The 55,653-nt window shown below is 66.4% G+C and carries 54 protein-coding genes, 1 tRNA gene and 1 pseudogene (1 of these 56 cut by a window edge); 30 read left to right on the top strand and 26 right to left on the bottom strand.

Annotated features, from left to right (window positions below; translation table 11 throughout):
* The 5 genes in view from WJ542_RS02430 to WJ542_RS02450 are tightly spaced (at most 52 nt apart) and all read left to right on the top strand, a layout consistent with a single transcriptional unit that may run on beyond the window.
* A protein-coding gene (locus tag WJ542_RS02430) for a hydroxymethylglutaryl-CoA lyase (protein WP_411187534.1) crosses the window boundary here: on the top strand, nucleotides 1-282 show its end. The gene continues 642 nt to the left of window position 1, outside the view; the window shows 282 of its 924 coding nt (coding positions 643-924); its start codon lies off the left edge, out of view; it ends in the stop codon at nucleotides 280-282.
* Nucleotides 283-334: 52 nt separating this feature from the next.
* The gene (locus WJ542_RS02435; protein ID WP_411187536.1) at nucleotides 335-856 is read left to right on the top strand and encodes a YbaK/EbsC family protein; all 522 of its coding nucleotides are present in this window, start codon (nucleotides 335-337) and stop codon (nucleotides 854-856) included.
* Between the two features lie 2 nt (nucleotides 857-858).
* Nucleotides 859-1,110 (top strand): DUF1289 domain-containing protein, encoded by a 252-nt coding sequence (locus WJ542_RS02440; protein WP_411187538.1) that lies wholly within the window; start codon nucleotides 859-861, stop codon nucleotides 1,108-1,110.
* Nucleotides 1,107-1,541, top strand: coding sequence for a MaoC family dehydratase (locus WJ542_RS02445; protein WP_411187540.1), 435 nt, complete (start codon nucleotides 1,107-1,109; stop codon nucleotides 1,539-1,541). The genes WJ542_RS02440 and WJ542_RS02445 overlap by 4 nt, the downstream gene beginning before the upstream one ends.
* Nucleotides 1,538-2,470, top strand: coding sequence for an MBL fold metallo-hydrolase (locus WJ542_RS02450; RefSeq protein ID WP_411187542.1), 933 nt, complete (start codon nucleotides 1,538-1,540; stop codon nucleotides 2,468-2,470). Before WJ542_RS02445 ends, WJ542_RS02450 begins: the two co-directional genes overlap by 4 nt.
* Before the next feature lie 188 nt (nucleotides 2,471-2,658).
* On the opposite strand, the gene WJ542_RS02455 is transcribed toward WJ542_RS02450, so the two are convergent.
* The gene (locus tag WJ542_RS02455) at nucleotides 2,659-3,561 is read right to left on the bottom strand and encodes a DMT family transporter (protein ID WP_411187544.1); all 903 of its coding nucleotides are present in this window, start codon (nucleotides 3,559-3,561) and stop codon (nucleotides 2,659-2,661) included.
* A 165-nt stretch (nucleotides 3,562-3,726) separates the two neighbouring features.
* Here WJ542_RS02455 and WJ542_RS02460 point away from each other — a divergent pair, with 165 nt between their 5' ends.
* Complete coding sequence (locus WJ542_RS02460) at nucleotides 3,727-4,200, top strand: Lrp/AsnC family transcriptional regulator (RefSeq protein ID WP_411187546.1); 474 nt, start codon at nucleotides 3,727-3,729, stop codon at nucleotides 4,198-4,200.
* A 19-nt stretch (nucleotides 4,201-4,219) separates the two neighbouring features.
* On the opposite strand, the gene WJ542_RS02465 is transcribed toward WJ542_RS02460, so the two are convergent.
* Complete coding sequence (locus WJ542_RS02465; RefSeq protein WP_411187548.1) at nucleotides 4,220-5,539, bottom strand: DUF445 domain-containing protein; 1,320 nt, start codon at nucleotides 5,537-5,539, stop codon at nucleotides 4,220-4,222.
* A gap of 90 nt (nucleotides 5,540-5,629) precedes the next feature.
* Entirely contained in the window at nucleotides 5,630-6,523 is an 894-nt protein-coding gene (locus WJ542_RS02470; RefSeq protein WP_411187550.1) for an alpha/beta fold hydrolase, read from the bottom strand.
* A gap of 273 nt (nucleotides 6,524-6,796) precedes the next feature.
* Here WJ542_RS02470 and WJ542_RS02475 point away from each other — a divergent pair, with 273 nt between their 5' ends.
* On the top strand, nucleotides 6,797-7,756 hold the full coding sequence (locus WJ542_RS02475; RefSeq protein WP_411187552.1) for an NAD(P)H-dependent flavin oxidoreductase: 960 nt from the start codon (nucleotides 6,797-6,799) through the stop codon (nucleotides 7,754-7,756).
* A 51-nt stretch (nucleotides 7,757-7,807) separates the two neighbouring features.
* Here the strand turns inward: WJ542_RS02475 and WJ542_RS02480 are convergent, their stop codons facing one another.
* Complete coding sequence (locus tag WJ542_RS02480) at nucleotides 7,808-8,743, bottom strand: LysR family transcriptional regulator (protein ID WP_411187554.1); 936 nt, start codon at nucleotides 8,741-8,743, stop codon at nucleotides 7,808-7,810.
* 21 nt (nucleotides 8,744-8,764) lie between these two features.
* On the opposite strand from WJ542_RS02480, the gene WJ542_RS02485 reads away from it, so the two are divergent.
* Entirely contained in the window at nucleotides 8,765-8,908 is a 144-nt protein-coding gene (locus tag WJ542_RS02485; RefSeq protein ID WP_411187556.1) for a hypothetical protein, read from the top strand.
* 15 nt (nucleotides 8,909-8,923) lie between these two features.
* Here the strand turns inward: WJ542_RS02485 and WJ542_RS02490 are convergent, their stop codons facing one another.
* Nucleotides 8,924-10,030, bottom strand: coding sequence for a porin (locus WJ542_RS02490; protein ID WP_411187558.1), 1,107 nt, complete (start codon nucleotides 10,028-10,030; stop codon nucleotides 8,924-8,926).
* Nucleotides 10,031-10,561: 531 nt separating this feature from the next.
* On the bottom strand, nucleotides 10,562-11,116 hold the full coding sequence (locus WJ542_RS02495; RefSeq protein ID WP_411187560.1) for a hypothetical protein: 555 nt from the start codon (nucleotides 11,114-11,116) through the stop codon (nucleotides 10,562-10,564).
* A 538-nt stretch (nucleotides 11,117-11,654) separates the two neighbouring features.
* On the opposite strand from WJ542_RS02495, the gene WJ542_RS02500 reads away from it, so the two are divergent.
* Nucleotides 11,655-12,725: a bile acid:sodium symporter family protein gene (locus WJ542_RS02500; RefSeq protein WP_411187562.1), complete on the top strand. Its 1,071-nt coding sequence runs from the start codon at nucleotides 11,655-11,657 to the stop codon at nucleotides 12,723-12,725.
* Nucleotides 12,726-12,839: 114 nt separating this feature from the next.
* Entirely contained in the window at nucleotides 12,840-14,678 is a 1,839-nt protein-coding gene (locus WJ542_RS02505) for an EAL domain-containing protein (protein ID WP_411187564.1), read from the top strand.
* 42 nt (nucleotides 14,679-14,720) lie between these two features.
* Here WJ542_RS02505 and WJ542_RS02510 read toward each other — a convergent pair whose 3' ends face one another.
* Nucleotides 14,721-14,876 (bottom strand): DUF3309 family protein, encoded by a 156-nt coding sequence (locus WJ542_RS02510; protein WP_411187566.1) that lies wholly within the window; start codon nucleotides 14,874-14,876, stop codon nucleotides 14,721-14,723.
* 229 nt (nucleotides 14,877-15,105) lie between these two features.
* On the opposite strand from WJ542_RS02510, the pseudogene WJ542_RS02515 reads away from it, so the two are divergent.
* From WJ542_RS02515 to WJ542_RS02545, 7 genes and pseudogenes are all read left to right on the top strand, one after another.
* A pseudogene (locus WJ542_RS02515) lies at nucleotides 15,106-16,080 on the top strand (LacI family DNA-binding transcriptional regulator); the annotation flags it as partial.
* Between the two features lie 217 nt (nucleotides 16,081-16,297).
* Nucleotides 16,298-17,644 carry an AGE family epimerase/isomerase gene (locus WJ542_RS02520; RefSeq protein ID WP_411187568.1) on the top strand — a complete coding sequence of 449 codons (1,347 nt, stop codon included), beginning with the start codon at nucleotides 16,298-16,300 and terminating at the stop codon, nucleotides 17,642-17,644.
* Complete coding sequence (locus WJ542_RS02525; RefSeq protein ID WP_411187570.1) at nucleotides 17,641-18,606, top strand: carbohydrate kinase family protein; 966 nt, start codon at nucleotides 17,641-17,643, stop codon at nucleotides 18,604-18,606. The genes WJ542_RS02520 and WJ542_RS02525 overlap by 4 nt, the downstream gene beginning before the upstream one ends.
* A 164-nt stretch (nucleotides 18,607-18,770) precedes the next feature.
* Nucleotides 18,771-18,992, top strand: coding sequence for a hypothetical protein (locus tag WJ542_RS02530; protein ID WP_411187572.1), 222 nt, complete (start codon nucleotides 18,771-18,773; stop codon nucleotides 18,990-18,992).
* A 58-nt stretch (nucleotides 18,993-19,050) separates the two neighbouring features.
* Complete coding sequence (locus WJ542_RS02535) at nucleotides 19,051-19,296, top strand: hypothetical protein (protein WP_411187573.1); 246 nt, start codon at nucleotides 19,051-19,053, stop codon at nucleotides 19,294-19,296.
* A gap of 118 nt (nucleotides 19,297-19,414) precedes the next feature.
* Nucleotides 19,415-20,380 (top strand): ion channel, encoded by a 966-nt coding sequence (locus WJ542_RS02540; protein ID WP_411187575.1) that lies wholly within the window; start codon nucleotides 19,415-19,417, stop codon nucleotides 20,378-20,380.
* Nucleotides 20,381-20,578: 198 nt separating this feature from the next.
* Nucleotides 20,579-24,220 carry an indolepyruvate ferredoxin oxidoreductase family protein gene (locus WJ542_RS02545; RefSeq protein WP_411187577.1) on the top strand — a complete coding sequence of 1,214 codons (3,642 nt, stop codon included), beginning with the start codon at nucleotides 20,579-20,581 and terminating at the stop codon, nucleotides 24,218-24,220.
* Between the two features lie 88 nt (nucleotides 24,221-24,308).
* On the opposite strand, the gene WJ542_RS02550 is transcribed toward WJ542_RS02545, so the two are convergent.
* Complete coding sequence (locus WJ542_RS02550; protein ID WP_411187579.1) at nucleotides 24,309-25,586, bottom strand: sensor domain-containing phosphodiesterase; 1,278 nt, start codon at nucleotides 25,584-25,586, stop codon at nucleotides 24,309-24,311.
* Nucleotides 25,587-25,948: 362 nt separating this feature from the next.
* Here WJ542_RS02550 and WJ542_RS02555 point away from each other — a divergent pair, with 362 nt between their 5' ends.
* A complete protein-coding gene (locus WJ542_RS02555; RefSeq protein WP_411187581.1) occupies nucleotides 25,949-27,616 on the top strand; it encodes a Na+/H+ antiporter in 1,668 nt (555 codons plus the stop codon).
* Nucleotides 27,617-27,688: 72 nt separating this feature from the next.
* Here the strand turns inward: WJ542_RS02555 and WJ542_RS02560 are convergent, their stop codons facing one another.
* From WJ542_RS02560 to WJ542_RS02580, 5 genes are all read right to left on the bottom strand, one after another.
* Nucleotides 27,689-29,002 (bottom strand): solute carrier family 23 protein, encoded by a 1,314-nt coding sequence (locus WJ542_RS02560; RefSeq protein ID WP_411187583.1) that lies wholly within the window; start codon nucleotides 29,000-29,002, stop codon nucleotides 27,689-27,691.
* 369 nt (nucleotides 29,003-29,371) lie between these two features.
* Nucleotides 29,372-30,877 carry a sensor domain-containing diguanylate cyclase gene (locus WJ542_RS02565; protein WP_411187585.1) on the bottom strand — a complete coding sequence of 502 codons (1,506 nt, stop codon included), beginning with the start codon at nucleotides 30,875-30,877 and terminating at the stop codon, nucleotides 29,372-29,374.
* Nucleotides 30,871-31,683, bottom strand: a complete 813-nt coding sequence (locus WJ542_RS02570; RefSeq protein WP_411187587.1) for an HvfC/BufC family peptide modification chaperone — start codon at nucleotides 31,681-31,683, stop codon at nucleotides 30,871-30,873. Before WJ542_RS02570 ends, WJ542_RS02565 begins: the two co-directional genes overlap by 7 nt.
* The gene (bufB, locus tag WJ542_RS02575; protein ID WP_411187588.1) at nucleotides 31,683-32,558 is read right to left on the bottom strand and encodes an MNIO family bufferin maturase; all 876 of its coding nucleotides are present in this window, start codon (nucleotides 32,556-32,558) and stop codon (nucleotides 31,683-31,685) included. Before bufB ends, WJ542_RS02570 begins: the two co-directional genes overlap by 1 nt.
* Nucleotides 32,555-32,803 (bottom strand): BufA1 family periplasmic bufferin-type metallophore, encoded by a 249-nt coding sequence (locus WJ542_RS02580; RefSeq protein ID WP_411187590.1) that lies wholly within the window; start codon nucleotides 32,801-32,803, stop codon nucleotides 32,555-32,557. Before WJ542_RS02580 ends, bufB begins: the two co-directional genes overlap by 4 nt.
* Nucleotides 32,804-33,086: 283 nt before the next feature.
* Between WJ542_RS02580 and WJ542_RS02585 the strand changes: the two genes are divergently transcribed.
* Entirely contained in the window at nucleotides 33,087-33,350 is a 264-nt protein-coding gene (locus WJ542_RS02585; protein WP_411187592.1) for a DUF4148 domain-containing protein, read from the top strand.
* A gap of 273 nt (nucleotides 33,351-33,623) precedes the next feature.
* Here the strand turns inward: WJ542_RS02585 and WJ542_RS02590 are convergent, their stop codons facing one another.
* The 6 genes from WJ542_RS02590 to WJ542_RS02615 form a co-directional block, all read right to left on the bottom strand.
* Nucleotides 33,624-33,917 (bottom strand): hypothetical protein, encoded by a 294-nt coding sequence (locus WJ542_RS02590; protein WP_411187594.1) that lies wholly within the window; start codon nucleotides 33,915-33,917, stop codon nucleotides 33,624-33,626.
* Between the two features lie 567 nt (nucleotides 33,918-34,484).
* Nucleotides 34,485-34,560 (bottom strand) — tRNA-Ala (locus WJ542_RS02595).
* Nucleotides 34,561-34,764: 204 nt separating this feature from the next.
* Nucleotides 34,765-35,046 (bottom strand): c-type cytochrome, encoded by a 282-nt coding sequence (locus WJ542_RS02600; protein WP_411190457.1) that lies wholly within the window; start codon nucleotides 35,044-35,046, stop codon nucleotides 34,765-34,767.
* 74 nt (nucleotides 35,047-35,120) lie between these two features.
* Nucleotides 35,121-35,912, bottom strand: coding sequence for a BON domain-containing protein (locus tag WJ542_RS02605; protein WP_411187596.1), 792 nt, complete (start codon nucleotides 35,910-35,912; stop codon nucleotides 35,121-35,123).
* A 25-nt stretch (nucleotides 35,913-35,937) separates the two neighbouring features.
* Nucleotides 35,938-36,525, bottom strand: a complete 588-nt coding sequence (locus tag WJ542_RS02610; RefSeq protein WP_027793288.1) for a phosphoheptose isomerase — start codon at nucleotides 36,523-36,525, stop codon at nucleotides 35,938-35,940.
* Nucleotides 36,526-36,622: 97 nt separating this feature from the next.
* Entirely contained in the window at nucleotides 36,623-37,123 is a 501-nt protein-coding gene (locus tag WJ542_RS02615) for a YraN family protein (protein ID WP_411190458.1), read from the bottom strand.
* 37 nt (nucleotides 37,124-37,160) lie between these two features.
* On the opposite strand from WJ542_RS02615, the gene rsmI reads away from it, so the two are divergent.
* Nucleotides 37,161-38,054 (top strand): 16S rRNA (cytidine(1402)-2'-O)-methyltransferase, encoded by an 894-nt coding sequence (rsmI, locus tag WJ542_RS02620; protein ID WP_411187599.1) that lies wholly within the window; start codon nucleotides 37,161-37,163, stop codon nucleotides 38,052-38,054.
* Nucleotides 38,055-38,108: 54 nt separating this feature from the next.
* Here the strand turns inward: rsmI and WJ542_RS02625 are convergent, their stop codons facing one another.
* Nucleotides 38,109-38,711 (bottom strand): septal ring lytic transglycosylase RlpA family protein, encoded by a 603-nt coding sequence (locus WJ542_RS02625; protein WP_411187601.1) that lies wholly within the window; start codon nucleotides 38,709-38,711, stop codon nucleotides 38,109-38,111.
* A gap of 728 nt (nucleotides 38,712-39,439) precedes the next feature.
* On the opposite strand from WJ542_RS02625, the gene WJ542_RS02630 reads away from it, so the two are divergent.
* The 3 genes from WJ542_RS02630 to WJ542_RS02640 all read left to right on the top strand — a co-directional run bounded on the left by WJ542_RS02630 (nucleotide 39,440) and on the right by WJ542_RS02640 (nucleotide 41,267).
* The gene (locus WJ542_RS02630; protein ID WP_411187603.1) at nucleotides 39,440-40,084 is read left to right on the top strand and encodes an MBL fold metallo-hydrolase; all 645 of its coding nucleotides are present in this window, start codon (nucleotides 39,440-39,442) and stop codon (nucleotides 40,082-40,084) included.
* The gene (locus WJ542_RS02635; protein WP_411190459.1) at nucleotides 40,084-40,704 is read left to right on the top strand and encodes a 3'-5' exonuclease family protein; all 621 of its coding nucleotides are present in this window, start codon (nucleotides 40,084-40,086) and stop codon (nucleotides 40,702-40,704) included. The genes WJ542_RS02630 and WJ542_RS02635 overlap by 1 nt, the downstream gene beginning before the upstream one ends.
* A 104-nt stretch (nucleotides 40,705-40,808) precedes the next feature.
* Nucleotides 40,809-41,267: an Lrp/AsnC family transcriptional regulator gene (locus tag WJ542_RS02640; protein WP_027793282.1), complete on the top strand. Its 459-nt coding sequence runs from the start codon at nucleotides 40,809-40,811 to the stop codon at nucleotides 41,265-41,267.
* A 39-nt stretch (nucleotides 41,268-41,306) separates the two neighbouring features.
* Here the strand turns inward: WJ542_RS02640 and WJ542_RS02645 are convergent, their stop codons facing one another.
* The 3 genes from WJ542_RS02645 to WJ542_RS02655 form a co-directional block, all read right to left on the bottom strand.
* Nucleotides 41,307-42,500, bottom strand: coding sequence for a cation diffusion facilitator family transporter (locus WJ542_RS02645; protein ID WP_411187605.1), 1,194 nt, complete (start codon nucleotides 42,498-42,500; stop codon nucleotides 41,307-41,309).
* Nucleotides 42,501-42,974: 474 nt separating this feature from the next.
* Nucleotides 42,975-43,280, bottom strand: coding sequence for an H-NS histone family protein (locus WJ542_RS02650; RefSeq protein WP_411187607.1), 306 nt, complete (start codon nucleotides 43,278-43,280; stop codon nucleotides 42,975-42,977).
* Between the two features lie 408 nt (nucleotides 43,281-43,688).
* Nucleotides 43,689-44,357: a HugZ family pyridoxamine 5'-phosphate oxidase gene (locus WJ542_RS02655; protein WP_411187609.1), complete on the bottom strand. Its 669-nt coding sequence runs from the start codon at nucleotides 44,355-44,357 to the stop codon at nucleotides 43,689-43,691.
* 306 nt (nucleotides 44,358-44,663) lie between these two features.
* Between WJ542_RS02655 and WJ542_RS02660 the strand changes: the two genes are divergently transcribed.
* Entirely contained in the window at nucleotides 44,664-45,857 is a 1,194-nt protein-coding gene (locus WJ542_RS02660) for an MFS transporter (protein ID WP_411190460.1), read from the top strand.
* A gap of 135 nt (nucleotides 45,858-45,992) precedes the next feature.
* Here WJ542_RS02660 and WJ542_RS02665 read toward each other — a convergent pair whose 3' ends face one another.
* On the bottom strand, nucleotides 45,993-47,138 hold the full coding sequence (locus WJ542_RS02665) for a branched-chain amino acid ABC transporter substrate-binding protein (RefSeq protein ID WP_411187611.1): 1,146 nt from the start codon (nucleotides 47,136-47,138) through the stop codon (nucleotides 45,993-45,995).
* Between the two features lie 596 nt (nucleotides 47,139-47,734).
* Here WJ542_RS02665 and WJ542_RS02670 point away from each other — a divergent pair.
* Complete coding sequence (locus WJ542_RS02670; protein WP_411187613.1) at nucleotides 47,735-48,433, top strand: dienelactone hydrolase family protein; 699 nt, start codon at nucleotides 47,735-47,737, stop codon at nucleotides 48,431-48,433.
* Nucleotides 48,434-48,572: 139 nt separating this feature from the next.
* A complete protein-coding gene (locus WJ542_RS02675; protein ID WP_411187615.1) occupies nucleotides 48,573-50,087 on the top strand; it encodes an amidase in 1,515 nt (504 codons plus the stop codon).
* Nucleotides 50,088-50,166: 79 nt separating this feature from the next.
* Here WJ542_RS02675 and WJ542_RS02680 read toward each other — a convergent pair whose 3' ends face one another.
* Together WJ542_RS02680 and WJ542_RS02685 are read right to left on the bottom strand one after the other, a co-directional pair.
* Entirely contained in the window at nucleotides 50,167-50,478 is a 312-nt protein-coding gene (locus WJ542_RS02680; protein ID WP_411187617.1) for a high-potential iron-sulfur protein, read from the bottom strand.
* A gap of 143 nt (nucleotides 50,479-50,621) precedes the next feature.
* Nucleotides 50,622-51,728 (bottom strand): NAD(P)/FAD-dependent oxidoreductase, encoded by a 1,107-nt coding sequence (locus WJ542_RS02685; RefSeq protein ID WP_411187619.1) that lies wholly within the window; start codon nucleotides 51,726-51,728, stop codon nucleotides 50,622-50,624.
* Nucleotides 51,729-52,070: 342 nt separating this feature from the next.
* On the opposite strand from WJ542_RS02685, the gene WJ542_RS02690 reads away from it, so the two are divergent.
* The 4 genes from WJ542_RS02690 to WJ542_RS02705 all read left to right on the top strand — a co-directional run bounded on the left by WJ542_RS02690 (nucleotide 52,071) and on the right by WJ542_RS02705 (nucleotide 55,358).
* On the top strand, nucleotides 52,071-52,574 hold the full coding sequence (locus WJ542_RS02690; protein WP_411190461.1) for a hypothetical protein: 504 nt from the start codon (nucleotides 52,071-52,073) through the stop codon (nucleotides 52,572-52,574).
* 67 nt (nucleotides 52,575-52,641) lie between these two features.
* Nucleotides 52,642-53,439 (top strand): endonuclease/exonuclease/phosphatase family protein, encoded by a 798-nt coding sequence (locus WJ542_RS02695; RefSeq protein ID WP_411187621.1) that lies wholly within the window; start codon nucleotides 52,642-52,644, stop codon nucleotides 53,437-53,439.
* A gap of 111 nt (nucleotides 53,440-53,550) precedes the next feature.
* On the top strand, nucleotides 53,551-54,195 hold the full coding sequence (locus WJ542_RS02700; protein WP_411187623.1) for a LysE family translocator: 645 nt from the start codon (nucleotides 53,551-53,553) through the stop codon (nucleotides 54,193-54,195).
* Between the two features lie 392 nt (nucleotides 54,196-54,587).
* Nucleotides 54,588-55,358 (top strand): ferredoxin--NADP reductase, encoded by a 771-nt coding sequence (locus tag WJ542_RS02705; RefSeq protein ID WP_411187625.1) that lies wholly within the window; start codon nucleotides 54,588-54,590, stop codon nucleotides 55,356-55,358.
* Nucleotides 55,359-55,653: the final 295 nt, after the last annotated feature.

The following is a 55,653-nucleotide window of genomic DNA, read 5'->3' on the forward strand; positions in this document are numbered from 1 at the left end:
GCGCTCGCGAACATCTACGCCGCGCTGCAGGAAGGCATTGCGATCTTCCATGCCTCGGTGGCGGGGCTTGGAGGCTGCCCCTACGCGAAAGGCGCGACCGGCAACGTCGCGACGGAGGACGTGCTGTATCTGATGAACGGCCTCGGCATCCGCACCGGCGTCGACCTGAACCAGGTCGTCGCCGCCGGCGACTTCATCTCGACCGCGATTGGACGCAACAATGTCTCGCGCGCGGGCAAGGCGCTGCTCGCGAAGCAGCGCAGCGAAGCCGCTTGCGCGTGACGGCCCCAAGACAGCTCCACCCTATGCATTGCAGTACGAAGGAAAGAACCCCATGACGACGGAAACGCTATCCTCCTCCCACGACCATCTGGACGCGCTGCCCGACTCGGCGCGGCGCGTCGCGCTGCTGCTGCGCGAACGCGGCCATATGAAGCCCGTCGTGATGCTGCCCGAGACCGGCAAGACCTCGGCCGAGGCGGCGGCGGGGCTCGGCTGCGAAGTCGCGCAGATCGCCAAGTCGATCCTGTTTCGCCGACGCGAAGACGACGCGCCGGTGCTCGTGATCGCAAGCGGCGCGAATCGTGTGGACGAGAAGAAGGTGGCCGCGCACGTGGGCGAGATTGGCCGCGCCGACGCGAAGTTCGTGCGCGAGATGACCGGTTACGCGATTGGTGGCGTTTGCCCGATCGGCCATGCCACGACGCCCGTCACGCTCATCGACGCCGACCTGTTCGAACTCGAAAGCCTGTGGGCCGCGGCGGGCCATCCGCATGCGGTATTCAACCTGTCGCCGCAGGAACTGGCCACGCTGACCGGCGCCCCCGTGGTGGACGTCGCATTGCGCGACGCCTGAACATGACGGCGCCCGCTTCCCCGTTGGCTACGCCCGGCACCGCCTCGCCGTGCATCGGCATCTGCCGCATGAGCGAGGCGACGGGCCTGTGCGACGGGTGCCTGCGCACGATCGACGAGATCGCGGCATGGTCGATACTTGACGACGAAGCGAAGCGCGCGGTCTGGCGTGCCATCGAAGCACGCCACGCGCGGTGGATGGCGCTGCGCAACGACGAAGCGCCAACCGTCGCCGGCCGTGGGGACTCGCCATGAACGCGCCGCCCCGCGTCGTGAAGATCGGCGAAACCTGCCGCTCGACGCTCGCGCTCTCGCCCGAATCGGTGAAGTCGTTCGCAACGCTCGCGAACGATCTGAACCCGCTGCATCACGACGAAGCCTACGCGGCGCAAAGCCGCTTCGGCGGCCTGATTGCGTCCGGCACGCAGCCCGCTGCGCATTTCATGGCGCTGCTCGCCACGCATTTCTCCACCTATGCACAACCGCTCGGCCTCGAATTCGACATCAAGCTCAAGCGCGCCACCTACGCGCACGACGTGCTCACGTTCGAATGGCGCGTGGAGGACGCGTGGTGGAAACCCAGCCTCGACGGCGATCTCGTGAAACTCTCCGGCACCGCCATCAATCAGGATGGCGAAATAGTCGTCCTCGGGCACGCAACGATACTCGTCATGCCGAAATCATGAGTCCCCCCGTTCAACTGCCGCAGTCGATCCGCGTATTCGAACGCGGCTGGCTCTCGTCGAACAACGTGTTGCTGGCGGACGAGGCGCGTGCGGCGCTCGTCGATACCGGCTATGCCACGCATGCCGCGCAGACGGTTGCCCTCGTGCGGCATGCGCTGGGTGCGCGCCCGCTCGATCTGATCGTGAACACGCATCTGCATTCCGATCACTGCGGCGGCAATGCGCAACTACAGGCCGCATGGCCATGCGAAACGCGAATTCCCGAGTGCAGCGCAGCGACCGTGCGCGACTGGGACGAAGCGCGCCTCACGTTCCGCGCGACAGGGCAGACCTGCGAGCGCTTCGGCTTCACCGGCACGCTTTCGCCCGGCGAGCGGCTCGTGCTGGGTGGCTTCGAGTGGGAGGTGATCGGCGCGCCGGGGCACGATCCCGACTCGGTGATGCTCTATGCCGCCGCCCCGCGCCTGTTGATCAGCGCGGACGCGCTCTGGGAGCATGGCTTCGGCGTGATCTTTCCCGAGCTGGACGGCGAAAGCGGCTTCGCCGAGCAGCAGGCCGTGCTGGAAGCGATCGCGAAACTCGATGTCGCGACGGTGATTCCCGGGCACGGCGCGCCCTTTGCGAACGTCGAAGCGGCGCTCGAACGGGCCTTCTCGCGGCTCGCCTGGCTGCGTGCCGATCCCGCGCGCAATGCCCGCAACGCGCTCAAGGTGCTGATGGTGTTCAAGCTGCTTGAAGTGCGCTCGATGACGTTTGCAACGCTCGAAGCGATGCTGGGGAGCGCCGCTGCCATGCGTGCGGCGGCGCGGCAGCTTGTGCCGCAGAGTGCGTGGCCCGCGCTGCTGCGTGAACTGGCGGGCGAGCTGGCGAAGAACGGCGCGCTCATCATCGACGGCGAGCAACTCCTCGCGCCCGCCGCAGCGGCCTGAGACCGACCCAAAAAAAACGCTCGTCCAATTCTGGACGAGCGTGAGTATCGCGCTCTGACGTGATCAAATCCGTCGAGGCATCATACTCGCGCCCCTCTGCGCGAAGCATCGGTGATTTCCCTAAAAATTCTCGCGCAAAACGCAGCATTCGCCCCGCGAATTAATTCGTCATCCAAATTAAATCCCCATCAAGCCGATCGGACTCCGCGGCGTTGCGGCACGATCCGCCAACCCAGGTTAACCCCTGCCGCCGCCAGCAGGATCAGCGCCGCGCCCGCCACCTGAATCCAGGCAAGACGCTGCCCGAAGGCGAGACAGTCCACGAGTATCGCGATCACCGGGTAGATGAACGAGAGCGCGCCGGTCATGGCGGTGGGCAGCTTCTGGATGGCGCCGTAGAGCAGCACGTACATGATGCCGGTGTGCACGACGCCCAGCGTGGCGATCTGTGCCCAGTGCAGCGGCGTGGTCGGCAGCGTGCCGTAGCGGATGAACGGCGCGAGCGCGAGTGCGCCGAAGGCGACCTGCACGAGCGCGATCAGATGCGGCGGCGTGCCTTTGAGGTAACGCGTGATGATCGACGAGACGGCGTAGAGAAAAGCGGCACCGACCGCACACGCCACGCCCTGCAGATATTGGCCCGGTACGGCCAGCACGGCGGGCTGCACCTCGACCACGCACACGAGCCCGACGAATGCGATGGCGAGCCATGCCACGGTGGACGCCGTGACGCGCTCGCGCAGCAGCAGTGCGCCGAGTCCGACCAGCATGAACGGCTGCGTGTTGTAGACGGCGGTAGCCATCGAAATCGACGCACGCGAATAGGCGGCGAAGAGCAGCACCCAGTTCGCGACGATGGCGGCGCCGCCCAGCACGGCGAGCAGCAGCATGCGCGGCGTGAAGAGCGAGCGGCGCAACAAGCCGAGCGCGGCGCAGACCAGGGCGAGCGTTGCGCCGCCCAGCACGCAGCGCAGGAATGCGACGTTGATCGGGGCTTGCCGCGAACTGACGACGAGCCAGCCGATGGTGCCGGACATGAGCATCGCGACGACCATCTCGGCGGCGCCGCGGCGGATTTCGGGGTTAGCCATGGAAGAGCGTCCTGTTCAAGGGCCAGGCGGTGTGCGACGACCGCGAACAACCCGTCATGCGAACCAGTTTACTGGGTGCAGGACGCGAATTACATGGTTAAACTAAGGTCAACATAGAGATTCACCTTCCAATCGAAGGATCATCCTGCGCGAGGCCTTTGAATCATGACCCAACGCCCGAATGCGCCGGTCCAGCCGGCAAACCTGGACGACATCGACCGTGCCCTGCTCGCGGCGCTGGCCGAAGACGGCCGCGCGGCCGTGAGCGAGCTCGCGCGCACGGTCGGCCTCTCGGCGCCAAGCACGTCGGAGCGGCTGCGGCGCCTGGAGGCACAGGGCGTGATTGGCGGCTATACGGTGCGGATCGATCCACGCACGCTCGGCTACACGCTGCAGGCCATCGTGCGCGTCAAGCCGCTGCCGGGTCAGCTCCACCTCGTCGAAGAAGTGATCCGGCGCATTCCCGAGTTCGTCGAATGCGACAAGGTCACCGGCGACGACTGCTTCGTCGCGCGCCTCTATCTGCACTCGATCGAGCAGCTCGACGAGATTCTCGCCAAGGTCACCGAGCGTGCGGAGACGAGCACGGCCATCATCAAGTCGACACCCGTGGCGCGGCGCCTGCCGCCGCTCGGCTAGCGGTGATAAGCGCGGCGCGTCACCAACTCAGGTGCGCACGCAACCATTCGAAGAGCCAGGAACACAGATAGAGGCCGAACCCGATCGCGCCGCCCAGCACCGTGCCGTTGATGCGGATCCGCTGCAGGTCCTTGCCGATCTTCTGCTCGATCAGCGCCGACATGTTCTGCGCGTCCCAGTTCTTCACCGTGTCGCTGATGTGGCGCGTGAGAAACGCGGCGAAGTCCGGCGCCATCGCGTGCGCCGACTCTTCGAGATGCTCGTTGAGCGCGGCGCGCAGCTTCGGGTCGTCCGCCAGCGCCTTGCCGATCCAGCCGCCCGCCGCCGCCACCCTCCTGTGCAGCAGCGAATCGGGCTGCTCCAGATCGTGCCGCAGCCACGCACGCAGGTCGTCCCACAGGGTGCGGGCGTAGTCGTCGAATGCCGTGTTGTCGCGCAGGCTGGCCTTCAACTCCTCGCCTTTCGCCAGAAACGCGGGATCGGTCTTCAGTCGCTCGATCAGCTTCTGCACGATCTCGTCGAACTTCCGCCGCAGTTGATGCTCGCTGTCTTCGCTGATCTGCAGCAGCAGCCGCTCGACGGCGTTCGTCAGCACGCGCGCGCCGCTGTCGCCTATCCACGCGGTGGGCAGGACCTTCTCCGTGATCGGATACTGGCCCTTCAAGCCCTCGACGATGCGCGCCGCGACGAAGGTGCGCGTCTCTTCCACGCGCAGCAGCACGACGAATTGATCGATCAGCTTGTCGAGCAGTTCCTGATGGCGGCCGTCCCTGGTCAGCGTGTCGAGCGCCGCGCCCATCGACTTCGAGAGATCGATGCTGTCGAGCGCCGCGTGCAGCCCGTTGCCGATCAGGGCCTGGATGCGCGGATCGTCGACCAGTTCGAGCAGGCCCGCCGTGAGCCGCACCACGTAATCGCCAAGGCGCTGCGCGTTGCGTTCGTCGGTCAGCCAGCCGGCCACCCGCTGCGCCGGATCGTGCCGGCGGATCAGCGCCACGAGCGAATCGACGTCGAGAAAGCGGTCCTTTACGAAGTGCGCGAGTTCGTCGGCAATGCGATCCTTGTTGTGCGGAATGACCCCCGTGTGGGTCGAAACGAACGGCACCGGCAGCGGCCGGAACAGCGCGGCGACCGCGAACCAGTCGGCCAGCGCGCCGACCATCGCGGCCTCGCTGCAGGCCTTGAATGCGCCGACGGCAAAGGCGCTCCCGAAGCCCGGGGGCCAGCAGGCCGTCACGACGAAAACGCAAGCAGCCGCGGCCAGCAACAGCAGCGGCCGGCGCTTGGCGCGCTGGAGTTCGATATCGTCGGCGGGGAGGTGGGACGAAGGGGACGGCATGGGGAAAGGCGGCGGCAAAGACCGCGTCATTATGCGGTCAACGCGTGCGCCGCGCTCCCTCGGGGCGCGCGGCGCCCCCCAAGCCGACGCTCAGGGCCCGCTGGCCTCGAAGAATGCCAGCATCTCCTTCACGAGCGCCGCGCTCGCTTCCTCGGGAATGTAGTGGCCACTCGCAAGCGAGCGCCCACTCACATCGCGCGCGACCTTGCGCCATTCGGCCAGCGGGTCGAAGCAGCGGCCGACCACGCCCTGCTCGCCCCACAGCACACGCAGCGGAGAACCCACCTTATGGCCGCGCTCGATGTCGGCGCGATCGTGTTCGAGGTCGATCGTCGCGGAAGCCCGGTAGTCCTCGCACATCGCATGCACCGCGCCGGGCTGGCGCAGCGCGGTGCGATACGCCTCGAGCGCCTCGGGCGCGAACGGCGCAAGGCCCGCGTGACGGTTGCCCATCACGCGCTCGATGTAGAGGTCGGTGTTCGCGCCCACCAGCGCCTCGGGCAGCGGCGCCGGCTGGATCAGGAAGAACCAGTGAAAATACGCCGTCGCGAAGGCCCGGTCGGTTTGCTCGTACATTGCGAGCGTCGGCGCGATATCGAGCAGCATCAGGCGTTCGACAGCCTCCTGATGATCGAGCGCCATGCGGTGCGCCACGCGCGCGCCGCGGTCGTGCGCGCAGACCAGAAAGCGTTCATGGCCGAAGTGGCGCATCACCTCCACCTGGTCGGCGGCCATCGCGCGTTTCGAATAGGTGGCGTGCGCCGGATCTCCCTCCGGTTTCGACGAAGCGCCATAGCCGCGCAAGTCGGTTGCGATCACGGTGAAGTGCGTTGCCAGCTCGTCCACGCAGCGATGCCAGATCATGTGCGTCTGCGGATGGCCGTGCAGCAGCAGCAGCGGCGGCCCCTTGCCGCCCTTCACTCCATAGATGTCGATCCCGCTCGCCGTGCGAACGGTGAATGGCGTGAATCCGTCGAAGGGCATGTCGAGTCTCTTGTCGTTGTTGGTCTCCCCCCATTGTAGGAGCGCATGGGCGCGGCTCCTCGCGTTTTCGGCGAGGAAAGGTAGAAACCGAACACTTGCTCGAAAGTCGCACGCCGTGCCTGCAGCGGGCTCGCGCCTATAATCGAACGACCGTTTCAAAACCGGCGCCCCGGCGGTTTCGCCGCCCGCGCATCCTCGCAGCGGTACGATCCGGTTCACCCGATCCGGGCCGCTCACCCACGCCGGCTGGATCAGAGTAAGGAGACCTTCGCCATGGCATTGCCCGCCGTCCTGCAAAACCTCTCGCTGCCCGTCGTCGGCTCGCCGATGTTCATCGTCAGCTATCCCGAGCTCGTGCTCGCGCAGTGCAAGGCCGGTATCGTCGGCTCGTTTCCCGCGCTCAATGCGCGCCCCGCCGAGCAGCTCGACGTCTGGCTCACGCAGATCCAGACCGAGCTCGCCGCTTACCGGGCGGCCAACCCGGACGCGACGATCGGCCCGATCGCCGTGAACCAGATCGTGCATCAGTCGAATGCGCGGCTCGAGCACGACGTGCGCGTCTGCGTCGAACACAAGGTGCCCATCTTCATCACGAGCCTGCGGGCGCCGGCGCGCGAGATCATCGACGCCGTGCACAGCTACGGCGGCATCGTGCTGCACGACGTCATCAATCTGCGCCATGCGGCGAAGGCGCTCGAAGCGGGCGTGGACGGCCTGATTCTCGTGGCCGCGGGCGCGGGCGGCCACGCGGGCACGACCTCCCCGTTCGCGCTGGTGGGCGAAGTGCGCAAGATGTTCGACGGCCCCATCGTGCTCTCGGGCGCGATCGCGAACGGCGGTTCGATCCTCGCCGCCCAGGCCATGGGCGCCGACCTCGCCTACATGGGCACACGCTTCATCGCGACGCGGGAAGCGCATGCCGTGGACGCCTACAAGCAGGCGATCCTTAATGCAAAGTCCGCCGACATCATCTACACGAACCTCTTCACGGGCGTGCACGGCAACTACATTCGCGAAAGCATCGCCAACGCGGGGCTCGACCCGGACGCGCTGCCCGAATCGGACAAGTCGGCGATGAACTTCGGCGGCGACAAGGCGAAGGCCTGGAAGGACATCTGGGGCGCGGGCCAGGGCGTGGGGCTGATGGACGACGTGCCTCCCGTAGCGGAGCTCGTCGCGCGGCTCAAGCAGGAGTACGACGAAACGAAGGCGCGGCTCGGCGTGGGGCGCTGAAGCGGCCACGGAGTGGTGAAAGCGGTGGCGAACGCATTGGCGCGTTGCCGGCTACGAGGCCGCCGCTGCGCGTATCGCCTCGACGCCGGGCCACAGCGCACGGTCCGCAAAGCGCTGCGCAAGAAAGTCGACGAACGAACGCACCTTCGCGGAAAGATGCCGCCGGCTTGCATACACGGCGTAGATCGGCAGCTCGCGCAACGGCAGCGCATCGACGAGCAGCGGCACGAGACGGCCCTCGGCGATATCGTCGCCGATCACCTCGGTGCCGAGCATCGACAGCCCGCCGCCCTGCAGCACGACCACGCGCAGGGCCTCAAGGTGATTGACGATGAGATTGCCGGCCGGCTTCGGCCGCACGCCGCCTTCGGCGAACGGCGCGAGCTCCTGCGCCGAGGCCCCCGCGTAATGCACGAAGTTGTGGCGCGCCAGGTCGGCGACCGTCTTCGGCACGCCGTGGCGGCGCAGATAGCCGGGTGACGCGCACAGCACGATATGCGCGGTGGCCAGCGGCCGCGCGATCAGCGACGACGACTTGAGCCCCGAGGGCGAGGCGCGGATCGCCACGTCGAAGCCCTCGTCGATCAGCTCGACGACCCGGTCGGACAGCGTGATATCGACGGTGACCTGCGGGTAGCCGGCCGCATAGTCGGCCACCGCGCCCATCACGTGGCGCAGCCCGAACGCGGTGAGCGACGACACGCGCAGCCGCCCCTGCGGAACCACGCTCGCGGCGCCCACGGCCTGGCCGGCTTCGTCGAGTTCGGTGAGCGCCTGCGCGAGACGCTCGTAGTATTCGCGGCCCGCCTCGGTGGGTGCGACGCGGCGCGTGGTGCGGTTCAGGAGCCGCGCGCCGAGCTGCTGCTCCAGATGCGCGACGTGCTTGCTTGCCATCGCCGCCGACATGTTCATGCGTTCGGCCGCGGCGACGAAGCTGCCCGCCTCCACCACCTGGCGGAACACGTTCATGCTGACGAGGGTATCCATCGCGCGCGCCCCTAGGGGTCAATGAAGATCGGCATCGGAAAGCAGGAGGAATCAATCGCCGCCATTGTGCGCGTTTTATCAATTCCCGGTATGCAAATCCGCCCGCGTTTTGCTCGCCCAAAAAGCAAAGCCCCGCGCTGCGAGCAGCGCGGGGCGCAGGCGTGAAGCCGCAGCCGCGGCTTAGAACTTCGCGCGGATACCGGCGCCGTAGGTCATGCCCGACGACATGTTGTCGAAGTGGTCGTACATATAGGCCGCGTAGACGTCGGTGCGCTTCGAGAGCGGGTAGTCGTAGCCGATGGCCGCCGTCTGGCGCGTCTGGTCGAGGCCGCCGCCGTCGCGCGAGTACGCGTACGACGCCATGATCGTGCCCGCGCCCGCCGGCACCGTGACACCGCCCTGCGCCGTGTTCACGTGCCAGCTGCCCAGTTGCTCCCAGTTCGACGTGTACATGTACTGACCGTAGAACTTCACGTACTTCAGGTCGTACGTAAGACCGAGCTGCCCGACGCCCTGACTCTTCAGGCCCGTGGTCAGGAGCGTGCCGCTCGCGTTGATCGGGATGCTGTCGATGTCGCCCGGCGTGTCGTTGAAATTCACGTACTGGTAGACGGCCGTTGCCGCGAACGGGCCGTGGAAGTACAGAGCCTGCACGCTCCACTTCTTCGCGCCGTTCTCGCCGGCCTGGTCGCCGAGCGCGTACATCACCGAACCCGTGAAGCCGTTGATGTCAGGCGTCGAGTACTGGACCGCGTTGTTCCAGCCCGAATCGCCAATCACGCCCTGGTCGGTCGTGTAGGTCGGGAACGTCGAAAGGCCGAGGTACGTGTGATACACCATCGGCGAGAAGGTGTACGAATCGACGAAGGGGTTGAACAGGATCGTCGAAACGAAGAGCTGCGTCGTCAGGCGGCCGGCCGTGAACGTACCGTACGGCGACTCGAGGCCGACGTACGCATTGCGGGCGAAGAACGTGTCGCCCGTGAAGCGGCCGTCCTGGCCGTTCTGCGCGCGGAAGAAGCTTTCCAGCGCGAAGACCGCCTTGTAGCCGCCGCCCAGATCCTCATCGCCCTTGAAGCCGAAGTACGAGGTCGACATGCCGCCGCCGCCGACGTTCGCCGCCGCGTTGTCCCCCGGAAATTTCGTCACGCCGGCCCATTCGTCGATCTGACCGTAGAGCTGGACGCTCGACTGCGCAAACGCCGACGACGATGCGGCGGCAAGAACGGCGGCGAGCGCGCTCGCCTTCAAGGTGGTGCGCAGCGCGCGGCTAACGGCTGTATTCATGGGTTCTCCTGTCTTTGTCAAAAAAGGTGTGACTGGCGGCTGTGGCGCTCGCGCAAACCGTTTGTTTTTCGTCGTTCGCAGGCGGTGCCGTTCTTGGGCGGGACCATCTTCGCGGACCAATACCGCGGTCAAAAATAACTGGCGTTATTGCCGGTATATCGGTCCGATTAGTTTGCGGGTTTCAAAAGCTGATCCGGGGTCGCCGGAGTGCGCTTACGCCGCGCCGCAACATGCTTCGATCCGGCTGGAGAGCCGCATCGACAGGGCCTTTAGCGAAATTGGGGGTCTCGAATGACGCGCCGCCATATCGAAGGCGGGATTGGATGACGGACGCGTCATGTCTGACGAGAGATTTTTAAAAAAGTGTGGTATCCACGCGTCAGACAGATCCCACCCGGGGACCGGCAATCGTGTGAAGAACATCAGAAGCCCGAAATAGTCCGGGCGAACGGAAGGAAAAAGACGGAAGGAGAAAAGCGATCGGCGCCAGGCGACGCCGATGAGAAGAAGAAAACGGGACGCCGGTTGCGACTAGTTACGATAGGGCGACGGCATAGGCGGATGCGGCACCTCGCCGGCGTTGCGCGGGAACGGCCGGAAGGCGCCACGCTCTTCGTTGTAGCGTGCGACGTCTTCGCGAATCGAGCCGGTGCGCACCGGCGAATCGGCGGGCGGATGCGGAACCTCGCGCGCCTGCGCGCTGACCTGCGTGATCGGGCCGCCGCGATAGCCGCCGCCATAGCTGTTGCCATACGCACCGCCGCCAGCATTGTCGCCCGGTTCACGACCCGCGCCGCCACCGCCGCCGCCGTGCCAGCCGCCCTGGTCGGCAACGCGCGTCGGAACGGCGCCATAACCGCCGCGGCCGCCGCCCGCGCCCCTGTAAACCGGACCGCCGGCCTCGCGGCGCGCGGGTGAAGCCGCCGCTACGTTGCGCTGGCCCCAGCCGCTGCGTGCGGCCCCGGACATCGGGCGCATCATGGGCGCGCGCTGAAAACCGCCGCCGCCATGCGGCGCGTACCCGGGTTGTGCATGGGCGAGCGCGACAAGCACCGATAAACCGGCGCCCAGAACCCACTGTCCCATTCGTGACAACCCTACATGCATTATGTCGATCTTCCGCCCGACGTTCGCGCCATGACCCGCCATTCGGGCCATGACGAGCCAATCCCGGCGCCCGCGCCTGCGCAGGGCGTAACGATTGCCACCACGGCGGACCCGAGCGTCCTTTGACGGTAATTTATGGGTGCCTCGAATGGGTGTCGAGCCAAAAAGTGTTAGGCCGCCTGAAGGGTTGTAACACCGTGTTACTGCTGGGTTTTTCGGCTTCCGAGGGCCGTCCGGCGGGCATCTGGAACCAGGTTTGCTCCGGGTTCACTTCGGGCGCGTTAGATGCTTGTACAACGAATGCCGGACGCTGCCCGAACCGTCGGTTTCGGTTCCGGATCGCTCCGGCAGTCTCCGTATTGAGCAGAGCATCTCATGCGCATTGCTCATTAATCGATTCTTCAAATGAATTTGCTTTTTCAATCGGCTTGCGAGGACAATAGGCACTCCGATCAAACGGCGCGCCCCGTCCAGAACCGTGCGCCGCACTGCGCGAAAGCGCTCCCGAGATTGTCAGATGGCCCGTCCGAAATTTCTGCCCGATAACTTCACGCTGTGCCTCGTCAGCACCGTGATTCTCGCGAGCCTGCTGCCGGTGCACGGCCAGGCCGCCACCGCCTTCAACTGGCTCACCAATTTCGCCGTGGGCCTGCTGTTCTTCCTGCACGGCGCGAAGCTCTCGCGCGAAGCGATCGTCGCCGGCGCGACCCACTGGCGCCTGCACCTGCTCGTGCTGGCCAGCACCTTCATCCTTTTTCCCGTGCTGGGCCTCGTGCTCAAGCCCGTGCTTTCGCCGCTCGTCACGCCGGCCCTCTACGCGGGCGTGCTGTTTCTCTGCACGCTGCCCTCCACGGTGCAGTCGTCCATCGCCTTCACGTCGATCGCACGCGGCAACGTGCCCGCCGCCGTGTGCAGCGCGTCGGCGTCCAGCCTGCTCGGCATCTTCATCACGCCCGCGCTCGTGAGCGTCGTGATCTCGAACCAGAACGCGGGTGGCGGCTCGGCCTGGCACACCGTCTGGAACATCGTGCTGCAACTGCTCGTGCCGTTCGTGGCGGGGCAGTTGCTGCGTCCCGTGATCGGCCGCTGGATCGAGCGCAATCGCGGCGTGCTCAAGTTCGTCGATCAGGGGTCGATCCTGCTCGTCGTCTACGGCGCGTTCAGCGAGGCCGTCAACGAAGGGCTCTGGCACCACGTTCCGCTTGCCGCGCTCGGCGGCCTCGTCGTCGTGAATGCCGTGCTGCTCGCCCTCGCCCTGGGCATCACGATGTTCACGAGCAAGAAGCTCGGCTTCTCGCGCGCCGACCAGATCACGATCATCTTCTGCGGCTCGAAGAAGAGCCTCGCCGCGGGGGTGCCGATGGCCAAGGTGATCTTCGCCTCGAATGCCGTGGGCGCGGTCGTGCTGCCGCTCATGCTGTTCCACCAGATCCAGTTGATGGTGTGCGCGGCGCTCGCACAACGCTGGGGCGCGCGCGACCTGAGCCACGAGCGCGATGCGCATGCCGGCGACGAGTCGCGGCCCAACCCGCGCCCGGACCAGCGGAGCCCGGCCCCGGCCCAGCGCCAGGCGGGCGCGCGCCAGTAGCCCCCGTGGCGTCTGCCCGCAAGCCGCCCGCTGCGGCTTGTCACTAAAAATTCACTTAATTCTTCCCGCGCGCTGCCGATAAGGGTGACGTCCCCGCCTGAATACGGCTTTGCCATGTCTGCCAGCGCGTCCTCCCCCACCGCCTTACCCGGCATTGCCGGACTGATCGGCCGGCGCCATCTGCGCGCCGTCTTTCAGCCGATCGTCGATTTCGAGGACGGCGCGATCCTCGGCTACGAAGGTCTGATCCGCGGTCCCGCCGGTTCGCCGCTCGAAACACCGGCGGCCCTCTTTGCCCAGGCGCTCGCGGAAGGCTGCACGACTTCGCTGGAGCACGCCGCCGCGCGCACCTGCATCGAGGCATTCGCGCGGCTCGGCTGCCATGGCAAGCTGTTCCTGAACTTCAGCGCGGCTGCGCTGCGCCAGATCACCGACGCCGGCCGCGAAACGCCCGCGCTCTTCGACGGTCCGGTCGACGCCCGCCGCGTGGTGATCGAGCTCACCGAGCAGAGCGCCATCGACGATCCCGGCGAATTCACCCATATCGTCGACGTGCTGCGCGCCGCCGGCGCCCAGTTCGCGCTCGACGACTACGGCACCGCGAACGCGAGCATGAATCTGTGGGTGCGCCTGCAGCCCGACGTCGTGAAGATCGACCGCTTCTTCATTCACGACATCGCCAGCAGCGCGCTCAAATTCGAAGCCGTGCGCGCGATGCAGCACTTCGCGCAGGCAAGCGGCGCACGGCTCGTGGCCGAGGGCATCGAAAACGAAGCAGACCTGATCGTTCTGCGCGACATGGGCATCGGCAGCGGACAGGGCTTCTTCTTCGGCCGCCCCGACATGACGCCGGCCCGCACGCTCGCGCAGGAAACGCGCGAGGCCCTGCGCGCGGACCACATCGCCGTATTCCCCGAGCACGCCCGCCGTCCGGCCGGAGCCCAGGCGGGCGGCGCGCCCGCGGCGAAGATGATGGTGCACGCGCCCGCGCTGCCGCGCCGCGCCACCAACAACGACGTGCTCGAACTCTTCAACCGCCTGCCCGACCTGCACGCGGTGGCCGTGGTCGAAAACGAGCGGCCGGTCGCGCTGATCAACCGGCGCGCGTTCATGGACCGCTACGCACTGCCCTATCATCGCGAGCTGTTCGGCAAGAAGGCGTGCCTGCAGTTCGCGAACCATTCGCCCGTGCTCATCGAGCAGTCGATGACGGTCGAGCAGATGGCGACGCTCCTCGCGAGCGACGATCAGCGCTACCTCGCCGACGGCTTCGTGATCACCGACAACAGCCGCTACGCGGGCCTCGGCACCGGCGAGAGCCTCGTGCGCGCCGTGACCGAGGTGCGCATCCAGGCCGCGCGCTACGCGAATCCGCTCACCTTCCTGCCCGGCAACATTCCGATCAGCTCGCACATCGAACGCCTGCTCTCGCACGATGCGGGCTTCTATGCGTGTTACGTGGATCTGAACCAGTTCAAGCCGTTCAACGATCAGTACGGCTACTGGCAAGGCGACGAGGTATTGAAGTTTGCGGCCACGGTGCTCGCCGAGGTCTGCGATCCGACGCGCGATTTCCTCGGCCACGTGGGCGGCGACGACTTCCTGATCTTGTTTCAAAGCGAAACCTGGCGCGAACGTGCCGAGCGCGCCGTCGAAGCGTTCAACGAGGGCGCGCTGCGCTATTACGCGCCGGCGGATCGTCTGGCGGGCGGCATTCGCGGCGAGGACCGCCACGGCAACCCGGCCTTCTTCGGCTTCGTGACGATGGCGATCGGCTGCGTGCAGGTTGCGCCGGGCCGCGGCGCGCAGCACAACAGCGAACGGATCGCGTCGCTGGCGGCGCTCGCCAAGCGGCGCGCGAAGCAGGAAGCGTCGGGCCTCGTGGTGATCGACGCCGACAAAACCGCGACACTCCTGCCCGAACACGGCGAGCGCGCCGCGACGGCCGGCTGAACGTCCGGTCCCGCACGCGCGGCCCATGCGCCGCGAGCGACTTCATATCGTCCCCATCAGCAACAGGACAATCAGGACGATCAGGACCACGCCGAGCGTGCCCGTCGGCGCGTAGCCCCACGTGCGGCTATACGGCCAGGCCGGGATGGCCCCGATCAACAGCAGAATCACGACGATAAGCAGGATGGTGCTGAGCATGGCGTGTCTCCCTGGGGTCGAACCGTGTGGAGACGACTCCGCAACCGCCATGCCCATCTGTTTAGTTTTTTTACTAAACATGTAAATTTACGTGTATTCGCCTGCATACGGGTATTTACCGTACGATCCCAACGTTTCAGACGGTGGTTTCCCGGTATTTTTACTATACAATCGCCCCACATCTGACCATACCGGGACAGCCTCCAACGAGCCGCCGCCACCAGGAGCCATGGGGACAACCATCCGCGACGTCGCGCAGGCCGCCAATGTTTCGATCGGCACCGTCTCGCGCGCCCTGAAGAACCAGCCCGGCCTCTCGGAGGCCACGCGCGCGCGCATCGTCGAACTTGCGCGCACGCTGGGCTACGACTGCGGCCAGTTGCGTCCGCGCATTCGCCGCCTCACGTTCCTGCTGCATCGCCAGCACAACAACTTCGCCGCCAGCCCGTTTTTCTCGCACGTCCTGCACGGCGTCGAAGACGCCTGCCGCGAACACGGCATCGTGCCCGCGCTGCTCACCGCCGGCCCCGCCGACGACACCGTCCAGCAACTGCGCCTGCACGCGCCCGATGCGATCGCCGTGGCCGGCTTCGTCGAGCCCGAAATGCTGGCCGCGCTCGTGGCGCTCAGGCGGCCGCTCGTGCTGATCGACCTGTGGGCGCCGGGGCTGCGCTCGGTCAACATCGACAACCTCGCGGGCGCCGCGCTCGCGATGAATCACCTCTTCGAGCTGGGACGCCGGCGCATCGCCTTTATCGGCGGATCGCTCGCGCACTACAGCATCGCGCAGCGCGCGCTCGGCTACCGGCGCGCGTTCTTCGAGGCGGGCCTGCTCTTCGATCCCTCGCTCGAAGTGACGATCGACGCCGGTCTCGATCCCGACTCCGGCGCCGCGCGCGCGATGGAGCGCCTCCTCGACGCCACCCGCAACGCCCCGCCCGACGCCGTGTTCGCCTACAACGACGCCGCCGCGCTCGCGGCCATGCGCATCTGCCAGCAGCGCGGCCTGCGTGTGCCCGCAGACATCGCGATCGTCGGCTTCGACGACATCGCGGGTGCGGCGCATGCGGCGCCGCCGCTCTCCACGATCGCGGTGGACAAGGAAGCGCTCGGACGCCGCGGCGTCGAACTGCTGCTCGAAGAAACGCCTGACGCGAACGAGCTCAGCCTGCCCGTGCAGTTGATCGTGCGCGGCAGCACGACGGGCGCGGCCGGCCCCGGCGCCGCGACGGAACGCGACCGTTCGCGCGCCACCCCCACCCATTCGCGCACTGCCGCCTCCGCGGCGCCTGCGGCCTCTGAAACCCCTACGGCCCACCCCGCCGCGGCTGCCGCCGAGTCCGATGCCGGCGCCTACCCGACTTCGCGCGCGGCTACCCCGCGCCGAGGCATCGCCACGCTCAAGCCATGATGAGAAAGCCATGACGAAGCTCACCGAACCCGTTTCCGACCAACCCACCGCCCAGGCCGACGAGCCGCAAAGCGCCGCGCCGGGCGTCGCGAACTTCCGCGACCGCGCGTTCCTGCTCTCGCACGTCGAAGACACGCTGCGCTTCTACGCGCCCAACGTGTACGACCCGAGCGGCGGTTTCCGCCACTTCTTCCGCGACGACGGCTCGGTCTACAACGCGCACACGCGGCACCTCGTGAGCAGTTGCCGTTACGTCTTCAACTACGCGATGGCCTATCGCGAGTTCGGCGATCCGCAGCACCTGGAGTACGCGCGCCACGGCCTGAAGTTCCTGCACGACGCGCACTGGGACCCGCATCACGAGGGCTATGACTGGGAGATCGACTGGCGCGACGGCAAGAGCCGCACGCTCGACGCTACGCGCCACTGCTACGGCCTCGCTTTCGTGCTGCTCGCGTATTCGCATGCGGCGATGGCGGGCATCGAAGAAGCGCGCCCGATGATCGGCGCGACCTTCGAGCTCATGGAGCGCCGCTTCTGGGACGCGGCCGCGGGCCTCTATGCCGACGAAGCGAGCGCCGACTGGGTCGTGTCGAGCTACCGCGGCCAGAACGCGAACATGCACGGCACCGAGGCGCTGCTCGCCGCCTACGAGGCGACCGGCCACGTCGTCTATCTCGACCGCGCGGAGCGCATCGCTTCGAACCTCACGCTGCGCCAGGCGAAGCTCTCGCAAGGACTCGTGTGGGAGCACTATCACGCCGACTGGTCGGTGGACTGGCACTACAACGAAGAGGACAGCTCGAACATCTTCCGGCCGTGGGGCTTCCAGCCGGGCCACCAGACCGAGTGGGCGAAGCTCCTGCTGATCCTCGAGCGGCATCGTCCGCTGCCGTGGCTCCTGCCGCGCGCGATCGAACTCTTCGACGCGGCCATGGCGCACGCGTGGGACAACGACCACGGCGGCCTCTACTACGGCTTCGGCCCGGACTACACGGTCTGCGATCACGACAAATACTTCTGGGTGCAGGCCGAAACGTTCGCCACGGCCGCGCTGCTCGGCAAGCGCACGGGCAACGAGCGCTTCTGGGACTGGTACGACGAGCTGTGGCGCTATAGCTGGGCGCACTTCGTCGATCACCGCTACGGCGCGTGGTATCGCATCCTCACGTGCGACAACCGTAAGTACAGCGACGAAAAGAGCCCCGCCGGCAAGACCGACTATCACACCATGGGCGCGTGCTACGAAACGCTCAACGCATTGCCCGGCCGCGGCATGGCACCCGCCATCGGCCGCAGCGCGGCGCTCGCGCACGCGGCAGACGCCCAGCAGGAAGGAGAAGGAGCTACGCGATGAGTACCTGCAACACGGGTCCCGACTTCTCGTCGGGCTTTCCGGCCTTCGTGTCGGCCGGCGACATCCTCACCGATCTCGTTCGCGTTCCGGCACCGGACGGCACGCCCGCGCACGGCGATTCGCACTGGCGCGCGCATCCGGGCGGCGCGGGCTGGAACGTCGCGCGCGCGGTCGCGCGGCTCGGCCTGCCCACGGCATGCGTGGGCGCGCTCGGCACCGACAATTTCTCCGACGAACTCTGGAACGCGAGCGTCGCCGCGGGCCTCGACATGCGCTTCATGCAGCGCGTGGCGCAGCCGCCGCTGCTCGCCATCGTTCATCAAACGCATCCGCCCGCCTACTACTTCATCGGCGAGCAGAGCGCCGACCTCGCGTTCGATCCCGCGAAGCTGCCCGAAGGCTGGCGCGCGCACGCGAAGTGGGCGCACTTCGGCTGCATCAGCCTCGTGCGCCAGCCGCTCGGCGAAACGCTCGCGACACTCGCCGCCGAACTGCGCGCGGCCGGCGTGAAGATCAGCTTCGACCCGAACTACCGCAACCTCATGGCGCACGGCTACGAGCCGATCCTGCGCCGCATGGCCTCGCTCGCCGACCTCATCAAGGTCTCCGACGAAGACCTGCGCATGCTGTTCCCGAACCACGGCGAAGCGGAGGCGATCGCGGCCATGCGTGCGCTCAATCCGGCCGCCACGCTGCTCGTGACGCGCGGCGCGCAGGCCGCCTCGCTCCATACCGTCGACGGCGAAGTGATCGAAGCGGCGCCGCCGCGCGTCGAAGTGGCCGATACGGTGGGCGCCGGCGACGCATCGATCGGCGGGCTGCTCTTCAGCCTCATGAGCACGCCGCAGCGCACGTGGCGCCAGCATCTGGCGTTCGCGCTCGCCGCGGGCGCGGCGGCCTGCCGGCGGCCGGGCGCGCATTCGCCGACGCTCGACGAAGTGGTCGCGCTGCTCGCGGACTAGCGGCCCACCCTAGGCTCCCGCTCGCGCCGCTAACGGGTCCGCACTGTCACGAGCGTGCCCCGCAGCCGCGCGGGCAACGTGCTAGCATGGAATTTCCTCCCTGGCATTGCGCGACCGCGCGGGCAGCGCGCCGGGAAGGCGTTTCCGTCCACGAGGAGCATGCTATGGAAGACGTCACCTATACCAAGGGGATCTACACGGCAACTGCGGTGGTGCGGCCCATGGACGGCGGGCAGTATCAGGGCCTCGTCTCGCTCTCGCGCGACGACGGCGAGGAACTCGAGAACTCGGTCTACGAAGTGGATGGCGCATCGGGCACGCCGGAAGAGGCCCTGGAAGAAGCCAAGGCGCTCGCGCACCGCATTCTTGGCGAACTCGAACTGTAAGGCGCCTGCCGCGCCCGAGCGTCGGGCAGTTTCACCGGTAATCCGGCTGGAGGCGATCATGGCCGATCAGCTCTTTCTCTACGGCGTCTATGCCATCCGCGTGCATCCGCTCGAACTGCAGGGCGCGCGCTGGGACGCCGAATATCAGATCACGCACCGCGACAAGCCTGTGCAGCCGTGGATCACGATCGGCGGCAATGCGGATTTCGGCGCGCCGGCCGACGCCGTCGATGCCGCGCGCCGCCAGGCGATCGCCGATATCGAGCATGGCGCGGGCATACCGAGGCCGCATACGTTTCCTTGAAGCTCCCCTGACGGAAGCTCCCCGGCTGTGCGCGTAACGGCACGCAGCCTCTTCCCGTGCTTGTCCAGTCTCTTCGGCATTGCTACGCTTCTTCCCATTTCAGCCCGAAGAGACCAACATGACGCCCGAGCCGTTGCAGCCCAGTGCGCCCGAGCAAATCGCCGAAGAACGTACTGGCCCGACCGGCGGGTTCCGCGGCGCGCCGCGCAAACTGCTTGTCGGCGCGCGCCAGTTCATGGTGTACGGCATGCCGTCCACGGGCTGGCGCGACCTCTACCACACTGCGCTCACGATGCGCTGGCCCACGTTCTTCGCCTCGCTCGCCACCCTGTTCCTGATCCTCAACGCGCTCTTCGCCTGCCTCTACCAGCTCGGCCGCACGCCTATCGCCAACCAGTTTCCGCATGGCTTCGGCGGCGCGTTCTTCTTCAGCGTCGAAACGCTCGCCACGGTCGGTTATGGCGACATGCATCCGCAAACGATCTACGCCCACATCGTCGCGACCTTCGAGATCTTCGTGGGCATGTCGGGCATCGCGTTGGCCACCGGGCTCGTGTTCGCCCGCTTCTCGCGGCCGCGCGCGAAGATCATGTTCGCGCGCGAGGTGGTCGTGCATCCCATCGACGGCCACACGACGCTGATGGTGCGCGCCGCCAACGCGCGCCAGAACGTGATTGCGGAAGCGGGGGCGAAGCTGCGGCTCATGCGCGTCGAAACCTCGTCGGACGGCTACACGGCGCGGCGCATCTACGACCTCAAGCTCGTGCGCGACCAGCATCCCATCTTCATGCTCGGCTGGAACCTGATGCACATCATCGACGAATCGAGCCCGCTCTACGGCGAAACGCCCGAATCGCTCGCGCGCCAGCGTGCGTCCCTGCTGGCGATGATCGAGGGTTCCGACGAATCGACGGCGCAGACCATGCAGGCCCGGCACACGTGGTCGGATAGCCAGATCCACTGGCAGTACCGGTATGTCGATCTGCTCTACGAGGTGGACGGCGTGAGCCACATGGACTATTCGTATTTTCACGACATCGAGCCATACGACGGTCCTCCGGCGCACGGCGTGAATCTGGTCTGAGCGCGCTTTTCCGCAGTCGCGGAACGACCGCGGAAAATTCATCTCAAAAAATTCGGACCGTGCGTGGCTTCTCGCGCAACGAGTCTGTCCACCGGGGTAGTTAGCAAAAAATTTCCGTCATTGGCGCGAAAAAATAGAGTCTCTTTCGACGCGTTCCGACACCGGGCGCGTTGAAGCACTAAAACGGAGACTCCCCCCATGACCGCCCGCCCCGCGTTCGGCGACTTGCCCCCTTCCGGGCCCGCGACGCCCGAGCTCGCCGACTACCGCCTGAGCGACAACCTCACCGCCACGCGCGGCCGCATCTTCCTCACCGGCACCCAGGCGCTAATCCGCCTCGCGCTCATGCAGCACGCCGCCGACGCCGCGCGCGGCCTGAACACCGCGGGCTTCATCAGCGGTTATCGCGGTTCGCCGCTCGGCATGGTCGATCAGCAGGCGTGGAAAGCGAAGAAACTGCTCGACGCCGCCGGCGTGCGCTTCCTGCCCGCCATCAACGAGGAGCTGGGCGGCACGGCGGTGCTCGGCACGCAGCGTGTCGAGGCCGATCCCGAGCGCACGGTCGAAGGCGTCTTTGCGATGTGGTACGGCAAGGGCCCCGGCGTGGATCGCGCCGGCGACGCGCTCAAGCACGGCAACGCCTACGGCTCGTCGCCGCACGGCGGCGTGCTCGTGGTGGCCGGCGACGATCACGGCTGCGTTTCGTCGTCCATGCCGCACCAGAGCGACTTCGCGATGATGGCGTGGCACATGCCCGTCGTGAATCCGTCGAACGTGGCCGACATGCTCGAATTCGGCCTGTACGGCTGGGCGCTCTCGCGCTATTCCGGCGCCTGGGTGGGCTTCAAGGCGATTTCGGAGACCGTGGAGTCGGGCTCGACTGTCGATCTCGACGCGATCAGGACCGACTGGCACGCACCGGATAGGGCCATGGCGGGTTTCACGCCGCCCCCCGGCGGCCTGCACAACCGCTGGCCCGACCTGCCGAGCCTCGCGATCGAAGCGCGTCTTGCCGCGAAGCTCGACGCCGTGCGCCACTTCGCGCGCACGAACAGCATCGACAAGTGGATCGCGCCGAGCCCGCATGCGAACGTGGGCATCATCACCTGCGGCAAGGCCCACCTGGACCTGATGGAGACGCTGCGCCGCCTCGACATCACGGTCGAAGATCTCGACCGCGCCGGCGTGCGCATCTACAAGGTGGGCCTCTCGTTCCCGCTGGAGATGTCGCGCATCGACGCCTTCGTCTCGGGCCTCACGGACGTGCTCGTGATCGAGGAAAAAGGCCCCGTGATCGAGCAGCAGGTCAAGGACTACCTGTACAACCGCAAGGAGGGCGCGCGCCCCGTCATCACGGGCAAGCATGACGAGAACGGCACGCTGCTGCTCTCCGAACTCGGCGAACTGCGTCCGTCGCGCATCCTGCCCGTGTTCGCGGCCTGGCTCGCGAAGCACAAGCCGGCACTGGACCGCCGCGAGCGCGTGGTCGATCTCGTCGCGCCGCAGATCCTCTCGAACGTGGCCGACGCCGTGCGCCGCACGCCCTACTTCTGCTCGGGCTGCCCGCACAACACCTCGACCAAGGTGCCCGAAGGCTCCATCGCGCAAGCCGGCATCGGCTGCCACTTCATGGCTTCGTGGATGGAGCGCGACACCACGGGCCTCATCCAGATGGGCGGCGAAGGCGTGGACTGGGCCGCGCACTCGATGTTCACGAACATGAAGCACGTGTTCCAGAACCTGGGCGACGGCACGTACTTTCATTCAGGCATCCTTGCGATTCGCCAGGCCGTAGCCGCGAAGGCCAACATCACCTACAAGATCCTCTACAACGATGCCGTCGCGATGACGGGCGGCCAGCCCGTGGACGGCAGCATCTCGGTGCCGCAGATCGCGCGCCAGGTGGAAGCCGAAGGTGTCTCGCGCTTCGTGGTGGTGAGCGACGAGCCCGAGAAATACGACGGCCATCACGGCCTGTTCCCGAACGGCACGACCTTCCACCATCGCAGCGAGCTCGATACGGTGCAGCGCGAACTGCGCGACACGCCGGGCGTGACCGTGCTGATCTACGACCAGACCTGCGCCGCCGAAAAACGCCGCCGCCGCAAGAAAGGCGAATTCCCCGACCCGGACAAGCGGCTCTTCATCAACGAGGCCGTCTGCGAAGGTTGCGGCGACTGCGGCGTGCAGTCGAACTGCCTTTCGGTGGAGCCCATCGAGACCGAACTCGGCCGCAAGCGCCGCATCGACCAGTCGTCGTGCAACAAGGACTACTCGTGCGTGAACGGCTTCTGCCCGAGCTTCGTGACGATCGAAGGTGGCAAGCTGAAGAAGGCCGCGGGCGCCGCGTTCGATCCGCAGACGCTCGCCGCGCGCGTCGCCGCGCTGCCCGTGCCGCAAACGCATCTGGACAACGCGCCCTACGACATTCTCGTGACCGGCGTGGGCGGCACCGGCGTCGTGACGGTGGGCGCGCTCATCAGCATGGCCGCGCACCTGGAAGGCAAGAGCGCCTCCGTGCTCGACTTCATGGGTTTCGCGCAGAAGGGCGGCTCGGTGCTCTCGTTCGTGCGCTTCGCCGCCACCGACGCGCTGCTCAACCAGGTACGCATCGACACGCAGCAGGCCGACCTGCTGCTCGCCTGCGACATGGTGGTGGGCGCGGGCGCCGATGCGCTGCAGACCGTGCGCCACGACCGCACGCGCATTGTCGTGAATACGCACGAGATTCCGAATGCGTCGTTCGTACAGAACCCCGAAGCGAACCTGCACGCGGACGCGCTGCTCGCGAAGATGCGTCACGCGGCCACGAACGGTGCCGCGACGACGCAAGATCCGCTTTCGACGTGCGATGCCCAGGCGCTCGCGCAACGCTTCCTGGGCGACACGATCGGCGCGAACATCGTGATGCTCGGCTTCGCGTGGCAGCTCGGCCTCGTGCCGGTCTCGCTCGCGGCGCTCACGCGCGCGATCGAGCTCAACAACGTGGCCGTGCAGGCGAACCTGATGGCGTTCTCGATCGGCCGCCTCGCGGCCGCCGACCCCGCCGCGCTCGAATCGCTCGACGCCGCGCGTAAGCAGCTCAACGCGCCGAAGTTCACGCAGACGCTCGACGAGCTGATCGCCGACCGTGAAGCACGTCTCGTCGCCTATGGCGGCGCGGCCTATGCGAAGCGTTACCGCGTACTCGTCGATGCGGCCCGCGCCGCGGACAAGCGGGAAGACAAGGTGCTCACGCGCGCCGTCGCGACGACGTTCTATCGCCTGCTGGCAGTGAAGGACGAATACGAAGTCGCGCGGCTGCACACCGATCCCGCGTTCCGCGCCGCGCTCGAAGCGCAGTTCGAAGGCACGGCGGGCCGCGACTTCACGGTGAAGTTCAACATGGCGCCGCCGCTTGTTGCGCGCGCAAAGCATGGTGCGCAGTTTTCAGAAGCGCCACGCAAGATGCAGTTCGGTCAGTGGATGTGGAAAGCGCTCGGGCTGCTCTCGAAGGGCCGCGGCCTGCGCGGCACGTGGCTCGATCCGTTCGGCAGGACGCTGGAGCGCCGCATGGAGCGCGCACTCGCCGACGACTACGAAGCCACGATGCGCGGCGCGCTCTCCCACATCGATGCGGAAACGGCGGATGACATCGCGAGGCTCGCGGGTCTGTATCAGCGCGTGCGCGGCTACGGCCACGTGGAGCTTGCGAACCTCGCGGCCGTGAAGCGCAGCGAACGCGAACTGACGGCGCGGTTGAAGCTTGAGGCAAAAACGAGCGCCGTGGTGCAGGAGGCTGTCGAGTCGTTTAAGGGTGCGGGAGCGCTGCGCGGGATCCCTGTGGTCGTGGCGAAGTGATGCGCGCGACGTAAGCGCAGGGAAGCACAAGGGGCTGCCGGAGGGCCGCCCCTTTCATTTTCAGCTCAGCCAGCGTACGCCCAGACGTTCACCGTGGCTCATCCGAAAGCCAGTCCACGTCCCCGCACAACACACACAGCCTGTCGCCCACGTGCACGGCCATCGAAAGCGTCACGCACGGCAACGCCTCGTTGATCGACAGATAAGGCGCCGTAACGTGCACGCGCCCCGGCCCGGTCAGCGCGGCACGAAAGTAAGGACGCCTGAGCCAGTTCGCCCCCTGCGCGTCGTCCAGCGGCAGAAAGCGCGCATCGTGCTGCGCACGGTCGACGCGCAGCACGACGTTGCGCCCCGCCTGCCGTCCGTTCGCATCGAGCAGATAGCAGCGCGCCGCGTAATCGAGCCCGAGAAAATTCCAGCACACCTCCTCCAGCGGCTCGCCGGCGCCAAGCCGCTCCGCCGCGCGCTCGAAGGCGCGCACATAGGGCGCGAGCCGGCTTGCCGAGCTGCGCTCGCGCTGCTCGGTCTGCGTGCGAAAGCGCTCGGTCGCCTCGGCGATCACGGACTGCGCGTGCGATGCATCGGTGAGCCCCGGCGCGGGCCGCGCGAAGAAAAAGCCCTGCGCGAAATCCGCGTTGCACGACAGCGCGAGCTGCGCCTCCTGCTCCGTCTCCACGCCTTCGATCAGCACAAGCTTGCCCGCCTCGTGCAATAACTCGACGAGCGCGGGCAGCGTCGCCGCCATGTCCGCGCGATGCGCCGCGTGCAGCAGCATGATGCGGTCGAGCTTGACGATGTCGGGATTGAGCTGCCACACGCGGCCGATATCGACGTGGCCCGCGCCGAAGTCGTCGAGCGCCACGAGAAAGCCGCGCTCGCGAAACGAGGCCGCGGCCTGCGCGAGCTGGTCGAGGTCGGCGGCCTCTTCTTCGAGCACTTCGAGCACGATGCGCCGCGGCGGCAAGTCGAGCCGCCGCAGGTTCGCGAGCAGCGCCGCCGTGTGATACGGCTCGATCAGCGTGCCGGGATGCACGTTGAGGAAGAGCCATTCGCGCTCGGCGCCGAGCAGCTTGAAGTTCTCGATATGCAGCCCTTGCGCGAGGCGATCCAGTTGCAGCGTCTCGCCCACGCGCGCCGCTTCGCCGAATACGTCGATTGGCGAAATGGGGCGGTCGAGCGCGTCGTGCGCGCGCAGCAGTCCTTCGTAACCGATCGCCCGCATGTGCGAGAGGCTGAAAACCGGCTGGAACACGCTCGTCAGCGTGAGGTCGCCGTGTTGCGCGCTGTAGCGCTCCAACCCCGAAGCGACGCTCATGCTGAAGCCGTGCGGTGCGGCGGCCGTTCTGTCCTGTTGCTCTGTGGTCATGCCTTCCTCTCGCGCGAGACCGGCGCCGGCGTTAGCGCGAGGCGCTCGCGCGGAGATGGCCGCCGGGGCCGGTTCATTGCGTCACACGCAGCGGGAAAGCAAGGTCCGTGCTCGCTCGCACTCCGATGTGACGCACATCGGAATGCAGGTAAGGAACACGCCGCATGCCTCGCGAACGGGCATCGAGCGCGCAGCATATGCACCGGAACTGTGCACGTGATGCGCTGCCTCGCCGCTACCGCTTCGCGGCATCCGTCCGCCCCCTCGGGCTAAACTGTCCCGACCTGGCCGGCCCACCGGCCGCTTCCGCCAACCTTTCCGCATCAAGGGGACGCATCGGCATCCCCGTCTTCGCCCAATCGATGGAAATCCTTTTCACCGTTCTCATTCTGCTCCTGGCGGTGGCGCTTTCGGGCGTCGTCGTGCGTCTTTTGCCCGTTAAATTGCCGCTGCCGCTCGTGCAGATCGGCATTGGCGCACTGCTCACGTTTCCGCGCGTGAACCCGCACGTCACGTTCGACCCCGATATCTTCATGGCGCTGTTCATCCCGCCGCTGCTGTTCGCGGACGGCTGGCGCATCCCCAAGCGCGAGTTCTTCCTGCAGCGCCGCGCGATCCTCACGCTCGCGCTGGGCCTCGTGCTCTTCACCGTGGTCGCCGTGGGCTATTTCGTGCACTGGCTCGTGCCGCAGGTCTCGCTGCCCGTCGCGTTCGCGCTCGCGGCCGTGCTCTCGCCCACCGACGCCGTCGCGCTCTCCGCCATCGCCGGCAAGGACCGGCTGCCCGCGCAACTCATGCACATCCTCGAAGGCGAAGCGCTGATGAACGACGCGTCGGGCCTCGTCGCGCTCAAATTTGCCGTGGCCGCCGCGCTCACCGGTTATTTCTCGCTGCATGCGGCCGCGCTGAGCTTCGTCGTGATCGCGGCGGGCGGGCTCGCGGTGGGCGCCGCGATCGGCTGGATTTTCAGCTTCGTGTCGGCGCGCTTTCTCAATGTCACCGACGATGGCGACCCCGCGCCCGGCGTCGTGATGACGCTGCTGATTCCGTTCGCGGCCTATCTCTTCGCCGAGCATATGGAATGCTCGGGCGTGCTCGCGGCCGTCGCGGCGGGGATGATGATGAACTACACGAGCGTCGCCCACATGGGGCCCGTCTCGGCGCGCGTGCGCGCGGCGAGCACCTGGACGATGATCGAATTCGTCTTCAACGGCATGGTGTTCACGCTGCTCGGCCTGCAGTTTCCGGGCATTCTCGGCAAGGCGCTGCTCGATGCGCATCACACGAGCAACGCGCAGATGCTGCTGCTGATCGGCTATGTCGCCGCGGTGCTCGCGGCGCTCTACGCCATGCGTTTCGTGTGGGTCTGGCTGCTGCGCTGGGTGGCGAGCCGCAACGCGGCGCGTCGCGGCATGGCGAGCGCCGTGCCGGGGCTGCGCACGGTCGCGATCACGACCGTGGCGGGCGTGCGCGGCGCCGTCACGCTCGCCGGCGTGCTCTCGCTGCCCGTGGCGCTTGCCGACGGCAGCGCGCTGCCCGGACGCGACACGGCCATCTTCATCGCGACGGGCGTGATTCTCGCCTCGCTGCTCGTGGCCATCGTGGGCCTGCCGCTGCTGTTGCGCAGCGTGGGCCGCGCCGGCGTGCCGCCGCATGCGGCCGAGGAGCGCGCCGCGCGCGTGCAGGCCGCGCAGGCGGCCATCCGCGCCATCGACGCCCTGCACGACGAAGTCAGCGAGCAGCTCGACGAATCGGATGCCGCCTACGCCGCCGACACGACGGCGCGCGTGATGGACATCTACCGGCGGCGCATTGCGACGCTCGACTCCGACCGCGACCGCAGCCAGCACGCACGCCGCGGCGAAGCGCTGGAGGTGCGCATGCGCCTCGCCGCCATGCGCGCCGAACGCGCGACGCTGCTCGCCCTGCGCAACCAGCAGAAGATCAACGACGAAACGATGAACAAGCTGGTGCGCGAGGTGGATCTCTCCGAGACGGCGATGACTACGCGCAGACGCGGGCGCGGCTGAACCGCGCCTGGGGTGCCTGGGTATGCGAAGCGAAGCGGTGTGACCCGCGACGCGGCACAGCGCAGCGTGGCCTCAAACAGCGGCCTGCTGCGCCGGCTTGCGGCGCAAAAGCGCGTAGAGAATGATCGCGCCGAAGGTGGCCGTGCCGATGCCGCCGAGGCCAAAGCCGCCGAGCTTGAGCGAGAAGTCGCCCGCACCGAGCACGAGCGTGACGGCGGCGACGATGAGGTTGCGGTTGTCGGAGAAGTCCACCTTGTTGACGACCCAGATGCGCGCGCCGGTCACGGCAATGAGGCCGAACACGACTATCGACACGCCGCCCAGCACCGGGCCCGGAATCGTCTGGATCACGGCGCCGAACTTCGGCGAAAAGCCGAGCACGATCGCGATCAGCGCGGCCATGGCAAATACGAGCGTCGAATAGATGCGCGTGACGGCCATCACGCCGATGTTCTCCGCGTAGGTCGTGACGCCCGTGCCGCCGACAAAGCCCGAAACGACGGTGGCAATACCGTCGCCAATGAACGCGCGGCCGATGTAGCGGTCGAGGTTCGTGCCCGTCATCGCGGAAACGGCCTTGATGTGGCCGAGATTCTCGGCGACGAGGATCACCGCGATCGGCACGAGCAGCGCCATGGCGTGCACGTCGAAGACCGGCGCGCCGAACTTCGGCAGACCGAACCATGCCGCGTTGGCGACGATCGAGAAGTCGATCGGCTTGCCGAGGCCCATGCCGTTGGTGACGATCGCGTAGATCGCGTAGGCGATCAGGAGGCCGACGAGAATCAGCAGGCGCTGCAGCATGCCGCGCGTGAAGACCGCCACCGCGCCCACGCAGAGCACGGTGACGAGCGCCATCCACGCATCGAACTGCGAGCCGCTCACGCCCTTCACCGCGATAGGCGCGAGGTTCAGACCGATCACGCAGACGATCGCGCCGGTGACAACAGGCGGCATCAGCGTTTCGATCCACTTCGTGCCGACGGCCGAGACGATCAGGCCGATCACCGCGTAGACCACGCCGCACGCGATGATGCCGCCGAGCGCGACCGGAATGTCCGGGTTCGGCCCGTGGCCGCTATAGCCCGTCACCGCGATCACGAGCCCGATGAAGGCGAAACTCGAACCGAGATAGCTCGGCACGCGCCCGCCCACCACGGCGAAAAACAGCAGCGTGCCGATACCCGACATGAAGATGCACAGGTTCGGATCGAAGCCCATGAGCAGCGGCGCGAGCACGGTCGAGCCGAACATCGCCACGACGTGCTGCACGCCCATCGCGACCATCTGCGGCCAGGCCAGGCGCTCGTCGGTGGCGACAACGCCACCGGCACTTTGGGCGCCGCTCGACTGCAGGCGCCAGCGGGGGAAATAGGAATCGGACATCGGGAGGGCTCCTCTTGGCGGCGTGTTCTGTTTCCGATTGTCTGGGGAGGTGTCGCCGAAGCGCCCGCGCGGCGCCGGACACCCCGGATGGAAATCAGGCGCGAGTGTACGGAGCCGCAAACTGCCTGGCAAGCTGCGGCGAACACGCACACCACCAGGATGCCGGTCAAGAATTCGTCTTAGTCTGATATCTGTCGGCCGGCTTGGCCGATAGACTGCTTATTGCTGCGTGACCCCATGACAGTTCATGCAGAAGCTGTAAACTCTCCGACTTCCCGCTCATGCCTACCGGCTTGAGCGGTTTTTTTTGGCCGCTGTTCTTGCCGCTCCCGCCCGCCCGGGGGCAACTGCCGGGCAATATGGGCCGCCTCAGCGCGCCACGCCAGCCCCCTGCGCGCCGTCCGCCATGTCGGGCTGCCAGGCCATCACGCGATTGCGGCCGGCGCCCTTGGCCGCATAGAGCGCGGCATCCGCCGCTTCGACGAGATCGCGCCAGGAGCCGAACCCGCCCGCCGCCGTGCTCGCCACGCCCACGCTCACCGTCAGGACGCCGATGGGGCTGCCCTCGTGCGGCATTGCCAGCGCCTCGATCGCCGCGCGCACCCGCTCGGCCACCTCCCTCCCGTGGGTTTCGTCGGTGTCGGGCAGCATCAGCACGAACTCCTCGCCGCCATAGCGCGCCGCGCAGTCGCCCGGGCGCCGCGCATGCGCGCCTGCCGCGTGCGCCACCGAAGCCAGCGCCCCGTCGCCCGCGAGGTGGCCGTAGCGGTCGTTGTAGAGCTTGAAGCGGTCCACGTCGAGCATCATCAGCGCGAGCGGATTGCCGGTGCGGCGCGCGCGTAGCCACTCGCTGTCGGCGCGCGCCTCGAACGCCCGGCGGTTGGCGAGCGAGGTGAGCGGATCGGTGCCCGCCTGCTCGCGCAGTTCCCGCTCAAGCTGGCCGCGCTGCCGCAACTGCCGCGTGAGCATCACCCCGAGCGCGATCAGCGCGACGTCCAGCACGCCCGCCAGCGCCCCGATGATCCAGGCGCGCACGCGCCATTCGCGGTAGATGTCGTGCGCGGCCAGCGCGACGCTGAACACCAGCGGATAACCTGGCACGCGGCGGAACGCGTACCAGCGCCGCACGCCGTCCACCGGACCGTTCGCGAAGAAACCGCCCGAATCGGCATGGCCGTAGCGCTGGAACGGGACCGTGGCGGACTGATCGGCGCCAATCAGCTTCGGGTCGTAGGGCCGGCGCATGAGCAGGGTGCCGTCCGCGAGCGTGAGCACGAGCGTGCCCTCCGTGCCGAGATCGACACCGCTGAACAGATGCCGGAAATAGTCGAGGCGCATGGCCCCGACCACGATGCCCGCGAACGAACCATCGGGATTCGAGCGGCGGCGGCTCAGGCCGATCGTCGCGTCCGGCGGCCCGTCGTGCGGAACGAAGGGATGGCTCACGTACAGGCCCCCGTACGGCGAGTCGCGCTGCACGATGAAATAGTCGCGGTTGGCCACATTGAGCGTGTGCGGCGTCGCGTAGCGCGAATCGAAGACGACGTCGCCGGCAGCGTTGGTCACGAGGATCGCACCCAGGTTCTTCGCCGTCGTCGAGCGGTCGAACAGCATGTTCTGGCGAATATCGGCCGGTAGCGCGGCGAGGCGCGGGTCGTCGAGACCGTCGATGACGGCTTGCAGCGAGAGGTCGTACACCTCCAGATTGCGCGCGGCGTCGCGCTCGAACAGCAGCGCCATGTTGTACGTCGCGGCGCGCGCGGTGACGAGCGCGTCGTGGCGCATCTGCGCCATGACCCAGGCGGCGACCAGGGTCACGAAGGCGCAGAGCGCGACGGCGACGGCGAGCACGAGGTTCGGACGGCGCGTCAGCATGGCGTGGCCCGATCGCGCAGCCCCACGATGGCGCCGGACTCGATCCAGACGCGCCACTGGCTCGGGAAATCGAAACCGGGATCGGCGGCGAAGGCCACGTCCAGGGCCTCGTCGAGCGTTGCGCCGCGCTGGATCGCGGCAAATGCCAGATGGGCCGCTTCGGTATGCGTCAGCAGCATCGGAGGCCATTGCGGTCGCACGACGAGCGACCACGACGGCGTATCGACCCGCTCGGGCCACGCGCCGCCATTCGGCTGGTGCGCACGCCAGATCGCATCGACGGCATACGGCGAGGCCAGCGCCGAGCAGGCGGGATGTACTTCAAGACGCGCCGAGGCAAGGCGGTCCGCGCCAGGCTCATGCCATTGCTGCACGGTGAGCGGCGTGGAGTTCGCCGCGAACGTTGCGACGTGCAACGCCCATTCGAGCCGCGCGATGTCGCCGAAGCAGGCATAGCGCGGATCGGTCTCGTAGTGCTCGACGAACGCCGGCAGCGCTGCGCCGAAACGGTTGAGATCGGCATCGTGCGCGGGATGCGCCCGCGCATAGGCCAACGCGAGCGCCTCGAACCAGGCTTCGCCGCCCAGCGCCGCCAGCACGGGCCAGGCATTTGCCAGTGCGCGATGGCGCGCCGCTCGCACATTGCCGCGATACAGGCCGATACGCTCGCGCAGATGCCGCTCCCCCGCATCGCCCGAATTTAAGGAGAACTGGAGATGTGCGGCGAGCGCCGCGTCGGCGGCCGGATCGTCGAGTGAAGCGGCGAAGGCCTTCTGTAGCGATTCCAGCATTTCCGGCTGCGGCATCACTGAGCCTCCGCTTGCTTGCCGCTGTCGGCGGGCGCCGCCATGCGTCCGCGCGCGCGATGTGCCTCGTCGAGCAGCACGTCGAGGGGCGGAATCGCCGTGTCCCATTCGATCAACGTGGGCACCGCGCCGAAACGCTGCAGGGCGGCCTCGTACAGCAACCACACGGCGGGTGCGACACGCGAGCCATGATCGTCGATAACGGCGACCGACGTCACGCGATGCCCCGCGAGATGGATCTCGCCCACGACCTCCGCCGGCAGCGCGCGGATGGCCGCGAGCGCGTCTTCGCCATGATTGCACTGGTTGACGTAGAGATTGTTCACATCCAGCAGCACGCCGCAGCCGGTGCGGCGTGCAAGCTCGGCGAGAAATGCGGTCTCGCCGAGCGTATCCTCACGAAACCTTACGTAGGCCGAAACGTTTTCGATCAGCACGGGCTGGCGCAATACGTCCTGCATCTGCGCGACCCGCGCACAGAGGTGATCGAGCGATGCCTCGCTCAATGGCATCGGCAGCAGATCGTGCCACGCGCCATCGCGCGTCGCGCCCCAACACAGATGCTCGGAGACGACGGCCGGTTCGATGCGCTCGCAAAGACGCCTGAGCCGCGCGAGATGCACCGTATCGAGCGGTACGGCCGAACCGAGCCCGAGGCCCACGCCGTGCAGGCTCACCGGCAGATCGCGCCGCACTGTCTCCAGCACATGCAGATCGTAGCCGCCCTCGCCGAAGTAGTTCTCGCTGTGTACCTCGACCCAGTCCACCGCGGGCGTGGCGGCGAGGAACTCACCGTAATGCGCATGGCGCAGCCCGATGCCGACGCCCGCTGGGACACGCGCGGCGCGCGGCGCGCCGCCGCTGCCGGCGTTCATTTTTCCGGCGTGCCGCCGAGCTTCTCGCAGGTGCCCTTCGGCAGGGCCTTGAAGTCGCCCTTGTCGTTGTCGACCTTCGCCTGGCCCGCGCAGTCGTGCACGCCGGTCTTGCTCGCGCAGTCGTTCTGCCCGGCCTTCGCCACGCCGTAGCAATTCACCTTGTCGTCCGCGTGCGCGACGCCCGCCGTGGCAAGCCCCGCCAGCGCGGCAGCGATCAGAGCCTGACGGTTGAGACTGTTCTTCATGGGAAAGCTCCTCGATTGATCGTGTTTCATGCGGGCCGCGAGCGTTGTGTGCAACCCGTGCGCACTATTTTGCCCCACAGCGCGGCGGGCGGACCGGCAGCGTGGATTCCGCGGGCTTCTTCGCCATGCCCGGAACGCGATCTCCCCGGAATTATCTCGAATCTGGTAACGATGTTTGCTGCATTGCACTATTTTTCTTTGGAGTGCAGCGCAATAAAGTGCTCGCAACGGTTCGAGCCATGCGATTGCTACGGACCGAAACATAATTTCGGAGGTAAATACCATGAAGACCCTGATCGCTGCCGCTCTCGCCGCAACCGTTCTCGCCGCGCCGGCACTCTCGTTCGCCCAGCAAAGCCAGCAGCCGCTCACGCGTGCCGAAGTTCGCGCGCAACTCGTCCAGCTCGAACAAGCCGGCTATCGCCCGGACCGTTCGAGCCCGTACTACCCGGAAGACATGCAGGCCGCCGAGGCGCGCGTTGCGGCGCAGCAAAACACGGCGTATGGCGCCTCGACGAGCGGTTCGTCGCAAGCGGGCAGCCATTAAGGTCTAAAGCCGACGCATTGCGCGCCGGCAATCGCTATCCGCGCGAAGGGCCAGCCTTTGCGCGACGCTCGCGGCCTGACCGCGTGAAGATTGTCGGAACAGGTCCGCTCTCCAGTTCGATATCGAGAGCGGACCCGTTGTCATTTCTGCCAGGGGCTACACGCCCGCCGCGCGCACAGATACCTCCGCTGCCGGACTCCCGGCAGCTTGCCCGGACGGATCGCCCCGATTCGCCCGGGCCTTTTTCCTTTTCCTTCTCCTGTACGCACCGGCTCAGAAGCCGTGCGTCACCAGCGAGAGCACCGAGAGATCGGGATGCGTGCCGTCCACGATACTGTGGCCAACATGGACGGCTTCCTCGACGGCGTCCTGCTCGCTGCGGAACGTGTCGCCGAAATCGGCGTGGAACGACACCGCGTGGCCCGGCATGGCCGCATCCGCGCCTGGGTGGCAGACATAGGCCGTGTACGTGTAGCGGTTGCCGCCATCGTCCGCCTGGGCCGGCGCGACGTGGATCTCGAAACCTTCGTAGTCGAACTTTTGGGTCGATGCTTGCGGACCGGTCATGGCGGCCTCCGTTTGCCGCGGGGTGGGCGGCGGCGGTGTGGGCCCGGCGGTGGGTTATCGGCCGGGCCGCTCCTTCCGGGAAGTTTAGGTGATGGGGGCGTGGGTGGCGGGTTTGTTGGGGGTACCGCCCGACGAGCGAGCAAGGGGATGGTCTCCGGCAGACGCCCGATCCCAAAGGCGTAAAACAACGACCCTAGCGGCAAACCACGCGGTGTAGGAATCGTGACATGCCGTGTCCGGACACCCAATGTTTAGGGTTGGTTGAGATCGGGAAGCATTGGTAACAAGCGCAGTAGGCCGCGCGCTCGAATACTCACGCCTACCAAGAATTCAGAAGGTTACGGACGATCAGAACCCTTTTCCAGCTTGGGGGATGCCGCAAGGTTGACTCTCACGCTCGCTGCGGTCCCAGTAGAGTCGTGGCGTGATTTCTACCAATTACCCACGCGGGGTCGAAGTTGAATTAGCGCCACAAATTTGCCACACGTGATGTGCAAAAACCTGCGCCAGAATGCAAAACAACGCACTACATCGCAAGACGTAGTGCGTTGTTTTTATTGAAATTTTTGGTGGAGCGGAGGAGGATCGAACTCCCGACCTTCGCATTGCGAACGCGACGCTCTCCCAGCTGAGCTACCGCCCCAACGAAGCAACGAAGCAACGAAGCAACGAAGCAACGAAGCAACGAAGCAACGAAGCAACGAAGCAACGAAGCAACGAAGCAACGAAGCAACGAAGCAACGAAGCAACGAAGCAACGAAGCAACGAAGCAACGAAGCAACGAAGCAACGATTCTAGCACAGCCAAAATCGTCGTTGGCAAGCACAAAACCTGCCCACCCTCAATATCAATTGGAAGAAGGCGCTCCAGCCAGCACCCAACCCACGACAGTATGAATATCGACGGCACTCATCCCAGGATGAGAAGGCATAGGAATCGCCCCCCAAACCCCGGCGCCACCATCCCGCACCTTCTTCTCCAGCTTGCCTTGGGCGGCAGGATCCCCCTTATACCGTGCAGCGATCTGCTGAAACGAAGGCCCAACAAGCTTGCGATCCACGGCGTGGCAGCCCATACAAGCGTTGTTACGAGCCACAGCCAGCCCATCCGGAGTCGCCCAAGCCCGCATCGGCGCCACCGCAATCACGCCAGCAAGCGCCAACCCCGCAACCAGCAAAACTCGCCGACCGCTCAAAAATCTCATCACAAAGCCTTCCCATTCCCCGGCTCAGCGGGCGACGAGCTGGTAACCGGCGCCGGCGCTTGCTGCTCGATAGGCCGCGAACTCACCGTAGCATCGGGCACGGCGCCCACCATCGGTGCCTCCACGGGATGCGCGGCCGGCGGCGGCGCACTCGCGGCCGCGACAGCGGAAGCTCCCGAACCCTGCCCCGGCTGGATGTACTGATAAACCTTCACAACCTGCTGCACGCCCATGACCTTGCTGGTCGCATCGGCAGCCACGTCCCCTTCCTGCCGCGTCACGAGCCCCAGCAGATAAACCGTGCCGCGCTCGCTCACCACCTTGAAGTCGTTTGCGGAAATATCCTTGTATGCGATCAGTTCGGCCTTCACGCGCCCTTCCAGATACGAGTCGTTAGCCCGCGAGGAGAACGAGCTCGCCGGCTGCACCGCCAGTTCGTTCACCACCGAATCGACATTCGTAATCCCCCGCGCGATGTCCCCGGCCTTCTGCTTCGAGGCGTCGTCCGGTACTTCGCCGGTCAGCAGCACGCGCTGGTTGAACACGGCCACGTTGATATGCGAAGAGTCCGGCAGCTTGTTCGAGATATCCGAAAGCGCCTTCACCTGGATCTCGCGGTCTTCCGTTTGCGAGCCCACCGTGCGCCGGTCGGTCGCCACGAGCGCCGTGCCGCCCGCCGCGCCCGCAATCGCGAGGAAGCAGCCTTGCAGGCTCGCCGAGAGTGCAGCCGCCAATCCGATCGTCAGGGTCGTTCGGGCCAGGGCGCTACTGATGCCGTATCTGCTCTTCAACGTCACTCTCCTTCGTCCTTCGGTGTCAGTCGTCGCCCAGCAGCATCGCGTCGATGCCATCGCACAGGCAGTGAATCGTTAACAGGTGCACTTCCTGGATGCGCGCGGTCCGCTCGGACGGCACGCACAAATGGATGTCGGTATCGGCCAGCGTTTCGTTCACCTTGCCGCCGCCGTTGCCCGTCAGCGCGATCACGATCATTTCGCGTTCGTGCGCTTCTTCGATCGCCGCGAGCACGTTCGCCGAGTTGCCCGAGGTCGTGATCGCGAGCAGCACGTCTCCGGGCTGGCCCAGCGCGCGCACCTGCTTCGCGAAGACCTGGTCGTACGCGTAGTCGTTGGCGACAGCGGTGAGTACCGAGGCGTCGGTGGTGAGCGCGAGGGCCGGCAGGCCCGGGCGCTCGCGTTCGAAGCGGCCGATCAGTTCGGCCGCGAAGTGCTGGGCGTCGGCGGCAGATCCGCCGTTGCCGCACGCCAGTATCTTGTTGCCGTTCGCCAGCGCGGCGAACATCGTGTCGACGGTGGCCGCAATCGGCACCGCGAGGGCTTCCATAGCAGCGAGCTTGAGCGCTGCGCTGTCGCGGAAGTGTTGTTGAATACGTTCGACGGACATCGACTCTCTAATCTGTACTGCGGGTATCGCGAGAAAACCGCTGTTCTGTCAGCGGATGCCCGCAAGTTTAGCGCACTCGCGCGCGTTCTCCGCGCATTCAACTGCCATCGGCGCGGAAGGCGTCGCGTATCCACGTCAGACGTCCGCGTTCGAATGCGATCACGTCGAAGCGGCACGGCGGCGTGGCGCCCCCAGGCTTTTGCGCATTCGCGCGCGTCGCCAGGAAGTAACGCGCGGCGCGCAATACGCGCTGCTGTTTGTGCCACCCCACGCTCGCCGCCGCGCCGCCGTAGTCGTTCCGCGTGCGTGCGCGCACTTCGACGAAAACGAGCGTGCCGTCACGATCGCGCATCACGAGGTCCAGTTCGCCGCCGCGGCAATGCACGTTGCGCGCGACAGGCACGAGCCGTTGGCTGCGCAGAAAGTCGAGCGCGCGTGCTTCGAAACGCGCGCCCGTCGCGCGCGATTGGGCGTTCGACTCGCGACACCCGGAAAAGTTGTCGACGTCCTGAACATTCGCAGCACCAGTGGCACGAGAACGAGCAGGAGAATGCCTCTGCCCTTCCCCCGCCAACGCCCGTTTCCCCGCGTGGCACAATGTCGGCCTCCTCTCTTTCGCTCGCGCGTTCCGTGTCATGACGTCTCCTTCGTCCCTTTCCGAACTCGCACAGGCCCAGCAATATCCGGCCGCCACGCTGTACGTCGTGGCGACGCCAATCGGCAATCTCGCCGACATCACCTTGCGCGCGCTGCACGTGCTCGGCCTCGTCGATCGCATCGCGGCCGAGGACACGCGCAACACGGGCCAGTTGCTCACGCGCTACGGCATGTCGAAGCCGCTCATCGCCGTGCACGAGCACAACGAGCGCGAGGCGGCCGAGCGCGTGATCGATTTTCTGCGCGCGGGCGAGCGCGTGGCCTGCGTTTCGGACGCGGGCACGCCCGGCATTTCCGACCCCGGCGCGAAGCTGGTCGACGCCGTGCGCGAGGCCGGTTTCCAGGTCGTGCCGCTGCCCGGCGCGAGCGCGCTCGCGACCGCGTTGAGCGCGGCCGGCGACTGGGTGTCGACGTTCACGTTCCTCGGTTTCCTGCCGCCGAAGCCGAAGCAGCGCGCCTCCGCGCTGCAGCCGCTCGCCGCGCATGCGCACGCGATGGTGTTCTACGAAGCGCCGCATCGCATCGTCGAAACCGTGCAGGCGCTGGCCGATGCGTTCGGTCCCGCGCGGCGCGTGCTGATCGCCCGCGAATTGACGAAGCTACACGAATCGCTCTATCGCGGCACCCTGGCCGAAGCGCCAGCGTGGCTCGCCGAGGATGCGAACCATCAGCGCGGCGAGTTCGTGCTGGTCGTGGAAGGTGCGAATGCGAGCGAGTCGTCGGAAGAGGATCACGATGCGCTGCTGCGCATGCTGCTGCAGGAAGTGCCCGTGAAGAGCGCGGCGAAAATCGCGGCCACGCTCACCGGCGCGTCGCGCAATGCGCTCTATGCGCGTGCGCTCGAGTTGAAGGAAGAAGGAGAGGGAGACTGAAATGCAGAAGGGCCGCGCATAGCGGCCCTTCCAGGTTCGACGGCAACGCCAGGATCAGCGGTCGCCGTTCGAGATCGCGGCGAGCTGTTCGGCCTGCTCGGCCTTCGCCTCCTCGCGCGGAAGTCCTTCAATGGTCACGCGAGCCGTGCCGGCGTGCTGCACGCCAAGCATCTTCGCAGCAGCATACGAGAGGTCGATCACGCGGCCACGCGCGTACGGTCCGCGGTCGTTGATCTTCACGATGACCGACTTGTGCGTCTCGGGCACGCTCACGCGCACGTAGGAGCCGAGCGGCAGCGTGCGGTGCGCCGCGGTCAGGGATCCCATGTCGAAGCGCTCGCCGCTTGCGGTGCGGCGGCCGTGGAAGGCGCGACCATACCACGAGGCGCGGCCGATCTGGTGGAACCAGGAGACGTCCGGACCATCGCCGATCGGATCGGCGTCGGCGAGCGTCTTGTCGTTGGCGGCGCTCGATGCGGGCAGCGCGGCCAGTGCGGAACCGTAGCCCTGAGGCGCGGCGAAGGCCATGTGCGCGTCCTTGGTGCTGAGCGCGGACCCGTCCGCCTGGTTCTGCGCGCCGGGCGGCATGGCGCAACCGGCCAGCACGGACACGGCGGCAAGACTCCCGAGTCTTCGTCGAGTCAGTCTGAGTTTCATAAGCTAGTCGTCACATGTCGAAGCCCCAGCGTCGTCGTTGCGCGCAACTGTAAGCTTCGGCGGCTACGGGTACGAACCAACCCCTCTCGCGAAAAAACGAGCTCGAGCCGGCACCCGGATGCGACCCCTCATGGGTCACTAACCGCTGGTTATCTTTCACGTCTGGCGCAACCTGTCCCCGGCAGCCTGACCAGACCCCACATGCCGCCATCGAACATGGACTACACGTTCAGGCGCGCCGGTAACACACGGCGCACAGGAACGGCGGCGTAGGCCCCACCCAGCGTCACGGCAGCAAGGCCGTTGCAGGCGCGTAGCGCCTGGCTGGGCAAGACGTGCGGTGCCGAACGGATCGGCACCTGATTTGCCGTCGCTTCAGTCCGCAAAAGGGGCGGTCGTCAGACGACAGCACTGCTTGACGGTGATGCATCGAGACCCTTTTCTGAGCGGGTCGCACCACCTGGTGAAAGCACGTAAAAAACGTGCGCGTTGGGCCGCATTATACCCAAAAGTAATTCCTGTCACGCACGTAACCCCCGAATTTTTATGAACTTTATACGCCGGTGTAACAAATGCGGCGGCCAAAGCCTTGTCAGACAAGGCTTGCCGCCGGATCGCAAACCGCATTCCAGCGGTCGCCGGCGGTCCTCGCTGTGCGCCGGTACAATCGGGTCTCCGATCGCGGTCTGCCGGCCAGGCCGTTCGTTCTCCGCCATCCGCCCAAGCGCATGAAGATCACGCTGATACCCGTCACCCCATTCCAGCAAAACTGTTCGCTTCTTGTCGACGAGGCGACGCAGCGCGCCGCCGTTGTCGATCCTGGCGGCGATCTGGAGCGCATCGAGGCCGAGATCGAGCGCCAGGGCGTGCAGCTCGAAAAGGTGCTGCTCACGCACGGTCACGTGGACCACTGCGCGGGCGCGAAGGCGCTGGCCGCGAAGTTCGGCGTACCGATCGAGGGGCCGCACGAGGACGAGCGCTTCTGGATCGACATGCTGCCGCAGCAAAGCGTGCGCTTCGGCTTCGGTCACGCGGAAGCCTTCGAGCCCGACCGCTGGCTCAATAACGGCGAGACAGTGCGCGTCGGCAACGAAGAGCTGGAGGTCTATCACTGCCCCGGCCACACGCCGGGCCACGTGGTGTTCTTCAGCCGGCCGCATCGCGTCGCGATTGTCGGCGACGTGCTGTTCGCGGGTTCGATCGGCCGCACCGATTTTCCGCGCGGCAATCACGCGGACCTCATCCGCTCGATCCGCGAAAAGCTCTGGCCGCTCGGCGACGATGTCACGTTCGTGCCGGGTCACGGCCCCGCGTCGACGTTCGGCGAAGAGCGCCGCTCCAATCCCTATGTAGCAGACAGCATTCCCGGATGATGAATACCCCCGCCATTGAGGAAATCTACGTCAGCACGGACGTCGAGGCCGACGGGCCGATTCCGGGCCCGCACTCGATGCTCAGTTTTGCATCGGCGGCCTATACCGCCGACAAGCGCCTCGTCGCCACCTTTTCGGCGAATCTCATGACGCTCGAGGGCGCCGCGCCGCATCCCGTGCAGGCCGCCTGGTGGGAGACGCAGCCCGAAGCGTGGGCGGCCTGCCGCAAGGATCTGCAGGATCCAGCCGAGGCGCTCGTGACTTACGTCGACTGGGTCGAGGCGCTGCCCGGCAAGCCGGTGTTCGTCGCCATGCCCGCGGGCTTCGATTTCACCTTCATGTTCTGGTACATGATGCGTTTCGCGGGGCGCTGCCCGTTCTCGTGGTCGGCGCTCGACATCAAGACGCTCGCGTTCGCGATGACGGGCCTGCCGTACCGCAAGTGCATCAAGCCGCGCTTCCCGAAGCACTGGTTCGACGACCACCCTCACACCCATGTCGCACTCGACGACGCCATCGAGCAGGGCGCCCTCTTCTGCAACATGCTGGCCGACTTGCGCGCCCAGCAGGCCGCGAGCGCGCTTGATGGGGACGCGTCAGGGCAAAATGCCGCCAGTTAGAGAACAAATCAGGCGATCTTCCTCATCAGGCGTACTTCGCATTGCGTTTCGTTTTCCTGCCCTCTAACATTCGGGAATAGCAAGACGCAAAAACGGAGGCGCAGTTGACACTCGATACGTTCTCTCAGAAGATCCTGCGCCTGCTACAGCTGGATGCGCGCCGGTCGGTGCAGGAAATCTCGGACCAGGTGGGCCTGTCCAGCACGCCGTGCTGGCGCCGCATCAAGGACATGGAACAGTCGGGCGTGATCCAGCGCTATACGGCGCTGCTCGATCGGGAAAAACTCGGTCTGCACGTCTGCGCGCTCGCGCATATCCATCTCACGCGGCACACCGAAGGCGGCGTCGAGCAATTCGAGCGCGAAATCGCCACTTGCCCCGAAGTCACCGAGTGCTACAGCACCACCGGCGAGTCGGACTACATCCTCAAGATCGTGGCGCCGGACATCAAAGCCTACGATAACTTCCTGCACGAGCGCATCTTCCGCATTCCGGCGGTGGCGCAGGTGCGCACGAGCGTCGTGCTCCGCGAAATCAAGTTCGATACGCAGTTGCCGCTCTGAGGCCCGGGGCGGCCGCCGCGCCGCCGTCAGCCTCAGCCGTCAACCGGCTGCCCGCGGCGTGCCGGCGGGCTCGCCGCGTACCGCGGCAATGGCGTCCGCGCCCACCACGTGCACCACGTCGAGCCGGCTCGCGCCGATACGCCGCTTGATCGTCTCCAGATCCATTTCCGCGAGCCGCGCGATGTCGTCGCTGGCCGCGAGTGCAACCTGCACGGCCAGCCCCGTGCTGAGGTAGTGCAGCGTCACGGCCTCCACATGCACGCCGTGCCCGGCGAACGCCTCGCGCAGGGCATCCGCCAGGGCTTCGCGCGGCAGCAGGCTCGCCACCGACCGCACGTGCATGTCGTCTTCGGGATCGACGTGGATCAACGCGTCGAGCACGCGCGCATCGGTGAGGACGCGCGCACGCGCCGACTCCGCGATGTAGTGCCCCTCGGAGACCGAAATGAAGGGCTCGACGAGGATGTGCGCATCCACCAGCGCGAGGTCGCCGGTCTTGCGGGTGCGCATTTCGTGCACGTCGCGCACGCCCGGCGTGGAAAGCAGGAGCGCGCGCAGGTCGGCGGTCGCGGCTTCGTCGAGCGCTCGGTCGGAGAGGTCTTGCAGCGCGTCCCAGCCGAACACCCAGCCCATGCGCGCCACCATGAAGCCCACGATGGCTGCCGCGATCGGATCGAGCAGCCGCCAGCCCGCCAGGCTACCGATAATGCCGATCGCCACCACGAGCGACGATGCCGCGTCCGAGCGCGCATGCCATGCGTTGGCGATGAGCATCTGCGAGCGCACGCGCTGCGCCTCGCCCAGCATGTAGCGAAAGAGCCCTTCCTTGGAGACGAGCACGAGCAGGGCCACGCCCAGCGCGCTCAGGTGAATGGGCGCAATGGCGCCGAGATCGGCGATGCGCGTTCCCGCGCGCCACAGCATGCCCATGCCGACCGTGATCAGCAGCGCGCCGAGAAAGAGCGACGCGACCGTCTCATAGCGGCTGTGGCCATAGTTGTGATCGGCGTCCGGCTTGGCGCCGCTATGCCGGTTGGCCAGCAAGACCACGAAATCGGAGACGAGATCGGCCAGCGAATGAACACCGTCGGCAACGAGAGCCTGCGAATGCGCAATCACGCCAATCGCGATCTGCAGAACCACGAGCACCGAGTTGACGGCGACACTCACGAGCGTCGTCTTGCGCGCGACTTCGTGTTTTTCCGATGCGAGCGTATCGGTTGTGGAAACCATGAGTTGGAGCTAAAGGGTGAATCAGGATTGGCCGCGATTGTAATCGCGTCAAGCCACCTTTTTCGTGACAACCCTAAAAACCTCTTTTAAATCATATACCTACAAGAACACGACGTATTCGCATTCAACCATGCTCTACATGCGGGATCGGGATAGCAAAAAGCCGCGCGTCGGAACGACAGCGCGGCTCTCTCTTTTTACAATCGGACGGCCAGGTAAGCCCGAGCGCACCTCTGATTCATCGGGATACCCAATGGGGCAGCGGTTCGCTCGTTCCTGCTCGGGCCCAATATGTCTGTCAATACAGCCAGGCGACCATGAAACCGGCTGTGAAGTCCGCTATGAAGCCGGCTATGAATCCGGTCGTAAAGCGCAACGTTAAAGCCGATTGTCAAGCTGATTGCTAACCGATGGCTAAAACGATTGTTCAGCGCGCTGTATAAGCTGCTATACAGCGCACCAGTAAGCAATGCTTTACTTCTGGATCAGAAACTTTTCGCGATCCTTGCCGGCAATCCAGCGCGGCGGCTTGCCGCGGCCCGACCACGTGCTGCCGCTGTCCGGATCCCGATATTTAGGCGCGACGCTTGCGCGCGAACGCGCAGCCTTGGCGCCCTTGCCGCTCGCGCGGCCGCCGCCGAGTTCGGCCAGGGTAATTCCGTAATCAGCCATTTTCTGCTTGATTTCTTCGAGGACCTCGGCATATTCACGTGCCTTCGCCTCTTCAATCTGCTTCTCCAGCTTTTCGCGCTGGGCGAGTAGTTCCTTGTAGGAAGACATGGGTATCCTTGTGGTTTAGACAATTACGGCTACCAGTCTCGCGCCGGTATGCCGACTGACAGATGCTTGCCCCGGAAAGTGGAGGCGAGATTAACACAGAAACCAATCCCGGTAAAAGCGCGTGACAATAAAAATAATAAAAACCTGTTTCAGTATCTTTCCATCGTCGCGACACGCGGAAGGCTTTCATCTGATGCAAATCCGTATTTTTACTAAATACCCTATTCGCCAGATTAATCCCGATACGGCAACGATCAGTTGATGAGAATTAAATGGTTGGAAACATTCTAACATTTCATCAGATGAGAGTTTTGAGCTTATATCGCCCTCGCTCATGCGATATAACTGGACGGCGTCCCAGCACCGCCTCATACCCATAAAGGCAGTTTTCCGATATCTCGAAAAAAATCAGACAGAATGCCGCTCGACGCAATCGGCTAGCACCGCATGCAAGGTTTGCAGATCGGATTGAGGCTCGTCAAAGACGAAGCGCGTGCGCGCGCCATCGACGCCAAGGTCGGCGCCATAGCGATCCACGCCCGCCAGCTCGAGCCCCGCGCGCCGCGCCGGGTGCCGTTCGAACGCTTCGATCAGCGCGGCCTCGTCCGCGGGCGAGAGCGGGTCGAGCTCGTCGAGATCCGCGCCGTCGAGCCAGCCCATCGCGCCAAAGCCGCCGATGTAGCGCAACCGCTCGATGTGCAGCGCCCAGAAAGTGAAGTCGCCGAGCGCGAGGTAGCGCTCCGCGTCCGGGTGGTAGCGCAGATAGCGGCGCGCAACCGCCTCCGCCTGATCCGGGTCCACGGAGGCGTACTGGCCCAGCAGCGTGGCGCGCGGCCCGTTCAGCATGTCGCCGTCCGGCGCGTGGGCGACCAGGAAACCCGCGCGCGGATCACCCAGCAGGTTGCGCGTGTGCTCGGCCAGCCGGCTGATGAGGATCACCGGCCGATGGAACGCATCGGGCGCGAACGGCACGATGCTCGGATACGGAAAGCCGTGCGGCTCGCGGGCATGGGTGGCGAGCGTACCGGTGGACACCTGGTGCAGCAGATGAAGCGGGGCGTGGGCGGGGATCTTCAAGGGGCGTCCTCGGGCAAGGCGGCTTCGTTCGCGTGATCGCTGTGCGCCCACGGCGTCTTGTCGAGAACGAGAAGGCGCGAAAAAACGCGCAAAAAAAGAAAGCGCGTGGAAATGCGGGACGCGTACAGATATTAGAGCACCGCGCGAGTCAGGGTTCGGCAAGACATGCGCGTGTTCGCTAGAATCATCGCTTGCTTTCAGGCAGCTTCCGTTTAGCGTCTTCTTTATGGCGCTGTTACAGCGTCTCTTTTTTCTTCCGGAACCGCCGTGTCCGACCGCACCACCGATCCCGCCCTCGGCGCGCCCATGCCGGCGCACTCGCCTGCCGCCGTGCATGCCGCCCTGCCCGAAGCAACGCGCCGGCGCGCACGCGTCGCCACCATGGCGCTCTTCTTCGTCGCGGGAATGATGTATGCCTCGTGGGGCGTGCACGTTCCCACGGTGCGCGACCGCTTTCACCTGAGCCCCGCTCTGCTCTCGTGCGCGCTCTTTGCCGTCGCGGGCGGCTCGATCGCCGCGATGACGACGATCGGCGGCTGGATCGCGCGCGTCGGCACGCGCCGCGCCTGTCTCGCCGGCGGCCTCACGATGTCGGTCTGCGGCGCCCTGATTCTCGTCGTGCCGTGGTTCTGGATGCTGCTCGCGGTGCTGGCCCTGTTCGGCGTCGGCATGGCCACGCTCGACGTCGCCATGAATGCGGAGGCCAGCGCCGTCGAGGAATCGCTCGGCCGGCCGATCATGTCGTCGCTGCACGGCATGTTCAGCCTCGGCGGCATGGCGGGCGCGGCGATCGGCGGCGCGCTGCTCGCGCGCGGCATGGCGCCCGCGCTGCATCTCGTCCTTGCCTCCGCCCTCGCGGCGCTCGTGCTGCTCGTCTCGTGCCCGGCCGTGCTGCCCCACGTGCCGCACCCCACCCACGGCGAACACGCGAGGACCGGCAACCGCTGGCGCACGCCCGCCCTGTGGGCGCTGGGCGGCATCGCCCTGATCGCGCTGATCGCCGAAGGCGCGATGTACGACTGGGCCACCGTATACATGCGCGATGTCGTGGTCGCCACGCCCGCGCTCGCGAGCGCGGCCTACGCGGCGTTCTCGGGCGGCATGGCCGCGGCGCGCTTCGCCGGCGACGCCGTGCGCGCACGCTTCGGCGCGCCGCAACTGGTGATGGCGAGCGCATCGCTCGCCTGCGCCGGGATGATCGGAGCGCTCGTGCTGCCGTTCACGGTCACTGCCCTCGTCGGCTTCACCCTCATGGGCCTCGGTCTCGCGAACATGATGCCCGTGCTGTTCGCCGCCGCCGCGCGCGTGAAGGGCATCCATGCGGCCGAGGGACTCGCGCACGTCGCGGGCATCGCCTACTTCGGGCTGCTGTTCGGGCCGGTGGTGATCGGCGGCATCACGCAGGTGACGAATCTCACCGTAGGGCTTGCCGTCGTCGCGCTGTGCGCGGCGCTGGTCGCCTTCGCCGCGCCGCGCGTACTGAAGCGCCTCGGGATCTGATCCGCGTCTGTGCCGCCGACGCCGTACGCCAAACCACACGCAAAACCGTTCGCAAAACAAAAGGCACGTGGCCCCGAAGGTCCACGTGCCTTTTCGATTACCGCTGCATGACTGCGCTGCGGCGCAGCCGCGCGATTACATCTTGACGACGTCGAGCAGCGTCTTCTTGCCGCCCTTGTAGTCGTACAGCGAGATCACGCCGTGCTGGAGGTCGCCCTTCGAGTCGAAGGTCGTCTCGCCGATCACGCCCTTGTAGTCGGTGCTCGGCATTTCGGCCAGGATCTTCGCCGGGTCGGTCGAGTTCGCGCGCTTCATCGCGTCGACGATGATGTACACGGCGTCATACGTGAACGGCGCGTAGATCTGGATCGGCTGGCCGAAACGCTTCTCGTACTTGGCTTCGAACTCCTTGCCTTGCGGCATCTTTTCGAGCGCCATGCCCGCTTCCGAACACACGATGTTGTCGGTCGCGTCGCCGGCGAGGTCGGAGAGCTTGTCGGTACAGACGCCGTCACCCGCGAGGATCTTCGCGCGCAGGCCGAGCTGCTTCGCCTGCTTCGCGAACGGGCCGCCGGTGGCATCCATGCCGCCGTACATGATCGCGTCGGGGTTCTCGCCCTTGATCTTCGTGAGAATGGCGCGGAAGTCCACGGCCTTGTCGTTGGTCGCGTCATGCGACAGGACGCTCATGCCCAGCGACTTCGCGGTCTTCTCGAACTCGTTCGCGAGACCCTGGCCGTAGGCCGTCGAGTCGTCGACGATCGCCACGCTCTTCAGCTTCATCGTCTTCGCCGCGTAGTTCGCGAGTGCCGGACCCTGCTGGGCGTCGGTCGCGACGACGCGGTAGGTCGTCTTGAAGCCTTGCTGCGTGTAGGCCGGGTTCGTGGCCGACGGCGAGATCTGCACGATGCCCGCGTCGCTATAAATCTTCGAGGCCGGGATCGACGTACCGGAGTTCAGGTGGCCCACAACGGCGACGACCTTGTCGTCGACGAGCTTCTGCGCGACCTGGGTGGCGGTACGCGGGTCGGCCGCGTCGTCCTGTGCGTCGAGCACGAGCGTGACCTTCTGGCCGCCGATCACGAGACCCTTCGCGTTGATTTCCTCGACGGCGAGACGCGCGCCGTTCTCGTTATCCTTGCCGAGGTGGGCAATGCCGCCCGTCAGCGGAGCGACGTGACCGATCTTGACCGTTTCGTCTGCGAACGATGCCGTGGCAAACGCTCCGAACATCATGACGGCAGCGCTGATCGGCAACAGCTTTTGAAGCTTGATATTCATGTAAGTCTCCAGTTTCGAACCCAAAAGCAACGTAATCGCCCTGGTGCTCCCGCGCCCCGAACGTGTCGCTCCCCTGAGCGGACGACCACGCAGGATGCATCCTTGAATGCACCTGGCCAGCATGCCGTCGGGCCCGCTCATGGCGAGCCGTACCGTCATACTTGCGCGCAAGTGTAGGCGATCAAATTAATTTCGGGGACATTTTTCAGATATTGGTGCGAGTACCAATAGGCTTTCTACAGGGATGCTTCGAGACCCTGAATAATTGAGTTCAAACCTTACACCGCAAGGGTGAGAGAAGATTTTTGCAATACTCTGGAAAGCTCTTCGGAAGCGTCGACGGGCTATTTTTGAGAATGATGGCGAAGCCGCCGAAGGGTGTTCGAAAGCGTCAACGTTTGCGCTCGCTGTCCATGTGCAAACCGCGTGCGGAGCGGGTCGATTCAATTAAGCATGCTATTAAACGTATGCGAACATATTGAATGGGAGAACCCGGCGCAGGAACGAGGCGCGCTGCAGGCTCAGGCAAGGGTGTGGCAAACTGGCCCCCCGAATTTCGCGGCAACGCGACCGACCAGGATCAGAAGGAGAGTAACGTGAGCGTTTCGACTCGTTGGATCGACATTCCCGCCGGCAACGACAGCTTCGGCGGCTATCTCGCGCGACCGAAGGGTGGCAAGGGCCCCGGCATCGTGATCATCCAGGAAATCTTTGGCGTCAACGACCATATCCGCGACGTGGTCGAGCAGTACGCGCTCGACGGCTACGTCGCCATCGCGCCGGATATCTTCTGGCGCACCCAGCCGCGCGTCGAACTCGACTACGTCGGCGCCGACCGCGACAAGGGCATCGAACTGCTGCAAAAGACCGACGTGAAGCTCGCCGTGCAGGACATCGCCGCAACGGCCGCGGCGTTGCGCGCCCTGCCCGAGTGCACGGGCAAGGTGGCGACGGTCGGCTACTGCTTCGGCGGCCGCCTGGCCTATCTCGCGGCGGCCGAAGGCTCGGTGGATGCAGCGGTCGCCTATTACGGCGGCGGCATCCAGAACGCGCTCGACCTCGCCGGCAAGGTGAAGGCGCCGATCCAGTTCCATTACGCCGAAAACGATCACGGCATTCCGCTCGACGCCGTGGGCCAGGTGCAAGCGGCCTTCGCGGGCCGCGACAACGCCGAATTCCATCTGTACCCGAACGCCGATCATGGCTTCAACTGCTCGGTGCGCGCGTCGTACAACCAGCACGCCTCCGGGCTTGCCCACGGACGCACGCTGACGTTCCTCGCCGAGCGTCTGTAAGCTGGCCTCTGCACCTTTGCCGGCCGCGCTGCCCGCTATCGCGGCGCGCTGCCGGCGTCACGGGCACGCGCCGCGGCCCGTCGCACGCCGCCCGCTGTCACCGCCGCGTCTCGTTTTTTCGAAAGCAGGAGACCCAGCCTTGCAGTCCGACTATCTGGAATACGACGCCATCGGCCTCGCCGAGCTCGTGAAGCGCAAGGAAGTGAGCGCACGCGAACTGCTCGATACCGCCATCGCGCGCGCGGAAGCCGTCAACCCCGCGATCAACGCGATCGTGCTCAAGGACTACGAGGCCGCGCGCCTGCGCACGCGCGCCATCGAGGCGAACGGCAACGGCGCCGATACGCTCGCCGACGGGCCGCTCGCAGGCGTGCCGTTTCTCGTAAAGGATCTCGGCGCGACCGTGGCCGGGCTGCGCCTGACCTACGGCAGCCGCCACTACCGGCACTACGTGCCTGCCGAAGACAGCCCGGTCGTCACGCGCATTCGCGCGGCGGGCCTCAACATTTTCGGCAAAACGAGCGCCTCGGAACTGGGCCAGATGCCCTACACCGAACCGGAACTGTTCGGTCCGTGCCGCAATCCGTGGAATCTCGACCACACGCCGGGCGGATCGAGCGGCGGCGCGGCAGCCTCGGTGGCCGCCGGCGTCGTGCCGCTCGCGCATGCCTCGGACGGCGGCGGCTCGATCCGCATTCCGGCTTCGTGCTGCGGCCTCTTCGGGTTGAAGCCGTCGCGCTCGCGCCAGGTGCCCACGAACGTAGCGCCGGCGCCGGGCGCGCTCGGCGTCGATCTGGCCGTTTCGCGCAGCGTGCGTGACAGCGCGCTGATGCTCGATCTCCTGGCGGGCGACCCCGAGCTCGCTCCCGGCGCGCCGGGCACGTTCCTCGCGGCCGCCCGCGAGCAGAACGGCTTCGCGAAGCCGCTGAACGTTGCGCTCATCACCGATCCGATGTTCGCCTTCGAGCTCTCGCCCGAAGTGCGCGCCGCCGTGGACGACGCCGCGACGCTCGTCGCTTCGCTCGGACATCGCGTGGAACCGGTGACGCTGCCGGTCGACTTCGCCGCTGCGCGCGAAGCGTTTCTGATGCTGTGGTCGGTCGTGGCGGAGCAGATGGTCCTCAAGGCCGACCAGATCACGGGCACGCGGCCGCGCCGCCAGGACTTCGAGATTGCGACGTGGGCGATGGCGCACATCGGCAGCAAGCTCGGCGAGCGCGAGCTGCCGGGCGCACTCGACGTGCAGCAGCGCATTACGACGCAGCTCGCCGACCTGATGACGCGCTACGACGTGATCCTCTGCGCGACGCTCGCCGCCGCGCCGGTGAAGATCGGCGAGCTGAAGCCGTCGCAAGCCGAGCGCCTGCAGATGCGCGCGGTCACGGCCATGCCCATGGAAGCGTTGATGAGAAAACTGCTGACGGAGGCGTCGAACAAGGCGTTCGCGTGGGCGGGAGGCACCGAGCTCTTCAACATGACGGGCCAGCCCGCGATGACGGTGCCGCTCTCGTGGAGCGCGCGCGGCTTGCCGATTGGCGTGCAGTTCGCGGCGCGCGAGGGCAATGATGCGCTGCTGGTGCGCCTTGCGGCGCAGCTCGAAGCGGCGCGTCCGTGGTTCGGGCGGCGCCCGCCGCTCCTTCAGGCGCGCAGCTAGCGCGCCGCGCGCTCAGTGACGCGTAGTGCCGCGCGCTGATGAAGCGCGGCACACAGTACCGCGGTACGATCGCGGCCGGTCAGGCCTTCTTGTTATAGGCGCTGCACCAGCCCTTGCCCGCCACCTCTTTGCCGCCGAACATCGGGCACGGCGCCCAGGCGTCGGCCGCCTTGCCCTGGTAGAACGTGCAGTTGCTGCAGTCCTGACCGGCGGCGTATTTCGCGAACTTCGCCTTGTCGACCTTGCTGGCGTCGGCCTTGTAGCCGAGCGCCTGGGCCGTGGGATCGGATTCGCTGGCCTTCGGGGCATCGGCGAATGCCTGGCGCGACAGCGCGACGGTGGCGGCAACACCCATGCTCGTGATCAGAAAGCTGCGGCGGGACGATTTCATAAGACTCACTCCACTCCAGTATGTAGGGCTAAACGCCGTTCTGACGACAGCGTCGCGCAAGCATAGCAACGAAGCACCGCGGAATTTCGTTGCAATTCCGGAGATAAGAGAGCCGTATCAATCGGGGATAAGAATCACTCCGCTCAAGCGGCTCCGGCCAGTTCGCACACGCGCTGGGCTATGGCGAGCGAAGCCGTCAGCCCCGGCGACTCGATGCCGAACAGGTTGACGAGACCGCGCACGCCGTGAGCGGCGGCGCCCTGGATCATGAAATCGGCGGCGGGCTCGCCGGGACCGGAGAGCTTGGGCCGGATGCCTGCGTAGGCCGGCTGCAGCGCGTCGTCGGGCAAGGCCGGCCAGTAGCTGCGGATCTGCGAGTAGAACGCATCGGCGCGATGCGGATCGACGTCGTAGTCGATCGAGTCGATCCATTCGACGTCCGGGCCGAAGCGCGCCTGGCCGCCCAGATCGAGTGTTAGATGGACGCCGAGCCCGGCCTCGTTCGGCATCGGATAGATGAGCCGCGAGAACGGCACGCGCCCCGACACGCTGAAGTAATTGCCGCGCGCGAGGTAAAGCGGCGGGACGTGGCGCGCGTCGAGCCCGCGAATGCGCCGCGCGAGCTTGTTGGCCGCGAGCCCCGCGCTGTTGACGACGCAAGCCGCGCGCAGCACCGTCGGCGCCTCGCCGCCCACCTTCACGACGAAGCCGTTCGCGGTCGCATCGATGGCCTCGACGGGCGACTTCAGCGCGATGACTGCGCCGTCGCGCTCGGCGTCGCCCTGCAGCGCGAGCATCAACTGGTGACTGTCCACGATGCCGGTCTGCGGCGAGTACACGGCCGCCACGCATTCGAGCGCCGGTTCGAGCGCCAGCGCCTCGGACCCGCTGATGCGCGTGAGGTCGAACACGCCGTTTTCCTTGCCGCGCGCGAGGATCGCCTCGAGTTGCGGAATCTGGTTGGGCGCCGTGGCGACCAGCAGCTTGCCGCAGCGCGCATGCGTGACGTTGCGCGAGGCGCAGTAGTCGTAAAGCATCTCGCGTCCGCGCACGCAGAGCGTGGCCTTGAGCGAGCCGCGCGGGTAGTAGAGCCCCGCGTGGATGACTTCGCTGTTGCGCGAACTCGTGCTGGTGCCGATGGCGTCGGCGGCTTCGAGCACGATGACCTCGCGTCCGCGCGCCGCGAGCGAGCGCGCAATCGCGAGCCCGACCACGCCCGCGCCGATGACTACACAGTCGATCTGATCCATGTCTGGGCGTCTGCCTCTGCGCCGACAGCCGGGATTCGGCCCGCGACGCAATCCTCTCGGTAGGGTTGATGGCGTGCGAAGCACACCGTCGCTTCAAGGAAATTGTACGCCCTGTGGCGACGCAGCAAAGATGGGACATGCGGCAAACGCGCGGCGCCGCACCGTGCGACGCCAACCGACCCTTAATTCGGCGCCGCCGAATGCTGTAAGCCCCGTCCCCACCCCGATAAACTGCAAGGGCTCGTTTTTTGCGAACCCGGTATAGGATCGGTGGTCAGACTGATCCAGTCTGTCCGTCGCGCTTCCGATGCGGCGGACGTGTAGGGAGTCATCGATATGACGTTGTGGAACCGCTGCCTCGCCGCCGCATTGCTGGCCGCCGCCTTCGGCACGGCCGCCGTGGGCGCACGGGCGCAGGACACCGGGCAACAGGCCGTCAAGTGGACGCTGCAGGTGATGCGCGACGGTCAGCAGATCGACGAATTCGACGGTACGACCACCGTAGGTCAGGCACACACCGATACGCACCATCACGCCGTCACGCACGACATCGGCTGCAAGGACCAGCCGGCCGGCAGCATCGACCTCGAGCGCACCGTGACCGTCTCGCCGCTGCGGGCGAATGCGAGCGACGCGATCCTGTCGATCGATGCGGAGGAAACCCTCGAATCCGACGACCGGCCCCAAACGGCCGAAGGCTGCAAGCTGCCGCCGCAGCCGCGCCAGGTCAACGCCAGCCATCCGGGGCTCGACGTTCCGGCGGGCCAAACGGTGACCTGGCAGATCGTGGACAAGGATCCATCGCTCGCCTACCGGATCAGCGCGAGCCTCGCGCCGCAGCCGTGAGCGGCGCGGCACCCAATAACTCGAAGAAGCACGACGAACCACCGCGAATAACCGCGAACGACCGCTGATGCGAAACCCCGAAGAACCGCTCATCGACACCGCCCACCGCAAGGACTTCGTCGCCGTGAGCTGGAACCTGCACAAGGGCCGCTCGCCGCTGGGCTTCCAGGCCTGGCAGGCCATGCGCCGCTGGGTGCAATCCACCCATGCCGACGCCTATTTCCTGCAGGAAGCCATGGCGCGACGCCTGCCGCAACCGGTGCTGACATCCACATTCGGCGCGCCGCTCGGCGATCCGCTCGAAGACGTCTGGCACTGCCAGGCCACCGAGATCGCGGACTCGCTCGAACTGCAGATCGCGCTCGGCACCAATGTGTTCAAGCCCTCGTGGCGTCACGGCAACGCCATCCTCTCGCCGCACCCGCTCGACCTGGGCGGGCGCTGGGACATCTCGGCGCACCGGTTCGAGCGCCGCGGCCTGCTGGTGGCGCGCGCGAGCGTGGCCGGAACCTCGGTCACGCTGCTGTGCGCGCACCTCGCGCTCACGCGCAGCGCACGGCTGCGCCAGATGAACTGGATCGCGCACTGGATCGCCAGGGAAGCGCCGCACGGCCCCCTCGTGCTCGCAGGTGACTTCAACGACTGGCGCAACGACTCCGTACCGCTCTTCGCGGAGCACGGCATGCAGGAGGTGGCGACGTTGCTGGGCGAGCCCGCGCGCACGTTCCCGGCGTTCTCGCCTGCGCTCGCGCTCGACAAGATGTTCGTGCGCGGCCTGCAGCCGGTCGAACTGATCCCGCCCGCGCAGGAAACCGCCTGGCTCTCCGATCACCTGCCCTACATGGCGCGGCTGCGGCTCGAATAGGCCGTCGGCGTCTCGCGCGAGAATCTCGAAGCGGCGCGCAGCAACGCGTTAAGATGGCGGGCCGCGCGCCGCGCATGGTGTTGCGCTCCTTCGAGTCGCTCAGGTCTCCTCATGCATTACGTCACCCTACTGCTCCAGATCGCCGCCGTTTATTCGCTCGCGCTCGTGAGTCCCGGCCCGAACTTTTTCATGGTCACCCAGCTTTCGCTCGCGGGACGGCGCGCGCTGGGCGTGACCTCGGCGTTCGGTGTGGGCGTCGGTTCCACCGCGTGGGCGGCGCTCGCCATGCTCGGTTTCGCCACCGTGCTCCAGCGCATCGACTGGGTCTACACCGGCGTGCGCGTCGCCGGTGCGCTCTACCTCGTCTGGTTCGGCATCAAGCTCGTGCGCTCGGGCGCGCGCCGCGACCTGGTGGCCGTGGCGCCGACGGCCGTCGAACCGCTGCCGCCCGCCGGACGCCACGAGTATTTCCGCACCTGGCGCGCCGGGCTTTTCACGTGCCTCACCAATCCGAAGAGCTGTGTCTTCTGGACCAGCATGTTCGCGGCGATGCTGCCCGCGCATCCGCCGCTGGGGTTCTACGGCGCCGTGCTGGCGACGGTGGCGGCCATGTCGTTCGGCTGGCACTGCGGCATCGCCTTCCTGTTCGCCGACGACCGCACCCAGCGCGGCTATCGCCGCGTGCGCCGCCCGATCGACGCGTTCTGCGGCGTGGCGCTGGTCGGCCTCGGCCTGAAGCTGGCCGCCGACCGCTAAGCGGGCTGGCGAAACCTGTAACGGCCCCGCCACCAGGGTCTATGCTGCGGTCCGCCAAGGCTTCCGGTATCATCTCGCAAATATTCGCGCGCGCGCCCGATTGAACCATCCGTCGACCGGACGAGCGCTGCAAGCGGCACACCGCCCGCTCTCGCGGGTTTGAGGCCTGATACCACCGGCCCATGCGCCGCCGTCATGGCCAATGCCAGCCTTGCCCGTTACGTCTGCCGTGCGGGCGCCAGCGTCCCGCCGCGCGCGGCTTTGCCGCTACAGCGCGAGGCGCGAGCCACTCCTCCCATTGGCGCCCCCCGCCCTCGCGGCGCGGTCGCGGTAAAATGGCGGACTGCGCCTCGTTTTGGTCTGGCGGCCTTTGTTTCGCACCATCAGGAACCATGAGCAAAAACACCGAAGAAACCGTTTTGAGCGTCCATCACTGGACCGACACGCTTTTCAGCTTCACCTGCACGCGCGACCCGGCCCTGCGTTTCGACAACGGCCAGTTCACGATGGTGGGCCTCGAAGTGGACGGCAAGCCGCTGATGCGCGCCTACTCGCTCGCCAGCGCCAACTACGAAGAGCACCTCGAATTCCTGAGCATCAAGGTGCCCGACGGCCCGCTCACGTCGCGCCTGCAGCACCTGAAAGTCGGCGACAAGGTTCTGATCGGCAAGAAACCCGTCGGCACGCTCGTGGCCGACAACCTGCTGCCCGGCAAGGTGCTGTGGCTGCTCTCGACCGGCACGGGTCTGGCGCCGTTCATGTCGATCATCAAGGATCCGGACATCTACGACCGCTACGACAAGATCGTCCTCACGCACACCTGCCGGTTCATCGACGAGCTCGCGTATAAGGAGTTCATCTCCGAAGAACTGCGCGAGCACGAGTACCTGGGCGAGATCGTCCGCGAAAAGCTGGTCTACTTCCCGACCGTCACGCGCGAAACCTTCGAGAACCGCGGCCGCATCACCGAGCTGATCGAAACGGGCAAGCTGTTCGAAGACCTCGACCTGCCGGCGTTCACGCCCGAGCGCGACCGCATCATGCTGTGCGGCAGCACGCACATGCTGCGCGACACCGTCGAGCTGCTCGAAAAGGCCGGCCTCACGGAAGGCAGCAACAACAAGCCGGGCCACTACGTCGTGGAAAAGGCCTTCGTCGGCTGATCCGCCGGCCCGTCCGGGCTTGACTCGAATGCCACGAAAGCCGGAGCCTCGCGCTCCGGCTTTTTTTCGCCCGTGCTGGCTGCCATGCGCTGCCGCCATGCGACGCGCCGACGGTTACATATTTCACAAAAATCAGGTAGCTTTTCTGTCAGCATTTTTCTGACAAATGCGGCCCGTGCGGGATCCCTGCGCCACCTCAAGCAGGCTCTAGATTTTTTGCGCCAAGCCTTGTCCAGCCTGAATTTTTTCTTTTTTTAAGATATTATCGCGGCGCAGCATTGGCCGTTTGCACGTC

The organism is Paraburkholderia yinzeri (assembly GCF_046581065.1).
GTDB lineage: Bacteria > Pseudomonadota > Gammaproteobacteria > Burkholderiales > Burkholderiaceae > Paraburkholderia.

Coding starts and splice junctions, on each gene's coding strand:
- WJ542_RS02435 (WP_411187536.1), top strand. CDS start 335: ATGACGACGGAAACGCTATCCTCCTCCCACGACCATCTGGACGCGCTG.
- WJ542_RS02440 (WP_411187538.1), top strand. CDS start 859: ATGACGGCGCCCGCTTCCCCGTTGGCTACGCCCGGCACCGCCTCGCCG.
- WJ542_RS02445 (WP_411187540.1), top strand. CDS start 1,107: ATGAACGCGCCGCCCCGCGTCGTGAAGATCGGCGAAACCTGCCGCTCG.
- WJ542_RS02450 (WP_411187542.1), top strand. CDS start 1,538: ATGAGTCCCCCCGTTCAACTGCCGCAGTCGATCCGCGTATTCGAACGC.
- WJ542_RS02455 (WP_411187544.1), bottom strand. CDS start 3,561: ATGGCTAACCCCGAAATCCGCCGCGGCGCCGCCGAGATGGTCGTCGCG.
- WJ542_RS02460 (WP_411187546.1), top strand. CDS start 3,727: ATGACCCAACGCCCGAATGCGCCGGTCCAGCCGGCAAACCTGGACGAC.
- WJ542_RS02465 (WP_411187548.1), bottom strand. CDS start 5,539: ATGCCGTCCCCTTCGTCCCACCTCCCCGCCGACGATATCGAACTCCAG.
- WJ542_RS02470 (WP_411187550.1), bottom strand. CDS start 6,523: ATGCCCTTCGACGGATTCACGCCATTCACCGTTCGCACGGCGAGCGGG.
- WJ542_RS02475 (WP_411187552.1), top strand. CDS start 6,797: ATGGCATTGCCCGCCGTCCTGCAAAACCTCTCGCTGCCCGTCGTCGGC.
- WJ542_RS02480 (WP_411187554.1), bottom strand. CDS start 8,743: ATGGATACCCTCGTCAGCATGAACGTGTTCCGCCAGGTGGTGGAGGCG.
- WJ542_RS02485 (WP_411187556.1), top strand. CDS start 8,765: ATGAAGATCGGCATCGGAAAGCAGGAGGAATCAATCGCCGCCATTGTG.
- WJ542_RS02490 (WP_411187558.1), bottom strand. CDS start 10,030: ATGAATACAGCCGTTAGCCGCGCGCTGCGCACCACCTTGAAGGCGAGC.
- WJ542_RS02495 (WP_411187560.1), bottom strand. CDS start 11,116: ATGGGACAGTGGGTTCTGGGCGCCGGTTTATCGGTGCTTGTCGCGCTC.
- WJ542_RS02500 (WP_411187562.1), top strand. CDS start 11,655: ATGGCCCGTCCGAAATTTCTGCCCGATAACTTCACGCTGTGCCTCGTC.
- WJ542_RS02505 (WP_411187564.1), top strand. CDS start 12,840: ATGTCTGCCAGCGCGTCCTCCCCCACCGCCTTACCCGGCATTGCCGGA.
- WJ542_RS02510 (WP_411187566.1), bottom strand. CDS start 14,876: ATGCTCAGCACCATCCTGCTTATCGTCGTGATTCTGCTGTTGATCGGG.
- WJ542_RS02520 (WP_411187568.1), top strand. CDS start 16,298: ATGACGAAGCTCACCGAACCCGTTTCCGACCAACCCACCGCCCAGGCC.
- WJ542_RS02525 (WP_411187570.1), top strand. CDS start 17,641: ATGAGTACCTGCAACACGGGTCCCGACTTCTCGTCGGGCTTTCCGGCC.
- WJ542_RS02530 (WP_411187572.1), top strand. CDS start 18,771: ATGGAAGACGTCACCTATACCAAGGGGATCTACACGGCAACTGCGGTG.
- WJ542_RS02535 (WP_411187573.1), top strand. CDS start 19,051: ATGGCCGATCAGCTCTTTCTCTACGGCGTCTATGCCATCCGCGTGCAT.
- WJ542_RS02540 (WP_411187575.1), top strand. CDS start 19,415: ATGACGCCCGAGCCGTTGCAGCCCAGTGCGCCCGAGCAAATCGCCGAA.
- WJ542_RS02545 (WP_411187577.1), top strand. CDS start 20,579: ATGACCGCCCGCCCCGCGTTCGGCGACTTGCCCCCTTCCGGGCCCGCG.
- WJ542_RS02550 (WP_411187579.1), bottom strand. CDS start 25,586: ATGACCACAGAGCAACAGGACAGAACGGCCGCCGCACCGCACGGCTTC.
- WJ542_RS02555 (WP_411187581.1), top strand. CDS start 25,949: ATGGAAATCCTTTTCACCGTTCTCATTCTGCTCCTGGCGGTGGCGCTT.
- WJ542_RS02560 (WP_411187583.1), bottom strand. CDS start 29,002: ATGTCCGATTCCTATTTCCCCCGCTGGCGCCTGCAGTCGAGCGGCGCC.
- WJ542_RS02565 (WP_411187585.1), bottom strand. CDS start 30,877: ATGCTGACGCGCCGTCCGAACCTCGTGCTCGCCGTCGCCGTCGCGCTC.
- WJ542_RS02570 (WP_411187587.1), bottom strand. CDS start 31,683: ATGCCGCAGCCGGAAATGCTGGAATCGCTACAGAAGGCCTTCGCCGCT.
- bufB (WP_411187588.1), bottom strand. CDS start 32,558: ATGAACGCCGGCAGCGGCGGCGCGCCGCGCGCCGCGCGTGTCCCAGCG.
- WJ542_RS02580 (WP_411187590.1), bottom strand. CDS start 32,803: ATGAAGAACAGTCTCAACCGTCAGGCTCTGATCGCTGCCGCGCTGGCG.
- WJ542_RS02585 (WP_411187592.1), top strand. CDS start 33,087: ATGAAGACCCTGATCGCTGCCGCTCTCGCCGCAACCGTTCTCGCCGCG.
- WJ542_RS02590 (WP_411187594.1), bottom strand. CDS start 33,917: ATGACCGGTCCGCAAGCATCGACCCAAAAGTTCGACTACGAAGGTTTC.
- WJ542_RS02600 (WP_411190457.1), bottom strand. CDS start 35,046: ATGCGGGCTTGGGCGACTCCGGATGGGCTGGCTGTGGCTCGTAACAAC.
- WJ542_RS02610 (WP_027793288.1), bottom strand. CDS start 36,525: ATGTCCGTCGAACGTATTCAACAACACTTCCGCGACAGCGCAGCGCTC.
- rsmI (WP_411187599.1), top strand. CDS start 37,161: ATGACGTCTCCTTCGTCCCTTTCCGAACTCGCACAGGCCCAGCAATAT.
- WJ542_RS02625 (WP_411187601.1), bottom strand. CDS start 38,711: ATGAAACTCAGACTGACTCGACGAAGACTCGGGAGTCTTGCCGCCGTG.
- WJ542_RS02630 (WP_411187603.1), top strand. CDS start 39,440: ATGAAGATCACGCTGATACCCGTCACCCCATTCCAGCAAAACTGTTCG.
- WJ542_RS02635 (WP_411190459.1), top strand. CDS start 40,084: ATGAATACCCCCGCCATTGAGGAAATCTACGTCAGCACGGACGTCGAG.
- WJ542_RS02645 (WP_411187605.1), bottom strand. CDS start 42,500: ATGGTTTCCACAACCGATACGCTCGCATCGGAAAAACACGAAGTCGCG.
- WJ542_RS02650 (WP_411187607.1), bottom strand. CDS start 43,280: ATGTCTTCCTACAAGGAACTACTCGCCCAGCGCGAAAAGCTGGAGAAG.
- WJ542_RS02660 (WP_411190460.1), top strand. CDS start 44,664: ATGCCGGCGCACTCGCCTGCCGCCGTGCATGCCGCCCTGCCCGAAGCA.
- WJ542_RS02665 (WP_411187611.1), bottom strand. CDS start 47,138: ATGAATATCAAGCTTCAAAAGCTGTTGCCGATCAGCGCTGCCGTCATG.
- WJ542_RS02680 (WP_411187617.1), bottom strand. CDS start 50,478: ATGAAATCGTCCCGCCGCAGCTTTCTGATCACGAGCATGGGTGTTGCC.
- WJ542_RS02685 (WP_411187619.1), bottom strand. CDS start 51,728: ATGGATCAGATCGACTGTGTAGTCATCGGCGCGGGCGTGGTCGGGCTC.
- WJ542_RS02695 (WP_411187621.1), top strand. CDS start 52,642: ATGCGAAACCCCGAAGAACCGCTCATCGACACCGCCCACCGCAAGGAC.
- WJ542_RS02700 (WP_411187623.1), top strand. CDS start 53,551: ATGCATTACGTCACCCTACTGCTCCAGATCGCCGCCGTTTATTCGCTC.
- WJ542_RS02705 (WP_411187625.1), top strand. CDS start 54,588: ATGAGCAAAAACACCGAAGAAACCGTTTTGAGCGTCCATCACTGGACC.